Origin of the sequence: Pseudomonas sp. PDM26, assembly GCF_019219185.1 — a bacterium.
Taxonomy (GTDB): domain Bacteria; phylum Pseudomonadota; class Gammaproteobacteria; order Pseudomonadales; family Pseudomonadaceae; genus Aquipseudomonas.
Map to the genome: position 1 here is coordinate 1 of NZ_JAHUWC010000008.1, position 57,671 is coordinate 57,671.

33 protein-coding genes, 4 tRNA genes and 1 pseudogene (1 of these 38 running past the window's edge) are annotated in these 57,671 nt (G+C 59.9%); 26 read left to right on the forward strand and 12 right to left on the reverse strand.

The annotated features are described in order from the left end of the window. From KW849_RS16440 to KW849_RS16455, 4 genes and pseudogenes are all read left to right on the forward strand, one after another. Nucleotides 1-257 (forward strand): annotated as a pseudogene (locus tag KW849_RS16440) (dolichol-phosphate mannosyltransferase); the annotation flags it as partial. Then, nucleotides 254-532 carry a lipid-A-disaccharide synthase N-terminal domain-containing protein gene (locus tag KW849_RS16445; protein WP_218430395.1) on the forward strand — a complete coding sequence of 93 codons (279 nt, stop codon included), beginning with the start codon at nt 254-256 and terminating at the stop codon, nt 530-532. The pseudogene KW849_RS16440 and the gene KW849_RS16445, both read left to right, overlap by 4 nt. A gap of 3 nt (nt 533-535) precedes the next feature. Continuing rightward, on the forward strand, nt 536-1,945 hold the full coding sequence (locus tag KW849_RS16450; protein WP_218430396.1) for a glycosyltransferase family 39 protein: 1,410 nt from the start codon (nt 536-538) through the stop codon (nt 1,943-1,945). Between the two features lie 317 nt (nt 1,946-2,262). After that, a complete protein-coding gene (locus KW849_RS16455) occupies nt 2,263-2,772 on the forward strand; it encodes a DUF1993 family protein (RefSeq protein WP_218430397.1) in 510 nt (169 codons plus the stop codon). Between the two features lie 191 nt (nt 2,773-2,963). Here the strand turns inward: KW849_RS16455 and sstT are convergent, their stop codons facing one another. Continuing rightward, nucleotides 2,964-4,196: a serine/threonine transporter SstT gene (sstT, locus tag KW849_RS16460; RefSeq protein ID WP_218430398.1), complete on the reverse strand. Its 1,233-nt coding sequence runs from the start codon at nt 4,194-4,196 to the stop codon at nt 2,964-2,966. A 347-nt stretch (nt 4,197-4,543) separates the two neighbouring features. Here sstT and KW849_RS16465 point away from each other — a divergent pair, with 347 nt between their 5' ends. Beyond that, entirely contained in the window at nt 4,544-5,704 is a 1,161-nt protein-coding gene (locus KW849_RS16465) for an MFS transporter (RefSeq protein WP_218430399.1), read from the forward strand. On the opposite strand, the gene nhaR is transcribed toward KW849_RS16465, so the two are convergent. Further along, a complete protein-coding gene (gene nhaR, locus KW849_RS16470) occupies nt 5,691-6,590 on the reverse strand; it encodes a transcriptional activator NhaR (RefSeq protein ID WP_218430400.1) in 900 nt (299 codons plus the stop codon). The two genes, KW849_RS16465 and nhaR, sit on opposite strands and share 14 nt — an antisense overlap. Nucleotides 6,591-6,742: 152 nt before the next feature. Here nhaR and KW849_RS16475 point away from each other — a divergent pair, with 152 nt between their 5' ends. Both KW849_RS16475 and KW849_RS16480 read left to right on the forward strand, forming a co-directional pair. Beyond that, complete coding sequence (locus tag KW849_RS16475; protein WP_218430401.1) at nt 6,743-6,985, forward strand: hypothetical protein; 243 nt, start codon at nt 6,743-6,745, stop codon at nt 6,983-6,985. A gap of 29 nt (nt 6,986-7,014) precedes the next feature. After that, a complete protein-coding gene (locus tag KW849_RS16480; protein WP_108219136.1) occupies nt 7,015-7,764 on the forward strand; it encodes a TerC family protein in 750 nt (249 codons plus the stop codon). An 80-nt stretch (nt 7,765-7,844) separates the two neighbouring features. Here the strand turns inward: KW849_RS16480 and KW849_RS16485 are convergent, their stop codons facing one another. Further along, the gene (locus KW849_RS16485) at nt 7,845-8,012 is read right to left on the reverse strand and encodes a hypothetical protein (protein WP_218430402.1); all 168 of its coding nucleotides are present in this window, start codon (nt 8,010-8,012) and stop codon (nt 7,845-7,847) included. Nucleotides 8,013-8,191: 179 nt separating this feature from the next. Between KW849_RS16485 and KW849_RS16490 the strand changes: the two genes are divergently transcribed. Both KW849_RS16490 and KW849_RS16495 read left to right on the forward strand, forming a co-directional pair. Beyond that, complete coding sequence (locus KW849_RS16490) at nt 8,192-8,926, forward strand: peptidase C39 family protein (RefSeq protein ID WP_218430403.1); 735 nt, start codon at nt 8,192-8,194, stop codon at nt 8,924-8,926. A gap of 95 nt (nt 8,927-9,021) precedes the next feature. Next, nucleotides 9,022-9,228, forward strand: a complete 207-nt coding sequence (locus KW849_RS16495) for a DUF6021 family protein (protein ID WP_218430404.1) — start codon at nt 9,022-9,024, stop codon at nt 9,226-9,228. A 65-nt stretch (nt 9,229-9,293) separates the two neighbouring features. On the opposite strand, the gene pbpG is transcribed toward KW849_RS16495, so the two are convergent. Continuing rightward, nucleotides 9,294-10,232 (reverse strand): D-alanyl-D-alanine endopeptidase, encoded by a 939-nt coding sequence (gene pbpG / locus KW849_RS16500; protein ID WP_218430405.1) that lies wholly within the window; start codon nt 10,230-10,232, stop codon nt 9,294-9,296. Nucleotides 10,233-10,468: 236 nt separating this feature from the next. Continuing rightward, entirely contained in the window at nt 10,469-11,323 is an 855-nt protein-coding gene (folD, locus tag KW849_RS16505; RefSeq protein ID WP_008001570.1) for a bifunctional methylenetetrahydrofolate dehydrogenase/methenyltetrahydrofolate cyclohydrolase FolD, read from the reverse strand. Nucleotides 11,324-11,597: 274 nt separating this feature from the next. On the opposite strand from folD, the gene KW849_RS16510 reads away from it, so the two are divergent. The 11 genes from KW849_RS16510 to KW849_RS16560 all read left to right on the forward strand — a co-directional run bounded on the left by KW849_RS16510 (nt 11,598) and on the right by KW849_RS16560 (nt 22,087). Next, nucleotides 11,598-11,674 (forward strand) — tRNA-Arg (locus tag KW849_RS16510). Between the two features lie 32 nt (nt 11,675-11,706). Continuing rightward, nucleotides 11,707-11,782, forward strand: a tRNA-His gene (locus KW849_RS16515). A 57-nt stretch (nt 11,783-11,839) separates the two neighbouring features. Then, nucleotides 11,840-11,924: transfer RNA gene (locus KW849_RS16520), tRNA-Leu, on the forward strand. Nucleotides 11,925-12,001: 77 nt separating this feature from the next. Next, nucleotides 12,002-12,077 (forward strand) — tRNA-His (locus tag KW849_RS16525). Nucleotides 12,078-12,463: 386 nt separating this feature from the next. Next, a complete protein-coding gene (gene tig / locus KW849_RS16530) occupies nt 12,464-13,774 on the forward strand; it encodes a trigger factor (protein WP_108219132.1) in 1,311 nt (436 codons plus the stop codon). 93 nt (nt 13,775-13,867) lie between these two features. Next, entirely contained in the window at nt 13,868-14,503 is a 636-nt protein-coding gene (gene clpP, locus KW849_RS16535) for an ATP-dependent Clp endopeptidase proteolytic subunit ClpP (RefSeq protein ID WP_108219131.1), read from the forward strand. Between the two features lie 112 nt (nt 14,504-14,615). Next, complete coding sequence (gene clpX, locus KW849_RS16540; RefSeq protein WP_007982210.1) at nt 14,616-15,899, forward strand: ATP-dependent Clp protease ATP-binding subunit ClpX; 1,284 nt, start codon at nt 14,616-14,618, stop codon at nt 15,897-15,899. 254 nt (nt 15,900-16,153) lie between these two features. After that, entirely contained in the window at nt 16,154-18,550 is a 2,397-nt protein-coding gene (lon, locus tag KW849_RS16545; protein WP_218430406.1) for an endopeptidase La, read from the forward strand. Between the two features lie 149 nt (nt 18,551-18,699). After that, nucleotides 18,700-18,972, forward strand: a complete 273-nt coding sequence (locus KW849_RS16550) for an HU family DNA-binding protein (RefSeq protein WP_002552737.1) — start codon at nt 18,700-18,702, stop codon at nt 18,970-18,972. A gap of 233 nt (nt 18,973-19,205) precedes the next feature. Next, the gene (locus KW849_RS16555) at nt 19,206-21,077 is read left to right on the forward strand and encodes a SurA N-terminal domain-containing protein (protein WP_218430407.1); all 1,872 of its coding nucleotides are present in this window, start codon (nt 19,206-19,208) and stop codon (nt 21,075-21,077) included. Between the two features lie 206 nt (nt 21,078-21,283). After that, on the forward strand, nt 21,284-22,087 hold the full coding sequence (locus KW849_RS16560; protein WP_218430408.1) for a DUF2242 domain-containing protein: 804 nt from the start codon (nt 21,284-21,286) through the stop codon (nt 22,085-22,087). A gap of 344 nt (nt 22,088-22,431) precedes the next feature. On the opposite strand, the gene KW849_RS16565 is transcribed toward KW849_RS16560, so the two are convergent. The 5 genes from KW849_RS16565 to KW849_RS16585 all read right to left on the reverse strand — a co-directional run bounded on the left by KW849_RS16565 (nt 22,432) and on the right by KW849_RS16585 (nt 29,251). Next, entirely contained in the window at nt 22,432-23,472 is a 1,041-nt protein-coding gene (locus KW849_RS16565; RefSeq protein ID WP_218430409.1) for an AraC family transcriptional regulator, read from the reverse strand. A gap of 3 nt (nt 23,473-23,475) precedes the next feature. Further along, nucleotides 23,476-24,606 (reverse strand): carbon-nitrogen hydrolase family protein, encoded by a 1,131-nt coding sequence (locus KW849_RS16570; RefSeq protein ID WP_218430410.1) that lies wholly within the window; start codon nt 24,604-24,606, stop codon nt 23,476-23,478. Nucleotides 24,607-24,837: 231 nt separating this feature from the next. Beyond that, entirely contained in the window at nt 24,838-26,166 is a 1,329-nt protein-coding gene (locus KW849_RS16575) for a TolC family outer membrane protein (RefSeq protein WP_218430411.1), read from the reverse strand. Nucleotide 26,167: 1 nt separating this feature from the next. Then, nucleotides 26,168-27,508 (reverse strand): HlyD family type I secretion periplasmic adaptor subunit, encoded by a 1,341-nt coding sequence (locus KW849_RS16580; RefSeq protein WP_218430412.1) that lies wholly within the window; start codon nt 27,506-27,508, stop codon nt 26,168-26,170. A 6-nt stretch (nt 27,509-27,514) separates the two neighbouring features. Next, the gene (locus tag KW849_RS16585) at nt 27,515-29,251 is read right to left on the reverse strand and encodes a type I secretion system permease/ATPase (RefSeq protein WP_218430413.1); all 1,737 of its coding nucleotides are present in this window, start codon (nt 29,249-29,251) and stop codon (nt 27,515-27,517) included. A 669-nt stretch (nt 29,252-29,920) separates the two neighbouring features. Between KW849_RS16585 and KW849_RS16590 the strand changes: the two genes are divergently transcribed. Beyond that, nucleotides 29,921-40,513, forward strand: coding sequence for a peroxidase family protein (locus KW849_RS16590; protein WP_218430414.1), 10,593 nt, complete (start codon nt 29,921-29,923; stop codon nt 40,511-40,513). A gap of 193 nt (nt 40,514-40,706) precedes the next feature. On the opposite strand, the gene KW849_RS16595 is transcribed toward KW849_RS16590, so the two are convergent. Continuing rightward, nucleotides 40,707-41,093 carry a hypothetical protein gene (locus KW849_RS16595; RefSeq protein WP_218430415.1) on the reverse strand — a complete coding sequence of 129 codons (387 nt, stop codon included), beginning with the start codon at nt 41,091-41,093 and terminating at the stop codon, nt 40,707-40,709. 516 nt (nt 41,094-41,609) lie between these two features. Here KW849_RS16595 and KW849_RS16600 point away from each other — a divergent pair. The 5 genes from KW849_RS16600 (at nt 41,610) to KW849_RS16620 (ending at nt 57,333) form a co-directional block, all read left to right on the forward strand. Further along, on the forward strand, nt 41,610-52,025 hold the full coding sequence (locus KW849_RS16600) for a peroxidase family protein (RefSeq protein ID WP_218430416.1): 10,416 nt from the start codon (nt 41,610-41,612) through the stop codon (nt 52,023-52,025). A 54-nt stretch (nt 52,026-52,079) separates the two neighbouring features. Then, the gene (locus KW849_RS16605) at nt 52,080-52,787 is read left to right on the forward strand and encodes a hypothetical protein (RefSeq protein WP_371319147.1); all 708 of its coding nucleotides are present in this window, start codon (nt 52,080-52,082) and stop codon (nt 52,785-52,787) included. 608 nt (nt 52,788-53,395) lie between these two features. Next, entirely contained in the window at nt 53,396-54,043 is a 648-nt protein-coding gene (locus KW849_RS16610) for a hypothetical protein (RefSeq protein WP_115948198.1), read from the forward strand. Nucleotides 54,044-54,311: 268 nt separating this feature from the next. After that, nucleotides 54,312-56,351 carry an FAD-dependent oxidoreductase gene (locus tag KW849_RS16615; RefSeq protein ID WP_218430417.1) on the forward strand — a complete coding sequence of 680 codons (2,040 nt, stop codon included), beginning with the start codon at nt 54,312-54,314 and terminating at the stop codon, nt 56,349-56,351. Between the two features lie 55 nt (nt 56,352-56,406). Then, nucleotides 56,407-57,333, forward strand: coding sequence for a 1-aminocyclopropane-1-carboxylate deaminase/D-cysteine desulfhydrase (locus KW849_RS16620; RefSeq protein WP_218430418.1), 927 nt, complete (start codon nt 56,407-56,409; stop codon nt 57,331-57,333). 123 nt (nt 57,334-57,456) lie between these two features. On the opposite strand, the gene KW849_RS16625 is transcribed toward KW849_RS16620, so the two are convergent. Further along, nucleotides 57,457-57,671: the 3' portion of a cytochrome b gene (locus KW849_RS16625; RefSeq protein ID WP_218430419.1), read on the reverse strand. The gene runs 346 nt beyond the window's last position; the window shows 215 of its 561 coding nt (coding positions 347-561); its start codon lies beyond the right edge, outside the window — the gene reads right to left on this strand; it ends in the stop codon at nt 57,457-57,459.

Here is a 57,671-nt window from a genome sequence, read left to right on the forward strand (position 1 = left end):
GCCTGAAGCTGATCGAGCGCGCGGCGTTCTTGCGCCTGCCGTACTTCGACCACATGCATCGCTACATTCCGGCGCTGATCCAGCGGCATAACGGGCGCATGATCGTGCACCCGGTCAACCACCGGCCACGCACGGCCGGGGTGTCGAAATACGGCAACCTCGACCGTGCGCTGGTGGGTATTCTCGATTTGTTCGGTGTCTGGTGGCTGATCAAGCGCACGCGGCTGAACACCATTGCCCAGGAGATTGAAGGATGAATCTCTCCCGCGAAGCCTTGTGGCTGATCGTCGGTTTTGCCGGCCAGATCGCCTTTACCGGGCGGTTTGTCCTGCAGTGGCTGTACAGCGAGTACAAGAAACGCAGCGTAATCCCGGTGAGCTTCTGGTACCTGAGCATCGTCGGCAGCACCTTGCTGCTTGCCTACGCCATTTACCGTGAAGACCCGGTGTTCATCGCCGGGCAGGCGTTTGGCTCCCTGGTCTATTTTCGCAACTTGCAGTTGATCGCCAAAAGCAAAAGCCTGAAGGAGTAGGTCATGCGCGGATCGTTATCGACCCGAAATATTACGTTGCTCGTTGCCATTGCGCTTGCGTTACTGTTTTTCTGGGGGCTGGGCAGCGTGCCGTTCCTCAGTGTCAACGAGGCCCGCCGCGCCGTTACCGTGCGCGAAATGCGCGAGGCAGGCAGCTGGCTGCTGCCTTACATGAACGGCGACTTGTACTTGTCCAAGCCGCCGTTTTTCTATTGGGCCGGCCTGGTTTCAACGGCAGTGCTGGGCAGCTTGTCCGAGTGGAGCGTGCGCCTGCCTTCGGCACTGGCCGCCGCCTTGTGCTGTGTGGGCACCTATCTGTACGGCGTTCGGCAGGCGGGGCGGCAGGTCGGTCTGTTCGCCGTGGTGTTCCTGGCCGCGAACGGTGCCTTCAGCCTGTTCGCACGGCGCTCGGAAATCGAGATGCTATTGACCCTGCTGTGCTTCGGTGCGCTGCTGGCGGCCTGGCAGTTCATCTTCCTGCAAGGCCGGGTCTTGTGGAGTCGGCTCAGCTACGTACTGCTGGGTTGCGCGCTGCTGACCAAAGGCCCCGTCTGCCTGTTGTGGGTGACGGCCCCGATCCTGGCTTACGCCTTGATCTACCGCGATGCCCGGGCCAAGGCTTATCTGTGCGACGGTTGGAGCTGGCTGATTGCCGTGGTACTGGGCAGTTCCTGGTACGTGGCGGTGTCGGTGAGTCAGGGCTGGGGCATCTGGGCCTCGATCATCAGCGAAGACATCGTGAAGAAGATCGATGGGCAGGGCGCCGAGGCCTGGTACGCGTACCTGTTGTACCTGGCTGGTGATTTCTTCCCGTTCTGGCTGATCCTGTTTGTACAGCCACGCAAGTCCTGGGCAATGATCCGCTCGCGCCGCGAGGCGGGCATGTTGCTGATTTGCAGTCTGCTGCCGTTGCTGGTTTTTTCCTTGTTTACTGAAAAACACGGCAAATACCTGTTGCCGGTTTATCCGTCGATGGCATTGCTGCTGGCGATGCACTGGTCGGCGCTGCTCGAGGACCTGAAGGGGCGCTGGCGCACGGCCCTGGCCGTTGTGCCCTACGTGATGCTGGCCGGGTTCGTGGTGTTCTACATGTTCGTCGAAGCGCGGGTGTTGTCGCACCGGTTCGGTGGTCTTGAGCAGGTTGCCACGTTGGCCAATGGGCAGCCGGGACAGAAGGCTTATACCCTGGGTGAACCGGATATTCGCCTGGTCTATTACATGGGTCGGCCGGTCGCGCCGCTGACGGTGGCGCAGTTGCAGTCCGAGTCGCGTCCAGTGGGGCTGCTGTTTGTGCAAGAACCCCTTGCACCGGAACTGCAGAACCTGGCGTCGTGCCAGGTCGGTGAAGTCAACCCGTACCTCAAGCCGCACCGTTCAGCGTTGCTGGTGCGCATAAGTGGAGACTGCCGCTGATCGGCTTCCCGGCTGAGCAGTCAGCGCTGTGCTGGGCGGTCGGTGAGATGGGCGATGCCGTCGCTCAACTGATGACGCAAGCGGTTCCGGCGGCCAAAGTGTACGGCAGCTGAAAAAGAACGGTCTCGGGAGGGGCGTGCATGGCTATAATCGGCCCACGTTCCAAAGCCGATCACCTGTAGGAGCGAGCTTGCTCGCGAAGAACTCAAGCGTAGCGCGTTCATCCAGACAGGACGCGTTATCGTTAACGTCCATCGCGAGCAAGCTCGCTCCTACAGGTGGCCTGCGTTTCCCTCTGTCACCACACGAGACCTGCCATGACCATTTCCCTGTACGACGCTTCCATCCCTGTTCTCCAGCAAATGCTCAACGCCCTCAGCGGTGTGCTGAAAAAGGCCGAAGCCCACGCCACCGAGAAAAACATCGACCCGAACGCGTTCCTGCAAGCGCGCCTGTTCCCGGACATGTTCCCGCTGGTGCGTCAGGTGCAGATCGCCGTTGATTTCGCCAAAGGCATTTCTTCGCGTCTGGCCGAAGTCGAACTGCCGAAGTACGACGACACTGAAACCACCTTCGCTGAGCTGCAAGCACTGATCGCCAAGGTTCTGGCCTACATCGGCGAGTTCACGCCAGAGCAGATCAACGGCAAGGAAGGCATCGAGATCGTGACCCGTCCGGGCACGCCTAAAGAGAAGCGCTTCACCGGCCAGGCTTACCTGCTGACCTACGGCCTGCCGCAGTTCTTCTTCCACGTCACCACCACTTACGCACTGCTGCGCCACAACGGCGTGGAAGTGGGCAAGCGCGACTACATGGGCGCGTTCTAAACCGTCCAGGTACAAAAAAGCCCCCGCAACCTCAGGCTGCGGGGGGCTTTTTCATGTGTACACATTTTTCATTTACACCGCAGACCCCTGTGGGAGCGAGCTTGCTCGCGATGAGGGCGTGTCAGTCGACATCAAAGTTGAATGACCCACCGTAATCGCGAGCAAGCTCGCTCCCACATGGGGCGGCGGGGTCAGGCCAATCGCTGTACTTTTTCTTCTTCACCCAGGCAAGCAGCCGCAGTGAACAGCACATCGGTGGACGAGTTCAGCGCAGTCTCAGCCGAGTCCTGCAATACGCCGATGATGAAACCGACCGCCACGACCTGCATGGCAATTTCGCTCGGGATGCCGAACAGGCTGCATGCCAGCGGAATCAGCAACAGCGAACCACCGGCCACACCCGAAGCACCGCAGGCGCAGATCGCTGCGACAACACTCAGCAGAATCGCAGTCGGAATGTCTACCGTGATGCCGAGTGTGTGCACGGCCGCCAGGGTCAGCACGGTGATGGTGATCGCCGCGCCGGCCATGTTGATGGTCGCACCCAGCGGAATCGATACCGAGTAGGTGTCTTCGTGCAGGCCCAGACGCTTGCTCAACTCCAGGTTGACCGGAATGTTCGCCGCCGAGCTACGGGTGAAAAACGCCGTGATGCCGCTCTCACGCAGGCAGGTCAAGACCAGCGGGTACGGGTTGCGACGCAGTTTCCAGAAAACGATCAGCGGGTTCATCACCAGTGCCACGAACAGCATGCAGCCCAGCAGCACGGCCAGCAGGTGGGCGTAGCCGATCAAGGCGCCGAAACCGGAGGTGGCCAGGGTCGAGGCCACCAGGCCGAAGATGCCCAGCGGGGCAAAACTGATCACCAGACGCACGATCACCGTCACGCCGTTGGACAGGTCGCCCAGCACTTCACGGGTGGTGTCGCCCGCGTGGCGGATGGCGATGCCCATGCCGATGGCCCAGGCCAGAATGCCGATGAAATTGGCGTTCATCAGGGCGCTAACCGGATTATCGACCACGCTCAGCAACAGGCTTTGCAACACCTCGCCAATCCCGCCTGGCGCTGTGACCGCGACGTCCTGGGTCGACAGCACCAGGCTCGACGGGAACGTCATGCTGGCAACCACCGCGACCACGGCCGCGGCGAAAGTGCCCAGCAGATACAGGAACAGAATCGGCCGGATATGGGTTTCCTGACCGTGCTTGTGGTTGGCAATCGACGCCATGACCAGCACGAACACCAGAATCGGCGCGACGGCTTTCAGCGCCGAGACAAACACTTTGCCGATGAACGCCGTGGACTTCGCGATGTCGGGGGCAAACAGCGCCAGGGCAATACCGGCGATCAGGCCGATCACGATCTGCGTGACCAGGCTCAAGCGTTTCAGGCGTTGCAAGAGAGAAGGGGATGAAGCAGTCATAAAACGGCATCTCTGATTTTTTATAAGTGCATGGTTTCGCCGCAGTTGCAGCAACAAGCAGGGCAGGCCGCAGACGGGAAACCGAGAGGGGAACACAGGGCTAATGCCAGCGCTGATTCCTGTGGCGAGGGAGCAAGCTCCCTCGCCACAAGGGGCGCGGACTTTATCACAGCGCAGGCACGATCTTTCAGACCTGTAACGAACTGCCACCCTGGCATTCAACGAGATAGGCAGGTTCGTGCAACCGCGTTCGGAAACGCTCTGTTAAGATTCGCCATCCTCATTTTCATGTCTGCCAGTGGGCCTTCGGGCTATCGCTGGTGTCGTCGTTTTTTCTGGAGTTCCGCATGCTGTTGCCCATTCTTCTGTTGTCTGCCGCCGGTTTTACGGTGCTGACCACGGAATTCATCATCGTCGGCTTGTTGCCAGCGATTGCCCGTGATCTGGAAGTCAGCATTGCGCAAGCGGGTTTGCTGGTGACTCTGTTCGCCTTCACCGTGGCCGCGTTCGGGCCGTTCCTCACGGCGTACTTCGCCCGCTTCGAACGGCGCAAGCTGTTTATCTCGGTGTTGATCATGTTCGGTCTGGCCAACACGCTCGCGGCGCTGGCGCCGAACATCTGGGTGATGGCGTTTGCCCGCTTGATCCCGGCGCTGGGGCTGCCGGTGTTCTGGGCCTTGGCCAGCGAAACGGCGGTGGACATCGTCGGGCCGGATTACGCCGGTCGTGCCATTGCCAAGATCGGTTTTGGCATTGTCTGCGCCACGGTGTTCGGCATTCCCGTGGGCACGCTGATTTCCGATGCGTTCGGTTGGCGCAGTGCCTTCGCGATTCTGGCGGTCATCGCCTTTGCCAAGGCGTTGCTGCTGTTTATCTACTTGCCGAAAACCAACTTGCATCAGCATCAGGTGAGCTTCCTGTCGCAGTTCAAGATCCTGTGCAGCCCGCTGATGCTCGGTCACGTGCTGCTGTCGGTGGTGGTGTTCAGCGGAATGTTCACGGCTTACACCTACCTGGCTGACATCCTCGAACGTCTGGCCGGTTTCAACGGAACGGTGGTCGGCTGGTGCCTGATGGGCTTCGGCGCGGTCGGGCTGATCGGCAACTCCCTGGGCGGCCGGGCGGTGGATCGTCATCCGCTGATGGCGTCGATGATGTTCTGCGCGTTCATGATTGCTGGCCTGGTGGCACTGGTGCCGAACATTCATTCGCCGCTCGGTTTGGCGGCGGCGATGGGCATCTGGGGCGTGACCCAGGCGGCGTTGTTCCTGGTCAGCCATGTACGCCTGATGAAAGCTGCGCCCGAAGCGCCGGCCTTCGCCGCTTCGCTGAACATCGCCGGGGCCAACCTCGGTATCGGCCTGGGCGCGATGATCGGTGGTCGGGTGATCGACAGCGTTGGCCTGCAAGGCCTTGGCTTCGTCGCGGCGGCTTTTATCCTCGCCTCGATCCTGCTGGCGATAGCGCTGATGACCTTTAAGCCGCGCGAAGTGGTTACAGCGCTGTAAACAGCTCGCGTCGGGCACCTTCGGTAATGGCGACAATGCCGGGGTGCCTGACCTTGCGCTCCACTGAGATGGCGTAGAACGACTCGCTCACCGCGTCGGTCTGGCCGATCACTTCCACGCCATATTGGCGTTGCACTTCATCGGCAATCACGCTCGGGCCGATGAAGATCCCGCTGCCCGATTGGCCAAAGGCCTGCATCAGGGCGCTGTCGTCGAACTCGCCGACAATTTGCGGCTGGACCTTTTGCTCGGCGAACCAGCGCTGCAAACGGCTGCGCACCACGGTTTCCGGGCCGGGAATCAGCAGCGGCGCACCGTGCAGATTGCGCGGGAAGTCCTGACCGTAACGTGCCGCCAGCTCAGGGGTGGCGAAGAAGCTGATCCCGCACTCACCGAGTTTCTGGCTGTAGCCCTTGATGTCCAGGTGCGACGGCATCGGGCTGTCGGAAATCACCAGGTCCAGACGCTGGATCGCAAGGTCGGCCAACAAACGTTCAAGCTTGTCTTCACGGCACGTGATGCGCAGCGGTTCGCTCAATTCCATGGTCGGTGCGATCAGGCGGTAGACGATGGATTTGGGCACCACGTCGGCCACACCGACGCGAAACAGGATCTGCTGTTCATTGGGTTGTGCCCGCAGCATCAGTTCCAGTTCGCCGCCCAGCTGAAACATTTGCTCAGCGTAGGGCAGGGCCTGGCGTCCGGCCTCGGTCAGTTCGAGTTGCCGCCCAACGCGTCGAAACAATTCGATGCCAAAGGTCTGTTCCAGCAATGAAATCTGCCCGCTGATGGTTTGTGGCGTGAGATTCAGTTGCTCGCAGGCGCGCACGATGCTGCCGGTCTTGGCCACCACCCAGAAGTAATGCAATTGCCGATAGTTCAACACATGTATGGCCCTCTGTAGGAGCTCCTACATTCGTAAAAACCGAAGTATACATGGCAAAAATACGAATTTTCCTGAAGTGTTCGCTTCCCTAGAATGCGTCGCTATCAGCGGGCCATCGTTCAGGTCCCGTTCGTTCTATCGAGGAAAGCATCATGAAGCTCAAATCCACGGCACTGCTGATCACGTCTTTACTGGTACTGGCCGGTTGCGACCAGGCCGAGAAAAGCGCGCAACAATTGATGGGCAAGGCTGCCGAAAGCGCCAAACAGGCGATTGACGATACCCACAAGGCCGCCGAGCAGGCACTCAGTGACGCCACCAGCGGGTTGATCAGCAAAAAAGAATCATCGGAAAAAGAATCGGAAAAAACCGAATCTTCCTCCCAGGAAATCTAAACCGAATGACAACGAGTCAGGACTGACCCATGGACTACCTTTTACAACTTGCCGCCAGCCCCACCGCCTGGGTCGCCCTTGCCACCCTGATCGTGATGGAAATCGTGCTCGGCATCGATAACCTGATCTTCATCTCGATCCTGACCAACAAGCTGCCCTTGCACAATCGACAGCGGGCTCGGCGCATTGGTATCGGCATGGCGTTGATCCTGCGCCTGGGTTTGCTGAGCACCATTGCGTTCATCGTCCAGTTGACCAATCCGGTGATCGAGATTCTCGGCCACGCGTTTTCCTGGAAAGACATGATCCTGATTGCCGGTGGCCTGTTCCTGTTGTGGAAGGCGACTACCGAGATCCATCACAGCATGGACCCGGCGCCGGAAGATCCGAAGTCGGCGACCTCGACTGTGACCCTGGGCTTCGCTGCCGCGATCGGTCAGATCCTGATGCTGGACATGGTGTTCTCCATCGACAGCATCATTACCGCTGTCGGCATGACCGAGCATTTGCCGATCATGGTCATCGCGGTGGTGGTGTCGGTCCTGGTGATGTTGCTGGCGGCTGATCCGCTGGCCAAGTTCATCAACGACAACCCGACGGTGGTGATGTTGGCCCTGGGCTTCCTGATCATGATTGGCATGACACTGATCGCCGAAGGCTTCGGCGCCCATGTACCGAAAGGCTACGTCTATGCGGCCATGGCATTCTCGGCTTCGATCGAGGTGTTGAACATGATGTCCCGCCGGTCCAGGCAGAAACGGGTAGCCACTGAGGCTTGACCCACGCTAAAAGAAACGGCCGCCTGAACTCCGAGGAGTGCAGGCGGCCGTTTTTGTTGATATCGGGTAAAAAGTGTTTGTCAGTGAGCGTTGGCGTGCTGGCTCGGCGTCTCGTCCGCTTCTGGCGCGGGGGCTGGCTGGACAGGGTGATGGTGGCGGCGGGTAATGCGCAGCACGCCCCACAGCATGGCAGCGGCTACCGCCAGCCAACCGCAAATCAACATCACAATGATCATGGTCAGGCTCATCTGTGCCTCCTCCTTGCCCTGCTGTGGGCACACGCGCTTGGCTGTCGTCCCTTCAGGGAACAGTCTAGCCGTTGCTGTATTTCAGGCTATTGACCGAAAGTCGGCAGTCACCAACCAGTTCGCTCTATCGAATGCACGCGACTACCGTTTAGAGCTATACCGTAGCGGCGCGGCGACCTATGATCGACGACCAAGCCGGGAATGGGATTGCCTGGCGTCTGAACCTGAACAAGAGAGAGATGATGGTGCGGGTATTTTCTCGAATTTTGTCGGCCGTGCTCATAGCCGGTTGCGTGGCAAGCCTGGCGGGCTGTGCCGGGAGCGTTGCGCCCGAGATCAAGCGTTTGCCGGAGCGTGTCGAACTCAGCGGCCGATTCTACCGGGGCGATGCGTATCAAAGCGGGCCACAGGTGCTGGCCAGCATGCTGTCTCAACAGGGCATCGTGATTACCCCGGGGTTACTCGACAAACCCTTGCATTTGCCGGGGGGCGAAGCCCAGTTGCAACAGAACATGCAGAACCTGGCCCGCGAGTACGGGATGGTGGTTTATCCCCTCGACAGCAACCTGCCGGCCTTGTTGACGCAAGTCGCCGCCGGTTATCCGGTGATGGTGCGCTTTACCGAAGGCTCGGCCCTGTGGGCTGAACCGCGTTACGCCATTCTGGCCGGTTACAACCGCCAGAAGCAGACGGTCCTGCTGCGTGCCGGGATGAATCGCCGCGAGCTGATGAGCTTCGGCTCCTTCGAGTCGGCGTTCAAGGACGCCGGTGGTTGGGCCGTGCTGATCCAGAACCCGACGCAAATCCCGGCCCAGGTCGATCAACAGCGCTGGCTCAAGGCCGCCAACGATCTGGCTCAGACCGGTCAGGAGCAGGCGGCTGCGAAGGCTAAAAAAGCCTTGGCCGCGCAGTAAATCCGTTTGTCATCCGCCGGGCACCTTTGCCCGTCATCAGCCTCTGATTCTTAAGGGCCCGGAGCATTATTTCGGGCCGAGATCAGGAGGTGCCCATGGTTCAATCCACAACGCCCGTCGGTCCGCACTCGTCTGAGCATTCATCTGGTAATGAGCTGGGTTTCGATCCCGACTCCCCGGACCTTGCCGATCCACAGGTAGACCCGATCGGGCCTGCCAAGGCACCGAGGGACGTGAAACCGGGCGACAACCCCAAGGCTCCGGCCAAACCCTATGATCCGCTGGGTAATCTCAAACCCTAGGCGTAACGACAGGCTGGCGAAAAAAAGCCCCGATCGATCGGGGCTTTTTGTGCGTTGCCATTACGTTACTTCGACGCTTCAACCACGCCGCTCTGCCGCTGCTTGAGGTTCTTGTCTGCCTTGTACTGCAAGGCTACGGAAGGCACGTCCGCGCTCCTTCCGCTCTCTACCCAATTACGCATGCGCGTGGCATCGGCAAAATGGGTGTACTTGCCATAGGCGTCAAGGATCACCAAGGCCACCGGGCGGTTACTCATTCGGGTCACCAGCACCAGGCAGTGACCTGCTTCGTTGGTGAAACCGGTTTTTGTCAGCTGGATGTCCCAGTCCGGCTTGCGGACCAAATGATCGGTGTTGCGGAAACCCAGGCTGTAGTTGGGTTTACGGAACGAGACGGTTTTTTCCTTGGTCGTGCTCAGCTCGGTCAGAAGCGGGTACTTGTGCGCGGCGATCAACAGCTTGCTCAGGTCGCGAGCGGTCGACACGTTGCGCGGGGAGAGACCGGTCGGTTCGACGAAATGCGTGTTGGTCATGCCCAGTGCCCGGGCCTTTGCGTTCATTGCAGCAATGAACGCGGCATAGCCGCCCGGATAGTGGTGCGCCAGAGTCGCGGCGGCGCGGTTTTCCGAGGACATCAGGGCAATCAGCAGCATTTCCCGGCGCGGCAGTTCGCTCCGGAGCTTGACCCGGGAGAACACGCCTTTCATTTCCGGTGTGTCGCTGATGTTGACGTCGATGTATTCGTCCATGTTCTGCCGAGATTCAACCACGACCAGGCCAGTCATCAACTTGCTGACGGAAGCGATCGGCACCACCACGTCAGGATTGCTGGCATAGATGACTTTGTTGGTCTGCATGTCCAGCAGCAAGGAGCTGCCGGAAGCGAGCTTGAGTGTCTTCGTCTCTCGCGGCGCCGCGGTGGTCTCGTCAGCGCTGGCGATTGGCGTGAGGAAAGTCCCTGTAACTGCAAAAAATAGGCTCAGGATGGAAAGACGGATTTTCACGCTGGCAGACTCATAAAGGATGTTGATAAGCCGTTTTGTAACGGGCTGTTTCCTGAAAAGCGCGACATTCTGGAGTATGGCTGAATAACTGTCGATGGTTGTTCAAGTAACAGGTGAAAGTCCTGAGAACATGAAAAAAAAGTCATTTTCCGGCGGATGGTCGGTGTATTTCGCGGGCGAAAAAAACCCCGCCAGGGCGGGGTTCCTTGTCACGCTGTCAGCGTCCGCGTTGAAACTTAGCTGTGCAGGGTTTCAGCAGCGTACAGGGTGTTTTCCAGCAGGCAGGCACGAGTCATCGGGCCTACGCCGCCCGGTACCGGAGTAATCCAGCCGGCGCGGGGCAGGGCGGTTTCGTAGATCACGTCACCGACCAGCTTGCCGTCGTCCTGACGGTTGATGCCGACATCGATCACGATCGCGCCTTCCTTGATCCATTCACCCTTGACCAGGCCCGGCTTGCCGGCGGCCACGACGACCAGGTCCGCACGGCCGACATGGCCGGCCAGGTCCTTGGTAAAGCGGTGGGTGACCGTCACGGTGCAACCGGCCAGCAGCAGTTCCATGGCCATCGGGCGACCAACGATATTGGACGCGCCGACAACCACGGCATTCATCCCGTAAAGGTCGACCCCGGTGCTTTCCAGCAGGGTCATGATGCCTTTGGGGGTGCATGGGCGCAGCAGCGGGATGCGCTGGGCCAGGCGACCGACGTTATAAGGATGGAACCCGTCGACGTCTTTATCCGGACGAATGCGCTCCAGCAATCTGGAGGCGTCCAGGTGTTCGGGAAGCGGAAGCTGGAGCAGAACGCCGTCGATTGCAGGATCGTCGTTCAGGCGATCGATCAGTTCGGTCAGCGCTTCTTGAGTGGTTTCGGAAGGCAGGTCATAAGCTTGGGATAGAAAGCCGACCTCTTCACAGTCTTTACGCTTGTGCGAGACATAAACCTGAGAGGCAGGATCGCTGCCGACCAGGATCACCGCAAGCCCGGGCGTGCGCAGGCCTTGCTGGCGACGCTCGGTGACACGTTGGGCGATCTGCTGGCGCAGGCTGGCGGCGATCGATTTGCCGTCGATTAGTTGTGCAGTCATTGCGCGTGATTAACCATCGAGAGGGGAAAAAAAGAGAACGCATTCTCGCATGTCATGCGGTGAGGGCAAAGGCGCTTGGTCTGCAAATTCCCCTAACTCCTTTAATTAAATGAATTTTTTTTAAAAAGGATTTGACGACCTTCGGGGGGCTCTATACTATTCGTCGCACTTGTCGGGCACAGCCTAGCACTGGTTAAGAAGGTTAAGCGGGATTTTGGTTCTGCGAGACTGGAAAGCACTTAGTTTGTAGTCCTCCAAGGGTACAGCTAACAGGGCGCCCGTAGCTCAGCTGGATAGAGCATCCGCCTTCTAAGCGGATGGTCGCAGGTTCGAGTCCTGCCGGGTGCGCCATTAGGCAGCTTTGGCACAAGTAACGCGATATGGTGGGCGTAGCTCAGTTGGTAGAGCACGGGATTGTGACTCCCGTTGTCGTGGGTTCGATCCCCATCGTCCACCCCATATTTCGAAAAGGCGCCAGATTAACAGTCTGGCGCCTTTGCTTTAAAGGCTTCATCCGCGGATGTGGTGGAATTGGTAGACACACTGGATTTAGGTTCCAGCGCCGCGAGGCGTAAGAGTTCGAGTCTCTTCATCCGCACCAATTAAAGCTTCACTCAGGCTGCTGGCCTGGCTGGAGCTTGATAAAGAAGTTGTTTGGCTTCTTTAACAGGCAATATGGTGGGCGTAGCTCAGTTGGTAGAGCACGGGATTGTGACTCCCGTTGTCGTGGGTTCGATCCCCATCGTCCACCCCATATTTCGAAAGGCGCCAGATTGAAAAGTCTGGCGCCTTTTTTGTTTCAGTGGCCGCAGGTTCCGGGCTGCAGGGGCAGGGCGTTTCGTCGTATTTATGTTTCTCGATGATGCTGTCCTGTCCGCCGGCCTTGCTTGCGAGATCGGCTGTCAGGGAGGTGATTGGCGACCTCTTCTATATATAGGAGGGTCGGCGCAGAGCCCTGGCGTGATTGGTTGTATTTGCCATCGGGGCGAGGTGCATTCGTGCATTCGCACCTATAAATTGCCTGCTGCGTTTTTACCCGTTTTCAGTAGGGTGACTTCTTGAGTTTGACCCACTAGAATGCATGCCCTTGATTCTGGGGTCGGAAACGGCCGGCTAACGTCTGTGCAACGAGGAATATCCATGCAAGTTTCTGTTGAAAATACTACTGCTCTTGAGCGCCGCATGAGCGTCACCGTGCCGGCTGAGCGCATCGAGAGCCAGGTCAACAAGCGTCTGCAGCAGACCGCACAAAAGGCCAAGATTGCTGGCTTCCGTCCAGGCAAAGTGCCAATGAGCGAAATCAAGCGCCGTTTCGGTGCCGACGCTCGCCAGGAAGCTGTAGGCGACGTGATCCAGTCTTCTTTCTACGAAGCTGTGGTTGAGCAGAAGCTGAACCCGGCTGGCCAGCCTTCGATCGAGCCTAAGTCCCTGGAAGCGGGCAAGGACCTGGAGTACGTTGCCGTATTCGAAGTGTTCCCTGAGTTCACCGTTGCCGGTTTCGAAGGTATCACCGTCGAGCGCCTGAGCGCTGACGTGGCTGATGCCGATCTGGACAAAATGCTGGAAATCCTGCGCAAGCAGAACACCCGTTTCGAAGTGGCCGATCGCGCTGCCCAGAACGAAGATCAGTTGAACATCGATTTCGTCGGCAAAGTCGACGGTGAAGTGTTCGCTGGCGGTTCCGCCAAGGGTACTCAGCTGGTTCTGGGTTCCGGCCGCATGATCCCTGGTTTCGAAGATGGCCTGGTTGGCGCTAAAGCCGGTGAAGAACGCGTTCTGAACCTGACTTTCCCAGAGGACTATCAGAACCTGGACCTGGCTGGCAAAACCGCCGAGTTCACCGTGACCGTCAACACCATTTCCGAGCCAAAGCTGCCAGAGCTGACCGAAGAATTCTTCGCTCAATTCGGCATCAAGGAAACCGGTCTGGATGGCTTCCGTGCCGAAGTTCGCAAGAACATGGAGCGCGAGCTGCGTCAGGCGATCAAATCCAAGGTCAAGAATCAGGTAATGGACGGTCTGCTGGCCACCAACCCGATCGAAGTGCCAAAGGCTCTGCTGTCCAACGAAGTTGACCGTCTGCGCGTGCAGGCTGTCCAGCAGTTCGGCGGCAACATCAAGCCTGACCAACTGCCGGCCGAGCTGTTCGAAGAGCAAGCCAAACGCCGCGTAGTGCTGGGCCTGATCGTGGCTGAAGTGGTCAAGCAATTCGACCTCAAGCCTGACGAAACCCGCGTTCGCGAGATGATCCAGGAAATGGCTTCGGCTTATCAAGAGCCTGAGCAAGTTGTGTCCTGGTACTACAAGAACGACCAGCAACTGAACGAAGTTCGTTCGGTTGTGCTGGAAGAGCAAGTTGTGGATACTGTTCTGCAGAAAGCTAGCGTGACCGACAAATCGGTCTCTTACGAAGAAGCGGTCAAGCCGGTAGAAGCTCCACAAGCCGACTGATTGTTTTTGCGGTAAGAAGCAAACACCATAAGCCAGCCTTCGAGCTGGCTTATGCGTATTCAAGACATAACTATTTGGGAGTGACTGCAGAGCATGTTCCGTAATTCGTATATTCAGCAGAACTCTGATATCCAGGCCGCAGGCGGCCTGGTCCCGATGGTTGTCGAGCAGTCCGCTCGTGGCGAGCGCGCCTACGACATCTACTCGCGTCTCCTCAAGGAGCGAGTGATCTTTCTGGTTGGTCCGGTAGAGGACTACATGGCCAACCTGATCTGTGCGCAATTGCTGTTCCTTGAAGCGGAGAACCCGGACAAGGACATCCATCTCTACATCAACTCCCCGGGCGGTTCGGTGACGGCAGGCATGTCGATCTACGACACCATGCAGTTCATCAAACCCAACGTGGCGACCACCTGTATCGGTCAGGCGTGCAGCATGGGCGCGTTTCTGCTGACGGCCGGTGCCGCTGGCAAGCGTTACTGCCTGCCGAACTCGCGAGTGATGATTCACCAGCCACTGGGCGGTTTCCAGGGGCAGGCGTCGGATATCGAAATCCATGCCAAGGAAATCCTCTTTATTCGTGAGCGTCTCAACACGCTGATGGCCCTGCATAGCGGGCGCACTCTTGAAGAAATCGAGCGCGATACCAACCGCGACAATTTCATGAGTGCAGAAGCCGCGCGTGAGTACGGGTTGATTGATGAAGTGATCACCCAGCGCCCTGCCTGAAATAAGCAGCTCAAAATAGGGTTGGTCGGCGGGTCCGATCACCAGCGGGCTTGAAAAAGCCCGCAATAGCCTTCATCTTGTGTTGCAAGCCTATCGGATTTGGATCGAACGAATGACTGACACCCGCAACGGCGAGGACAACGGCAAGCTGCTCTATTGCTCCTTCTGTGGCAAAAGCCAGCATGAAGTACGCAAATTGATTGCCGGCCCCTCGGTCTTTATCTGCGACGAGTGCGTCGACCTGTGCAATGACATCATCCGCGAGGAGGTGCAGGAGGCACAGGCCGAAAGCAGCGCGCATAAATTGCCTTCGCCTAAAGAAATCAGCGGCATCCTTGATCAGTATGTGATTGGTCAGGAACGTGCGAAAAAGGTTCTGGCCGTAGCGGTGTACAACCACTACAAGCGCCTGAATCAGCGTGACAAAAAGAATGACGACGTCGAACTCGGCAAGAGCAACATCCTGCTGATCGGCCCGACAGGCTCGGGTAAAACCCTGCTTGCCGAAACACTGGCCCGCTTGCTGAACGTTCCGTTCACCATCGCTGATGCAACCACCCTCACCGAGGCGGGTTACGTGGGTGAAGATGTCGAGAACATCATTCAGAAGCTGCTGCAGAAATGCGATTACGACGTGGAAAAGGCCCAGATGGGTATTGTCTACATCGATGAAATCGACAAGATTTCGCGCAAGTCTGACAACCCGTCGATCACCCGGGACGTTTCCGGTGAAGGCGTGCAGCAGGCCCTGCTCAAGTTGATCGAAGGCACGGTCGCTTCCGTTCCGCCTCAAGGTGGTCGCAAGCATCCGCAGCAGGAATTCCTTCAGGTCGACACCCGTAACATTCTGTTCATCTGCGGTGGTGCGTTCTCTGGTCTGGAAAAGGTTATTCAAAACCGTTCCACCAAGGGCGGCATCGGCTTCAATGCAGAAGTGCGCAGCAAGGAAGAAGGCAAGAAAGTCGGTGAGTCCCTGCGTGAAGTCGAGCCTGACGATCTGGTCAAGTTCGGTCTGATCCCGGAATTCGTCGGTCGTCTGCCGGTACTTGCCACGCTGGACGAGCTTGACGAGGCTGCATTGATGCAGATTCTCACCGAGCCGAAAAATGCTCTGACCAAGCAGTATGCCAAGTTGTTCGAGATGGAAGGCGTTGATCTGGAATTCCGTTCCGACGCACTGAAATCGGTCGCCAAGCGTGCCCTGGAGCGTAAAACCGGTGCCCGTGGCCTGCGTTCGATTCTCGAAGGTGTATTGCTCGACACTATGTATGAAATCCCCTCGCAATCGGAGGTGAGTAAAGTAGTGATCGATGAAAGCGTGATAGAAGGCAAGTCCAAGCCACTGTATATCTACGAAAACAGTGAGCCGACCGCCAAGGCCGCGCCGGACGCTTAAGCGTCACGCAGCTTGAATAAAGAAGGGGCCTTCGGGCCCCTTTGCTATTCCTGCAGGAGCTGGCTTGTCGGATCGCCGCACCGCAGCGAAGGCGGTCTTTGAAGGCGTATCCGGCCCATCGCAGCAGCTTTCGTAAGCTGCAATCGTTCAAGTGGTTCTTTTATCCGCTTGTTTTTTTCCAAGGCAGCCCCCATCTTGGTTTCAAGTTTACTTCCATCTGTTTACGGCCTTACGGCCGCCGTAGAGGCGAAATCATGAAGACGACCATCGAATTGCCTCTCCTGCCATTGCGTGATGTCGTGGTTTATCCGCACATGGTTATCCCGCTGTTCGTGGGGCGCGAGAAATCCATCGAAGCCCTCGAGGCTGCGATGACGGGTGACAAGCAGATTCTTCTGCTGGCCCAGAGAAACCCGGCTGACGACGATCCCGGTGAAGATGCCCTGTATCGCGTAGGTACAATTGCCACCGTTCTGCAGCTGCTGAAGCTGCCTGATGGTACGGTCAAGGTTCTGGTCGAGGGTGAGCAGCGGGGCGCCATTGAGCGCTTCAGCGAAGTGGACGGCCACTGCCGTGCCGAAGTCTCCCTGATCGACGAAGTCGACGCGCCAGAGCGCGAGTCGGAAGTATTCGTACGCAGTCTGCTATCCCAGTTCGAGCAATATGTGCAGTTGGGCAAGAAAGTCCCGGCCGAAGTCCTTTCATCGCTCAACAGCATCGATGAGCCAGGCCGCCTGGTGGATACCATGGCCGCGCACATGGCCTTGAAGATCGAACAGAAGCAGGAAATCCTCGAAATCATCGATTTGTCGGCCCGGGTCGAGCATGTTCTGGCGTTGCTGGATGCCGAGATCGATCTGCTGCAAGTCGAAAAGCGCATTCGTGGTCGCGTCAAAAAGCAAATGGAGCGCAGTCAGCGCGAGTACTACCTGAATGAGCAGATGAAGGCCATTCAGAAAGAGCTCGGCGACAGCGATGAAGGTCACAACGAAGTCGAAGAGCTGAAAAAGCGTATCGATGCCGCCGGCCTGCCAAAAGACGCGCTGGCCAAGGCCACGGCCGAACTGAACAAGCTCAAGCAAATGTCGCCAATGTCCGCGGAAGCGACCGTAGTGCGTTCGTACATCGACTGGCTGGTTCAGGTGCCGTGGAAGGCCCAGAGCAAAGTGCGCCTGGATCTGGCGCGTGCAGAAGACATTCTGGATGCCGACCACTATGGCCTGGAAGAAGTCAAAGAGCGCATCCTCGAATACCTCGCCGTGCAAAAACGCGTGAAGAAAATTCGTGGTCCGGTGTTGTGCCTGGTCGGTCCTCCCGGGGTGGGTAAAACGTCCTTGGCGGAGTCGATTGCTCACGCCACCAACCGCAAATTCGTGCGCATGGCCCTCGGTGGCGTGCGTGATGAGGCGGAAATTCGTGGTCATCGCCGTACTTACATCGGTTCGATGCCAGGAAGATTGATTCAAAAGATGACAAAAGTGGGTGTCCGCAACCCGCTGTTCCTGCTCGATGAAATCGACAAAATGGGCAGCGATATGCGTGGCGATCCGGCATCAGCGTTGCTGGAAGTGCTCGATCCCGAGCAGAACCACAACTTCAATGATCACTATCTGGAAGTCGATTACGACCTTTCCGATGTGATGTTCCTGTGCACCTCGAACTCGATGAATATCCCGCCAGCGCTGCTGGACCGGATGGAAGTGATCCGTCTGCCGGGCTACACCGAAGACGAGAAGATCAACATCGCCGTCAAATATCTTTCGCCAAAGCAGATCACGGCCAACGGCTTGAAGAAAGGCGAGCTGGAGTTTGACGCAGAAGCGATCCGCGACATCATCCGCTACTACACCCGTGAAGCCGGTGTGCGTGGGCTTGAGCGCCAGATTGCCAAGGTTTGCCGCAAGGCCGTCAAGGAGCATGCGCTGGAAAAACGCTTCTCGGTGAAGGTCACTGCGGATGATCTGGAGCACTTCCTGGGCGTGCGCAAATTCCGCTACGGCCTGGCCGAGCAGCAGGATCAGATCGGTCAGGTGACCGGGCTGGCGTGGACTCAGGTGGGCGGCGAACTGCTGACCATCGAGGCCGCTGTCGTGCCGGGCAAAGGCCAGTTGATCAAGACCGGTTCCCTGGGTGACGTGATGGTCGAGTCGATCACCGCCGCGTTGACCGTTGTTCGCAGCCGGGCGAAGAGCCTGGGCATTCCCCTGGACTTCCATGAGAAGCGCGACACGCACATCCACATGCCGGAAGGGGCGACCCCGAAAGACGGTCCTAGCGCCGGTGTGGGCATGTGCACGGCCCTTGTTTCGGCCTTGACCGGCATTCCGGTTCGCGCGGATGTCGCCATGACCGGCGAAATCACTTTGCGTGGTCAGGTACTGGCCATTGGCGGCTTGAAAGAAAAACTGCTGGCTGCCCATCGTGGCGGAATCAAGACCGTGATCATTCCTGAAGAAAATGTGCGCGATCTCAAAGAGATTCCGGACAATATCAAGCAGGATCTACAGATTAAACCGGTTAAATGGATTGACGAGGTCCTGCAAATTGCGTTGCAATACGCGCCGGAGCCCTTGCCGGACGTGGCTCCGGAGATAGTCGCGAAGGATGAGAAACGCGACGCAGATTCTAAGGAAAGAATTAGCACGCATTAGTACGTATTTGCCTGGGGGGCTTTCTTGACAGCTTTTTAGAGCCCTTGTTATAAAGCGGCTCTTAAGTGTCTGTAGGCCATTCAGCACTCGTTTTTGCTTTCACCAAAAAAACTTAGAATCATACTCAAATAGATATAAGGGGACTTAGAGTGAACAAGTCGGAACTGATTGATGCTATCGCTGCATCCGCTGATATCCCGAAAGCTGCTGCTGGCCGTGCGCTGGACGCTGTAATCGAATCCGTCACTGGCGCTCTCAAGGCTGGCGACTCTGTTGTTCTGGTTGGTTTCGGCACTTTCTCCGTAACTGATCGTCCAGCTCGCATTGGTCGTAACCCACAGACCGGTAAGACGCTGGAAATCGCGGCAGCCAAAAAACCAGGTTTCAAAGCCGGTAAAGCACTGAAAGAAGCTGTCAACTAAGTTCGATTCAGGTTTTTACCCATCCGGGTCGGGGTCATGCCTGACTTGGCAGCGGAGCGGCAGTCCTGACTGCAGGTCGCCGGTTCAAGACACCGAGGGTCGCCAGTTCGAGCCCTCGATCCGCTCCGCCAGTTACGAGAAGGCGCATCCTCGGATGCGCCTTTCTTCTATCCGGACTCTACCCACGCTCCACGGTTGCCTAATTTTGAAGTTCAACCGTTTCTGGGGGACGCATGCTGCAGAATATCAGGGACAATTCACAAGGCTGGATTGCCAAGACTATTATCGGGGTCATCGTTGTTCTGATGGCCTTGACCGGTTTCGACGCCATTTTCAAGGCCACGTCGCACAGTAATGATGCGGCCAAGGTCAATGGCGATGAAATCAGCCAGAACGAGCTGAGCCAGGCGGTCGATATGCAACGCCGCCAGCTCATGCAACAGCTGGGCAAGGATTTCGATGCATCCTTGCTGGATGAAAAAATGTTGCGCGAATCAGCGCTCAAGGGCCTGATCGATCGCAAACTGCTGCTGCAAGGCGCAGAAAACTCGAAATTCGCTTTCTCCGAAGCGGCGCTTGATCAGGTCATCCTGCAAACACCAGAGTTTCAGGTTGATGGCAAGTTCAGCTCCGAGCGTTTCGATCAGGTGATTCGCCAGCTCGGCTATAGCCGCATGCAATTCCGCCAGATGCTGGCTCAGGAAATGCTGATCGGTCAGCTGCGTGCTGGCCTGGCCGGTAGCGGTTTCGTGACCGATGCACAGGTACTGGCATTTGCCCGTCTGGAAAAACAGACCCGCGATTTCGCTTCCCTGAACATCAAGGCCGACCCGGCGGCTGTGAAGCTGACCGACGATGAGGTCAAGGCTTATTACGACGAACACGCCAAGGAATTCATGACGCCGGATCAGGTGGTCATCGATTACCTCGAGCTGAAGAAAGCTTCCTTCTTCGACCAGGTCAGCGTCAACGACCAAGACCTGCAAGCGGCCTATCAGAAAGAAATCGCGAACCTGTCCGAGCAACGTCGGGCTGCGCACATTCTGATTGAAGTGAACGACAAGACCACCGAGGCGCAAGCCAAGGCGAAGATCGAAGAGATCCAGGCCCGTCTGGCCAAGGGTGAGAAGTTCGAGGCGCTGGCCAAGGAGTTCTCCCAGGATCCGGGGTCGGCGAACAACGGCGGTGACCTGGGTTATGCCGGTCCTGGCGTCTACGACCCGGCGTTCGAAAAAGCCCTGTATTCGTTGACTCAGGACCAGGTCTCTGGTCCGGTTCGCACCGACTTCGGTTTCCACCTGATCAAGCTGTTGGGCGTGGAAGCTCCAGAAGTGCCAACGTTCGCCAGCCTGAAAGACAAGCTGACCCATGCTCTGAAAACCCAGCAGGTCGAGCAGCGTTTCGTCGAGGCGAGCAAGCAACTGGAGGACGCCTCGTTCGAAGCGTCCGATCTGGCTCAGCCAGCGCAGGACCTGAAACTGACCGTGCAGACGTCCAAGCCATTCGGTCGTGAAGGCGGTGAGGGTATTGCGGCCAACCGTGCCGTGATCACTGCTGCGTTCAGCCCGGAAGTCCTGGATGAGGGGGCGAACAGCGCCGCCATCGAGCTCGATCCGGAAACCGTGGTCGTGTTGCGTGCCAAGGAGCACCTGAAACCTTCGCAATTGCCACTGGAAAGCGTTTCTGCCGCGATCCGTGTGCAATTGGCCAAAGAGCACGCCAGCGCCGATGCCAAGACCAAGGCTGAGGCCCTGATTGCCAGCCTGCGCGATGGCAAGACTCCGCTGGATCAGGCGATCGATGGCCAGGCCTGGAAAGTCACCAAAGCGGCGACCCGCGCTCAGGAAGGGGTTGATCCTGCGGTGCTGCAAGCGCTGTTCCGCATGGCCAAGCCTGCGGCCAAGGACAAACCGACCTTCACCAGCGTGACGCTGGCGGATGGCAGCCTGATGATCCTGCGCCTCAATGGCGTGAACGAAGCAGCGGCGCCGACCGAAGAAGAGAAAGCACAGTATCGTCGCTATCTCGCTTCACGCATCGGCCAGCAAGACTTTGCGGCTTATCGCAAGCAGCTGGAAAGCCAGGCGGACATCAAGCGTTACTGATACCTGACCAGGTTTAGTGCTGTACAGGAGACCCCGGCCGAAAGGCCGGGGTCTTTTTGTTGGTGCGCCGTACGTCATTTGCTGCGGTGACATTTGCGTAAAATCGCGGTCAATCAGCCTGTAACCGTTTTAAGACACGATCGATGCTCCGCTAAGCATCGATCTGTTGCACAATATGCCCCGAACCGTTTTCCTCAGGATGTTCAATGTTTAAATCACTTCCCATGCGGGTTGTCGGGCTGGCAGCCATGCTTGCCGCTGCGGCCGGTTGTTCATCGAACAAGGCTGCCATCTACGAGCATGAGAACTTCGACGACTCCGGAACCTTTTCCCGCAATTATCCGGTCACCGATACCCAGAGCTGTGAAGCCGCCCGTCGTGCCTTGCTCAGCCAGGGTTACATCATCACCAGCAACGATTCGAAGCTGGTCAGCGGTCACAAGAGCTTCCAGCAGACCGGCGAGAACCACATGGAGATCAGCTTCAGTGTGGTCTGTACCGATGACGGCAGCGAAGGGCACCACGCGACCGTATTCGCCAACGCCCTGCAGGATCGTTATGCGCTGAAGAAGACCAACAACTCCGCCAGTCTCGGTGTAGGTGTGCTGGGCTCGGTATCGATGCCGATCGGCTCCTCCGATGACTCGATGGTCAAGGTCGCCAGCGAAACCGTATCGTCTGCCAAGTTCTACGAGCGTTTTTTCGCACTGGTCGAGCTGTTCCTGCCGCCCGAAGCGAAAAAGGCTGCGCACATCACCGAAAAGCCGAAAACCGATCTGGGTATGCCTGAAGCCAAGGCAGCGCCGGCACCGCTGGCACCTGTCCCGGCACCTGCTGCAGAGCCTGCGGCCTCCGAGCCGGTTACCCCGCCTCCTGAGGCGCCGCCGATCACGCCGACCGAGAGTGTAGCGCCGGCACCGTCCCCGGAAATCGTCACGCCACCGTCGAACCCGAGTGACTTGCCGCCGCCGAGCGAACCCATTCCGGCGATGCCTGTCTCCGGCCAGTGAGGGTGATACCACAGGGTCGGATCAAATGACCCGATCCTGTGACCAGCCAAAAGATTGACCCGCATCAAGCAAGACCGCTGTTCTGCGGTCTCCCGCGAAAAAAACCAATGATAAATTCCTGACCAGCTGCTACGTTTTATTCAGTAGCGACAGAGTGTCGTGTCCGCGTCATTTTTCTTTCACGCGGGCACTTTATGCTCAAGGAATGGGTCATTTATTCAGACGTTTTTCACTACGGGTTGGGGGATTCAAAAATGGACGATTATCAAGAAGAACTGCTCGAGTACCAGGCTTTCGAACTGGACCCACTGGAGCCGGCAGAAGACGCTACCGAGTTGTAGGTATCAGGTGGATTGGCGATGGCTGCGGCGAAATTCGCCGGGTGTCTGCCCGTTCCAGCGTTTGAAAGCGCGTTGAAACGCTTCGGCTGAGGCAAATCCCAGAAGGTAGGCGATCTCTCCGAACGCCAGTTCGGTGTCGCGTATGTAAGTCATGGCCAGGTCGCGGCGGGTGTCGTTGAGAATCGCACGAAATTGTGTGCCTTCATCGGCGAGCTTGCGGCGCAAGGTCCAGGTGGGCAGTTTCAGACGTGTCGCCACCTCTAGCAGGTCGGGCTCCCGGCCACCATTGAGCAAGGGTCCCAGCAGCGCGATGATGCGTTCACGCAGGCTGCGGGTGCGTGTCAGTTGTTCCAGTTCCCGCTCACACAGTTGCAGCAAATGCCGCCAGGTGCTCGGGCAATGCTCGGGGTTGCGCTGGGCGAGACTGGAAAGGCTCAAGCGCAGTTGATTGTGCTCGCCGCCAAACACAATCGGACAGTCACCCAAAACGTCATAGGCCGCGCGGTAACCGGGCTCCTCGAATTCGATCTCGATACGTTCGGCGCGCAGTGGGGCAGGGCTGACACTGGATAATTGATGCAACCAGCCAGCGATGATCGAATCCACCACGAAGCGGTTGTAAGCGTTGTAGGGGCTGATCGAATAGAAGCGCAGCCAGGCGCCCTGGGCGTCTTCGTGAAAGCTTGATTGGCCCCGATAATTCGAACCATACAAGGCTTCGAATCGAATCAGGCAGCGCGCGGCCTCACGTACGGTCGGCGCTTGCGCCGCAGTGACGCCAGCGAGGCCGGCCTGGCTCAGGCGACTGAGCTGGCCCATGCGCAAGCCAAGGGCCGGGTCGTCGGTCAGTTGAGTGGCACCGTGGCCCAGGCGCATGTAGCGCGGAATCGACAGCCGTGCACCGGCTTCGCTCAGGCGCGCGGCATCGAGGCCGTATTGATCGAGCAGTGGCTGCGGATCGATACCATGACTGCGCACGGCATCGGCCAGGCTATGAACAAAGCCCACCGACAGATCGCCGAGGCGCATTGGCTGCGGTTTCATGGCTTACAACCAGAGGTTCAGCAAACGCGCACCCTGGGCGTTGCCGTCGGCAAAGTGCTGGCCGTTGCTGCTGAGGAAGCTATGCCCGGCGCTGCCCTGATCCCAGAACTGACCTCGCAGGAACACACTTATGCCAGCGACAGCCTGACTGGCCGGTATCCGGGTCGTGAGGGTCAGGCGCTGCCAGGCCTGGCCTTCACTGACTTCTCCAGGCTTCAAGTTGACCGACGCCGGTTCCGGCGATCCCCTGTAGCCGTGCCACGGTTGTTCCCAGGTGCCACGGCCGGCGACAAAGGCCGGTACTGCAACCAGCTGTGCGCTTTGGTCGTTGAGCTTGAGGTAGTTTTCCGGGTACCAGCTGTCGTGGCCGATCAATACGCCCAGCCTTCCTGCGGGGGTATCAACGACGTTGAGCGAGTGGTCGCCGTTCGCCCTGATTCCGTTCTGTACTGCGAAGAGCGGGTGCATCTGGCGCTGGGGTTGGCCGATCGGCACGCCTTCGCTGTTGAACACCACACTGCTGTTGTACAGCGCACCGCGGCCGATTTTCAGGGTGCCGTCGATGATGCTCGGTTCGGGCAGCACGATGGAGCCCGCCACCAGCGTCACGTGGAATTCCCTGGCCAGTCCTCCGAACAATGTCTGGTAGTCCCTGGCCATCGCCTTGGCTTTCATGCGCAGGTGGGCATCGTCCAGGCGGTTGCCGCCCTCGGCGCTGATCAACGCCTTGGCGAACTTCAGGGGATTGCTCACCGCCAGCCAGTTCATGGCCTCCTTGAGAGTGCTGGCCTGATACAACTCATCCTTCTCGCCGCTGACCATCAGCCAGGTACCGATGTGTTCCGGCAACACGACGACGGTCTTGCCGTTCAACAAGCCCTGGTCCCGGGCTGCCTGCAGATAGGCCGCGAGCTTGCGGTGCAGACGCTCGGGACTTTGATAATCGGTAGGAAACAGTTCGGGCTGGATGCCCAGCAGATTGCCACGGTCCGCAGGCGTACCCTGGTCGACAGCCAGATTGATCCGCAGGTCCGAAAGGTAATGACCCACCGGCCGGTCCGCGGCCCACATCGCATAGGTCGTGAGGGCGGCGAGCAACGCCATGGAGAATGTCAGGTACAAGAGTTTGCGCATGGGGACACAGTTTACAGTCTGGAGCCGGGCGTGGCTTTTGATTTGGAACTGGATCGAGCATAAAGGGAATCAAGGGCTTAGTGGACGCGTTTCAACGTTGACTGTTTTTTCGCTGGCGGCTGCCTGTCTGCGCCGAGATGGAGCGATGAAGGGCCGGGTTAAAGGTAGGTGAGTTGACGGAGGGGAACGCCGGTCGGCCATCATTTGGCTCGACCGGCCGACAGGTGAGCGTTATTTGGTGACCAGCAGTTCCGGGCCGAGGTAGTCGTTGATCTGGTTGATATCGTCGTCGCCCAGGCTGCCCACCGATGAGGCCAGGCGCAGGCGCGACATCAAATAGCGCAACTTGGCGTCGAACAGATCGTGGCGCGCAACGAAGAGCAGCTCTTCGGCATTGAGGACGTCCGAGTTGGTGCTGGTGCCACCCTCTTTGAAGCCCTTGCGTGACGATGCCAGTGAGCGTTCGTTGGATTCCACTGCCTTCTCCAGCGCGCGAATGCGTTTGGCGCCGCTCAGGATGCCTTGATACTCACGGGTGGTTTCGGTGATGACTTCCTGTCGCGCGGCGTCGAGTTCATCCATGGCCTTATCGCTATTGGCACTGGCCTGGCGTGTCAGCGCGCTGACGCCGCCACCGCTGTACAGCGGGATATTGACTTCCAGCCCGATCGAGCCGTAGTGGTTGCGTTGATTCAACTCGGAGAGTGATTGGCTCTCACCCGCGGTGTAGCCGGCAATGAAGTCCAGTGTTGGCCAGTGGCCAGCGCTGGCGCGCTTCACTTCTTCTGCTGCGAGGTCGCTGCTATAACGGCGCGCATGGATCAGCGGGCTATCGACCTGGGCTTTGACCAACCAGTCCTGCAGGTTGCTCGGTAGCAGCGGTGGTGTATCGAAGCTCGGGCGCAAGGTGGTCAGCGACTCGGGGGTTTCACCGATATATTCCTCGAGCTTGGTGCGCGCGTTGATCAGGTTGTCTTGCGCTTCGATCAGTTCGGCGTCGGCGAGGTCGCGGCGAGCGGTCGACTCGTCGATGTCGGTGACGGTGCCGGCCCCCAGCTCCATGCGCCGTTTCGCCGAGGCGAGTTGTTCTTCGAAGGCGTTCAGCTTGGACTTGGCCAGGACGATGGTTTCGCTGGCCAGGAGCACATCGAAATAGCTTTCGGCCAGGCGCACCGCGGCGTCCTGGGTTTTGGCATCGAACACCGCGACGCTGTAGTCGGCACGCTGCTGACCCTGGCGGTACTCGGCCATCTTCTGTTTGTTGAACAGCGGCTGGCGCAGGCGCACGTTGGCGCCCTTGGAGTCGTAGTGCAGATCTCTGTCGACGTTGTTCTGGCTTTGGGAGCCATTGACCTTGTTGTGGTAGCCCGAGGCATTGATCTGCGGTAGCAGGCCGGCCTTGCCAATGGCGCGGTTTTCCTCGCCAGCCTCTTTTTCATGCACGGAGGCCTGGTAGATCGGGCCCTGGAACTGCAACAGATCCCAGGCTTGCTTGAGGTCCATGGCACTGGCCGGCAGGGCCAGTCCCAGCAGGCAGAAGAGCAGGCAATGACGTTCCATCTCATTGTTCCTTGAATGAGCTGTCCACACGATCGAGCATTGGTTTAAGAAGATAGCTGATCATGTTGCGTTCGCCTGTCTTGATGGTGACGCTGGCGGGCATGCCGGGGCGAATGTGATTGCTGCCGAGCAGGCCCATGCCATCGGGCGTGACTTCCACCTGGGCCAGATAGAACGGTTGCTTGCTTTCCTCGTCCATCAGGCGGTCGGCAGAGATGGTCTTCACGCGGCCGGGGATGTTGGGCGTCTTGGCATGGTTGAAGGCCGGGAAGGAAATGTCCACGGGCAGGCCGGGGACCATCTTGTCGATGGCCTGCACGGGAATCATCGCGTCGACCTGCAGCGGTTCGTTGACCGGGACGATTTCCATGATCTTGAAGCCGGGCTGAATGACCCCGCCAACGGTGGCAATGCTCAGGCCCTGGACCATGCCATCGATCGGCGACCGAATCACCGTGTGGGTCACTTCATAGTCCAGCGAGCGCAAGCGGTCGGCCAGGGTGGTGTTTTCCTTGGCGGTGTCGGTCAATTGCGATTCGACTTCCTTCAGGTAGTCGTGCTGGCGCTGCAGGATGCGCAGCTTGATTTCGGTGGTCTGGCTACGCACGCGGGCGATGTTGTTGAGGTTCTCGGCCTGACCGGCGGAGAGGTCGGCATTGCTGCGTTCCAGCTCCAGCAGGTGGTTGCGCGGCACATAGCCTTCGGCCGTCAGCACGCGGGTGCCTTGCAGTTCCTGGTTGAGGAAGCTGATCTGCGAGGCGCGGGCGCTATAAACCTGCTGCAGGCCCTTGAGCTGCACCGCCGACGCTGCCAGGTTTTCCTGCAGGATGCTGATTTCGCCAGCGAGTCCGGCGCGCCGGGTGTCCAGCAGGCGCTGTTGCAGGTCCATGGCGGCCTCCAGGCGGTGATCACCCTTGAAGCGCGCGAGCAACTCGGGATCGAAGTTCACCACATCGCGGCCGTCACGTTCCGCTTCCAGGCGGTTTTCCACGGTCTTGCTGACGATGTACTGGGCGCTGACCGCACCCTCTTCGGCAGCGGCACGCAACGAGTCGAGGCGGACCACCTCCTGACCTTTTGTCACTAGATCGCCTTCGCGAACGAGAATGGCTTCCACGGTACCGCCGCTCAGATGCTGCACGGCTTTGCGATTGTTGGTGACCTTGACCGTGCCTGTCGCGACCACGCCGGCATCCAGCGGCGCCAGCCAGGACCACAGGAGGAAGCCGCCGAAGCCGGCGAGCACCAGCCACACGCCCCATCGCGCGGGCCTGCCGACGTCCAGATCTACCATGCTCCTGGTATCGGCTTTGATTATCTCGGTGTGTTGGCTCATTTGCATGATCGGTCACTCCCGCGCTTTGACGGAGGCCAGAGGGGTCGACGCGCCTGCAGGCATTACAGCGGCCTTGCGCAGCGCTGCGAATACTTCATCGCGCGTGCCGAGCATCTGCACGCCGCCGTCACGCAGCATCAGCACCTTGTCGACGGCGCAGAGTACGTTGGGACGGTGGGAAATCAGGATGACGGTGGCGCCACGGCCCTTGAGTTCGGCCAGGGCATCGACCAAGGCCTTTTCGCCAACGTCGTCGAGGTTGGCGTTCGGTTCATCCAGCACGATCAGATTAGGTTCGCCATACAACGCGCGGGCCAAGGCGATGCGTTGCTTCTGGCCACCGGAAAGCGGGCTGCCATCGGTGCCCAGACGGGTGTCATAACCCTGCGGAAAACGCAGGATCATCTCGTGCACGCCAGTGATCTTGGCGGCGCGGATGACCGCTTCGCTGTCCACTTCGCCAAAGCGCGCAATATTGTCGGCGATGTTGCCCTCGAACAGCTCTACGTCCTGTGGCAGGTAGCCGAGCCAGGGGCCAAGTTCACCCTTGTTCCAGGTGAATATGTCCGCGCCGTCCAGGCGTACCTTGCCCGCCTGCGCCGGCCAGACGCCAACCAGCAGGCGGGCGAGAGTGGATTTGCCCGAGGCGGATGGACCGATAATGCCAAGGCTTTCGCCGGGGACAAGACTGAAGCCCACCCCGCGCAGAATCGTGTTGTTGGTACCGGGGGCGCCGGCATACACATTCTCCACCGCCAGCATGCCCTGCGGCCGCTGCAGCGACATGCTCGGTGGCCGGCGCGGATAGTCGTGCAGCATCTCGTTGAGCCGGCCCCAGGCCGAACGGCAGCCGAGCAGTTGCTTCCACGACGCGATGACCTGTTCCACCGGGCCCAGTGCGCGGCCGGTGAGGATCGAGCAGGCAATCATCATCCCCGGGGTGATTTTGCCGTCGATCGCCAGCAGCGCACCGGCGCCGAGGATCAACGACTGCAAGGTGATACGCACGAAGCGCCCGGTGCTGCTGATCAAGGCGGCGCGGTCGGAGGCCAGGGTCTGCATTTCCAGGATGCGCAAATGGCTTTGGTACCAGCGCTTGCTGATCGACGGCAGCATGCCCATGGCCTCGATGACCTCGGCATTGCGCAGGTTGTTGTTGGCGTACAGGGCGGAGGAGAGTGCTGCCTGATTGGCTTCGGCCAGCGGCTTCTGCGTTGCCTTCTCGGTGAGATAAGCCAGCCCCATCAGAATCAGCGAGCCGATCAGTGTGAGCAGTCCGAGCAGCGGGTGGATCAGGTAGGCGACCAGCAGATAGATCGGTGTCCACGGTGCATCGAAGAAAGCGAACAGGGAGTTGCCGGTGACGAACTGACGAACCTGCGCGAGATCTTGCAGCGCCTGGGCCGGATTACCTCCGGCGCGGCTCAGGTTGCGCTCGAATGCAGCGGTGAAAATGCGCTGGTTGAGCTCCATGTCGAGGCAGTTGCCGACCCGGATCAGCACGCGGGTGCGGATCATTTCCAGCGTAGACATCAGCAAGAACAGACCTACCACCAGCACAGTCAACATCGCCAGCGTCGTGACGTTGCGACTGACCAGGGCTCGATCATAGACCTGCAACATATAAACGGCTGGCGTCAACATCATGACGTTTATGACACCGCTGAACGCTGCCAGCGAGTAAAAACTGCGGCGCAGGCGAAAGAGCGCGTCGGCCAGTTCGGAACGGATGCTCGACTGCTTGGGCATGTTGGTCCTCCCACTTCGAAAAGCCGGTTGCCTTTGTGGCGCAACAGCTAACGGTAAATGTAGTTCCGTAAACAGCTTATGGACACGCAGGCCGGTCGCTCTATGGATGGCGAGTCTTGCGAAATCGCTGCGTTGTTCCCTTATGCAGCAGCGTAGGTGGCGGCGAAACAGTTCGAAATAACATTTTGCTCTATACCTGCGCTCAACTTCCTATATGTCTTTTAAAAACAGCTAGTTGAGAGGCTTGACACCAGTCGTCTGTTTTAACGACGTAATATTGACAAAGATTTGCTATGGAACTTTAGTCTTAGTTATCGGGGGGTCCGCCCGCTGAAGCTTGCCATCGTTTTGGCAATGCAAAGCACGGTGATTCTCCCGAGAGGAGCCGAATCATGTCGTTCATTTCGTTCTTTTGCAGAGGAAAGGGACTGTCCAGGACGTTCGCCTTCACTTCCAGATTCCATGGTCCGCCCAGGGCTCGGATTCGCTCTGCCTGATCACCCGGCGAGCAACTCATTTCGCGAATTCCAGACGTGTATCCCGGGTCCCGGGTAACGCCAGCTCTCGCTAAAAAACATAACCAACAAACTGCGCAAGCCAGCACTTGACTTGGCGCGGCGGGACTTTCTCGTCCCGCGCCTTTACCCAGACATATCGAGGGCAATCCAAATGGCCAATTTTAATCAATCCGATCTTGAGTTCATTCTCCAGCAGATTTTCATCTCGGAGGCAAACTCGGCTGGTCAGTTGCTTGTCGACCTGATACCGAGCCCGGAATTTGCTTTCGGTCTGCGTACGGTCGACGGGACGTTTAACAACCTGGGTCTGCATCAGAGCGAGTTCGGCGCAGCCGACAATTTTTTTCCGCGCTTGACCACTCCAGTCTTCAGCCCGGCTGAGGCGGGCACCTCTTACACCCAGACCAGCGGTCTGGTGATCGACTCCCAGCCGCGCACCATCAGCAACCTGATCGTCAACGATACCGCCACCAACCCGGCGGCGGTCGCGGCCACGTTCGATCCCGGCCTGGATGGCATCCTCGGCACGGTTGACGATGTCTTGAAGGCCGGTGCGCAGGTGGTTACCGGAACCCGTACCGACGGCACGACGTTCCAGACCTTTTTCATTCCTAACGTAGCGCAGGACGCGGGCCTGTCCGCGCCGTTCAACTCGTGGATGACTTTCTTCGGTCAGTTCTTCGACCACGGCCTCGACCTGGTGACCAAGGGCGGCAGCGGCACGGTGTTCATCCCGCTGCAGCCGGACGATCCGTTGTTTGTTCCGGGTAGCCCGACCAACTTCATGGTGTTGACGCGGGCCACCAACCTGCCCGGGCCCGATGGCATCCTGGGCACCGCCGATGACATCCACGAGGCTTCAAACACCACCACGCCGTTCGTCGACCAGAACCAGACCTATAGCTCGCACCCTTCGCACCAGGTGTTCCTGCGTGCCTATGAGCTCAACGCCGCTGGCGATCCGGTGGCCACCGGCAAGCTGATCACCAATCGTGACCTGGGCGCCGATGGCGTGTTCGGCACGGCCGACGACGTCGAAATCGGCGGGATGGCCACCTGGAAAGTGGTCAAGGCGCAGGCGCGCGACTTGCTTGGCATTAATCTTACCGATGCCGACTTCGACAACGTGCCGCTGCTCGCCACCGATGCCTACGGCAATTTCATCAAGGGCCCGAACGGCTTCCCGATGGTCATGATGAGGGGCGCGGATGGTATTGCCGATACCGCCGATGATGTGCTCGTCGAGGGTAATCGGGCTGCGCCGATCAGCCTGGTCAATGCCGTGCGCACCGGCCACCAGTTCCTCATCGATATCGCCCACACCGCCGTTCCGGTGGACAGCCAGACCGGTGCGCCACTGACGGCCGATGCCGACCTCGTTGCCGGCGGCCCGGTGGCCGCTGGCTTCTACGACAACGAGCTGCTCGACGCGCACTACATCGCCGGCGATGGCCGGGTCAACGAGAACATCGGCCTGACCACCGTCCACTCCATCTTCCACTCGGAGCACAACCGGCTGGTCCAGCAGACCAAGGACACGGTCCTCGCCTCAACGGTCGCCGGCGACCTGACGTTCCTGAACCAGTGGCTGCTGACGCCCGTCACGGCTGTTCCTGCTGATCTGACGACCTTGAACTGGAACGGTGAGCGCCTGTTCCAGGCGGCGAAATTCGGCACCGAGATGCAGTATCAGCATCTGGTGTTCGAAGAGTTCGCGCGTACCGTTCAACCGCAAGTCGACGCCTTCCTGGACTTCGATGACACGATCAATCCGTCGATCGTCGCCGAGTTCGCGCACACGGTCTTTCGCCTCGGCCACTCGATGCTGACCGAGACCATCGACCGGCTGGACCCCAACTTCGTCTCGAGCGATATCGGCCTGATTCAGGCCTTCCTCAACCCGCTGGCGTTTGCGACCAGCGGCCTGACCCCGCAGCAGGCGGCCGGCGCCATCGTCCGCGGCTTGACGCGCCAGGTCGGCAACGAGATCGATGAGTTCGTCACCGAAGCGGTGCGCAACAACTTGCTGGGCCTGCCGCTCGACCTGCCCGCCCTCAACATCGCGCGCGGCCGCGATACCGGCATCCCGTCCTTGAACGAGGCGCGCCGTGAGTTCTACGCCGGCACCGGCGACAACCAGCTGAAGCCCTACACCAGCTGGGTCGATTTGGTGCAACACCTGAAGCACCCGGAATCGCTGATCAACTTCATCGCCGCCTACGGCACGCACGCCTCCATTACCAGCGCCACCACGCTCGACGCGAAACGCGCGGCGGCCACGCTCCTGGTGTTGGGTGGTATCGGTGAGCCGGCGGATCGCCTGGACTTCCTCAACAGCACCGGCGTCTATGCCAACCTGGCAAATGGGGCAACCATTACCGGCGTTGATGACATCGACTTTTGGATCGGCGGTTTGGCTGAGGAAAAAATGCCGTTCGGCGGCATGCTCGGCTCGTCCTTCAACTTCGTCTTCGAGGAGCAGCTTGAGAATCTGCAGAACGGCGACCGGCTCTACTACCTGCACCGCACCCAGGGACTCAACTTCCTGAGCGAGCTCGAGAACAACTCGTTCGCCAAGATGATAATGCTCAACACCGACGCGACCCATCTCCCGGCGCTCGCCTTCTCGACCCCGACCTTTACCCTTGAGGTCGACCCGACCAGGCAGTTCAACGAGAGCGTGATTGCCGGGCCGGATGGCATACTGGTCGACAATCCATTGACGCTAATCAATGAGGCCGCCGACAACCTGCCCGGCAATGCCGATCCCACTGGCGGCATTATCATCAACGGCGTCGTGATCACGCCGCTGGTCATCCGCGACAACCCCAACACGGTCGGTCCCGATATCAACTACCTGCAGTACACCGGCGAAGACCATGTGGTGCTCGGTGGCACGGCCGGCAATGACATTCTCGTCTCTGGCGACGGCGACGACACGCTCTGGGGCGACGCCGGCAATGATCGCCTCGAAGGCGGCTACGGCAATGACGAGATCGAGGGTGGCGATGGCGACGACATCATCACCGACGCGGGCGGCGACGACGTCATCCACGGAGGGGCCGGCAACGACGTCATTCACGGTGGTATGGGCGTAAACCTGATCCTCGCCGGTGACGGCAACGACTTCGTCGTCACCGGCGAGGACTTTTCGGAGGTCTTCGCTGGCGCCGGCAATGACTTCATGCTCGGCAGCCGGGTGAACTTGCCAATGACGGGCGGCGATGGCGACGACTGGATCGAGGTCGGGAACCAGGACGGCTCCCCCGGCGACAATTTCGCCGGTAACCTGCCACTGGCCTTGCTGGCAGAGGTGGTCGGCGGCAACGACGTCTTCAGCGGTGACGGCGGCTTCGATGAAATGATCGGTGAAGGCGGCGATGACATCTTCATCGGCAGTGAGGGCCCGGACAAGATGTTGGGCATGTCCGGTTTCGACTGGGCCACCTACAAGGATGATCGTTTCGGCGTGACTGTGGACATGAACCGCATCGTCTTCGAACAATCGGCCCTGTCGCCTTCTGTTGCAGGCGTGCATACCAATTTCGCCCAGGTGGAAGGTCTGTCGGGGTCGGTGTTCAGCGACATGCTGACCGGCGATGATGCCGACGCGCTCACGATCGCCGCTGCCGGTGTCCAAGGCAGCGTGCTCACCAATATTGACCTCGTCGCCGGTCTGCGGGCGTTTCTTGGCGCGGCTGCAGCCGGCCCGGACGGTATCGTGGGCACGGTAGACGATCAGTTCGGCGCGGGCAACATCCTCCTCGGCGGTGGTGGCAGCGACATCATCGAAGGCCGCGGCGGTGACGACCTGGTCGACGGCGACATGTGGCTGAATGTGCGCATCAGCGTGCGCCAGAACCTTGACGGAACCGGGCCGGAGATCGCCACCTTCGACAGCATGAAGCCCATGATCCCGTTCATGCTCGATGGTACCTTCAACCCCGGTCAGCTCGTGATCGTCCGCGAGGTCCTGACGGCTGCCCCCGCCTTTGACACGGCCTTGTTCACGGGCAACCGGCTCGACTATACCGTCACCACTGTGGGCGGTGTGACCACCGTGGCCGACAGCGTCGTCGGTCGCGACGGCACTGACCGCCTCACCAATGTCGAGCGGCTGCAGTTCAACGATGAGTCGCTCACCCTGCCAGACGGGGTCGGGCTCAACAACGACCCGCTGGGCTTGCTGACCATACTCGATGCTGCCAGCAACACCCCGGACGCTACGCCGACCACGGGTCAACTGCTGAGGGTATCGGCTGCCGACGTGACTGATGCGGACAACGTCGCTACCGGCGGTGCGATCGCCGGACCGATCGCCTTCTTCTGGCAGTTCGAAGCGATTCCGGGCTCGGGCGTCTTTCAAGACATTATCCGTCTTGTCGACGGCGGAGCAGCCTCGCAGCGTATGTCCGGGCCGACCTTCACGGTGACCCCGGATCTCGCCGGGCTGGAATTGCGCGTCAGGGCCGTCTATAAGGATGAAAATGGCGTGCTCGAGACGGCGTTCTCTGCTCCAACCGCAGCGGTCGTAGCCGGCGTTGCTCCGCCACCGGCAGCCCCGCTGCCGGTCGAGACTCCGGTCGCCAGCACCGGTGTGCACTATATCCGGGCCGATCTGCAGTTCATTCTCGATCAGATTCAGATCGCGGAAAGGAATGCGGCCGGTGAGGATCTCCTCAGCATGCTGCCAAATGCACGGGTGGGTATGGGCCTGCGCACGGTCGACGGGTCGTTCAACAACCTGGTGACGGCTCAGAACGAGTTCGGTGCAGCCGACACGATCTTCCCGCGACTGGTTCCGGCGCAGTTCGATACGGCGGAGGCGGGCACCACTTACGCCCAGACCAGCGGCCTGGTGAACGACTCGCAGCCGCGCACCATCAGCAATTTGGTCGCCGACAACACCGCCACTAACCCGGCGGCGGTCGCGGCCACGTTCGATCCCGGTCTGGATGGCATCCTCGGCACGGTTGACGATGTCTTGAAGGACGGTGCGCAGGTGATTACCGGAACCCGTACCGACGGCACGACGTTCCAGACCTTTTTCATGCCTAACGTGGCGCCGGACGCAGGTCTGTCCGCACCGTTCAATACCTGGATGACCTTCTTCGGTCAGTTCTTCGACCACGGCCTCGACCTGGTGACCAAGGGCGGCAGCGGCACGGTGTTCATTCCGCTGCAGCCGGACGATCCGCTGTTCGTTCCGGGCAGTCCGACCAACTTCATGGTGTTGACGCGGGCCACCAACCAGCCCGGGCCCGATGGCATCCTCGGCACCGCCGACGACATCCACGAGGCTTCAAACACCACCACGCCGTTCGTCGACCAGAACCAGACCTATACCTCGCATCCCTCGCACCAGGTGTTCCTGCGCGCCTACGAGTTCAATGCCGCCGGCGCGCCGGTGGCGACCGGCAACCTGATCACCAATCGTGACCTGGGCGCCGATGGTGTGTTCGGCACGGCCGACGACGTCGAAATCGGCGGGATGGCCACCTGGAAAGTGGTCAAGGCGCAAGCTCATGACCTGCTCGGGATCGACCTCACCGATGCCGACTTCGACAACGTGCCGCTGCTCGCCACCGATGCCTACGGCAATTTCATCAAGGGCCCGAACGGCTTCCCGATGGTCATGATGACGGGCCCGGATGGTATTCCCGATACCGCCGATGATGTGCTCGTCGAGGGAGATCCTGCTGCGCCGATCAGCCTGGTCGATGCCGTGCGCACCGGCCACCAGTTCCTCATCGATATCGCCCACACCGCCGTTCCGGTGGACAGCCAGACCGGCGCGCCACTGACGGCCGATGCCGACCTCGTTGCCGGCGGCCCAGTGGCCGCAGGCTTCTACGACAACGAACTGCTCGACGCGCACTACATCGCCGGCGATGGCCGGGTCAACGAGAACATCGGCCTGACCACCGTCCACTCCATCTTCCACCATGAGCACAACCGTCTGGTCCAGCACACCAAGGATGTGGCCATCGCCTCCAACGATGTCAACTTCCTGAACCAGTGGCTGATGCCCGATGCCCAATTGTTGGTGTTGCCAACAACCGCGGCTGAGATCGCTGCCCTGCACTGGAACGGAGAGCGCCTGTTCCAGGCGGCGAAATTCGGTACCGAGATGCAGTACCAGCACCTGGTGTTCGAAGAGTTCGCGCGTACCATTCAGCCGAACATCGATCCCTTCATTCCTGAACACCAGAACTATCAAACCGAGATCGACCCGGCGATCGTCGCCGAGTTCGCGCACGCGGTCTACCGCCTCGGCCACTCGATGCTGACCGAGACCATCGACCGGCTGGACCCCAACTTCGTCTCGAGCGATGTCGGCCTGATTCAGGCCTTCCTCAATCCGCTGGCGTTTGCTGCCAGCGGCCCGACTCCGGAGCAGGCGGCCGGTGCCATTGTCCGCGGCGTGACGCGTCAGGTCGGCAACGAGATCGACGAGTTCGTCACCGAAGCGGTGCGCAACAACTTACTGGGCCTGCCGCTCGACCTGCCCGCCCTCAACATCGCGCGCGGCCGTGATACCGGGCTTCCGACCCTGAACGAGGCGCGTCGTGAGTTCTTCGCCGGCACCGGCGACAGCAACCTGAAGCCCTACATCAGCTGGTCCGATTTGGTGCAACACTTGAAGCACCCGGAATCGCTGATCAACTTCATCGCCGCCTATGGCACGCACGCCTCCATTACCAGCGCCACCACGCTCGACGGGAAGCGCGCCGCAGCCTCGCTCCTGGTGTTGGGTGGCGCCGGCGAGCCAGCGGACCGGCTGGACTTCCTCAATAGCACCGGCGCCTGGGCGAGTGGCCCGACCGGCGTCACCATCACCGGTCTGGACAACATCGACCTCTGGATCGGCGGCCTCGCCGAGGAAAAAGTGCCGTTTGGCGGCATGCTCGGCTCGACCTTCAACTTCGTGTTCGAGAACCAGATGGAGAAGCTGCAGAACGCCGACCGCTTCTACTACCTGGATCGCAACGCGGGGCAAAACTTCGTCACCGAGTTGGAGAACAACTCGTTCGCGAGGCTGGTGATGGCCAACACCGATGCGACCCACCTCCCGGCCGTCATGTTCTTGACTCCGGCCTTTACCCTCGAGGTCGACCCGACCAAGCAGTTCAACGAGAGCGTGATTGCCGGGCCGGACGGCATACTGGTCGACAATCCATTGACGCTAGTCAATGAGGCCGCCGACAACCTGCCCGGTAATACCGATCCTGTCGGCGGCAGCGCCCTGGTGCCGCTGGTGATTCGGGACAACCCCAACACGGTCGGTCCCGATACCAACTACCTGCAGTACACCGGCGAAGACCATGTGGTGCTCGGTGGCGCGGCCGGCAATGAAACTCTCATCTCTAGCGACGGCGACGACACGCTCTATGGCGACGGCGGCAATGATCGCCTCGAGGGTGGCAACGGCAACGACTTCATCATCGGGGGCGATGGTGACGACATCATCAGCGACATAGGCGGCGACGACACCATCCACGGTGGCGACGGCAACGACGTCATCCACGCCGGCAACGGCCTCAATCTGAGCCTCGGCGGCTTCGGCAAGGACTTCATCGTCAGCGGCACGGACTCCTCGGAGGTCTTCGGCGGCGCGGGTGACGACTTCATCCAGGGCAGTGTCGCCGACGAACAACTGATGGGCAACGAAGGCGACGACTGGATCGAGAGAGGAACCGCCGATGGCGCTCCCGGCGACAATTTCGACCCGAACGGGCTCGACCCGATACGCGGCAACGACATTTTCATCGGCACCGGCTCGCCCGACAGATTCATGGCCGAAGGCGGCGACGACATCATGTTCGGCAACGGCGGCGCGGGCGACCGCTACCTGGGTGGTTCAGGTTATGACTGGGCCGGTTTCAAGGACGACTCGTTCGGCGTGAGCGTCGACCTGGGCCTCGCCGACATCGTTCTCGGGGCGCCACTGCCGGAGTTGGCCGCAACCGTGGCTCGGTTCCGCCAGGTGGAAGGTCTGTCAGGATCGCACTTCAGCGACATCCTGCGCGGCAATGATGCCGATGCGGCCGTGATCGCGGCCTCTGGAGCCTTGGGCAGCGTGCTTACCAACTTCGACCTGGTCAGCGGCCTGCGCTCGTTCGTCGGCACCGCTGCAGCCGGCGTGGATGGCATTCTGGGTACGGCCGACGATCAGTTCAGCGCCGGCAACATCGTCCTCGGCGGCGGCGGCAGCGACATCATCGAAGGCAATGGTGGCGATGACCTCATCGACGGCGACAAGTGGCTCAACGTGCGCATCAGTGTGCGGCAGAACATCGATGGCACAGGTCCGGAGATCGCAACGTTCGACAGCATGGTCCCGTTGGCGCCGCTCATGCTCAACGGTACCTTCAACCCCGGCCAACTCGTCGCCGTCCGTGAGATCCTGACGGATGCGCCTGACCCCCTTAACCCTGGCCATTCCTTCGACACGGCCCTGTACACCGGCCTTCTGGCCGACTACACCGTCATCGAGAACGTCGACGGCACCGTGACGGTCACCGACAGTGTCGTTGGCAGGGACGGGATCGACACCCTCAGCAATATCGAGCGGCTGCAGTTCGCCGATCAGTCGCAGGTTCTCGTCGCTGGCTTGAACGCCGAGCCGGTGGGCTTGCTGAGGGTCAGCGATGGCACACCGGCCGTTGGCCAAGTGTTGACGGTGTTGGCCGACGCCGTCAGCGATGCGGACAATGTCACTACGGGCGGTGCGGTCACCGGTCCCATCGCCTTCGTATGGCAGGTCGAAGCGAACCCAGGCAGCGGTATCTTCGACGACATCGGTATTGTGCTCGGAGGCGGACTAGGAACCGCGACCGGCTCGACCTTCACGGTGACCGCGGCTGAGCTGGGACTGGCGCTACGCGTCAGGGCCACCTATCAGGACGGCCACGGCGTGCTGGAAAGCGTGTTCTCGGCGCCGACCGCGCCAACTGCGGCGCTCGGCGGCAGCCCCGTCAACGCCCTACCGGTCGGCACTGTGCTGATCAGCGATACGACCCCCACGTTAGGCTCGACCTTGACCGCCACGGATGCGTTCACCGACGCCGACGGGATCACGACCTCGGTGATTACCCGTCAGTGGCAGGTGGGCAGTGGTGCGATCTTTGCCGACATCGCCGGTGCGACGGGCACGACCTTCACGCTCAGCCCGGCGCAGGTCGGTCAGCAACTGCGTGTCGTCGCGAGTTACACCGATGACCTCGGCACACTTGAGCGAGTCACCTCTGCCGCAACGACAGTGGTCGGTAATCTGTTTGTCGGTACCGCCGGTGCCGACATATTCACCGGCACGGCAGGCGACGACGTGGCCAGCGGAGGTGCTGGCGACGACATCCTGAACGGCTTGGGCGGCAACGACATCCTCAACGGTGACGCGGGCAATGACATTCTCATCGGCGGTGCGGGTGTCGACACCATGGCTGGAGGTCTCGGTGACGATATCTATGAAGTCACCGACCTCGGGGACGTGGTGACCGAGCTTGGCGGTGAGGGTACTGACACGGTCTGGACCTCGCTCGCGAGCTACACCCTGAGTGCCAACGTCGAGAACCTTTCGTTCGGCGGCAGCGGCAACTTCGCGGGCACCGGCAACGCGCTCGACAACACGCTCACGGGCGGTGCGGGTATTGATGTCCTCATCGGTGGCGCAGGTGCCGACGCGATGGCCGGCGGTGGCGGCAACGATGTCTACGAAGTCACCGACCTTGGGGACGTGGTGAACGAGCTCGCCGGTGGTGGCATCGACACGCTCTGGACCTCGCTTGCGAGCTACACGCTGGGTGCCAACGTCGAGAACCTGTTTTTCGGCGGCAGCGGCAACTTTGCGGGCACCGGCAACGCGCTCGACAACATCATCGTGGGAGGGGCGGGTAACGACGTCCTCATCGGTGGCGCAGGTAACGACACCATCATCGGTCGCGCAGGTGCCGATACGATGGTCGGTGGCGTCGACAACGATACCTATGAAGTCGACGACCTTGGGGACGTGGTGACCGAGCTCGCCGGTGGTGGCAGCGACACGGTCTGGACCTCGCTTGCGAGCTACACCCTGGGTGCCGACGTCGAAAATCTGTTTTTCGGCGGCAGCGGTAACTTTGCGGGCGGCGGTAACGGGCTGGCCAACACGATCGTGAGCGGTGCGGGTAACGACGTCCTCAACGGCGGCGCAGGTAACGACACCATCATCGGTCGTGCAGGTGCCGACACGATGGTCGGTGGCGTCGGCAACGATACCTACGAAGTCACCGACCTTGGGGACGTGGTGACCGAGCTTGGCGGTGAGGGTATTGACTCGGTCTGGAGCTCGCTCGCGAGCTCCACCCTGGATGCCAACGTCGAGAATCTGTTTTTCGGCGGCAGCGGCAACTTCGCGGGCACTGGCAACGCGCTCGGCAATACGCTCGTGAGTGGTGCAGGTAACGACGTGCTCACCGGCGGTGGCGGTAACGACGCGCTGGTCGGCGGCGGCGGCAACGATATCTTCGCGTTTGGCCCGAGCTTCGGCAACGACGCGATCCTGGACTTCGGAGCCAATCCGGCTGCAGGGCAGGACTTGCTCGATGTCACGGCGCTGGCGATCACCAGCGCGACGTTCGCTGCCGACGTGAGCATAACGGCTGACGGGGCGGACACGGTGGTTGGGATCGGAGTGGACTCCATCCGCCTAGTGGGTGTCAGCAGTGCGACCGTTGATCAGACGGACTTCATTCTGGTCGTCTGAGGTCCTGGTCAGTACCGTCGCAGGAGGGCGGAACAGTAGAGGGGAGGGCAATGGATGCCCTCCCTTTCACTCAATTGCCTCATGAAATGCATTCGGTGTGGGAATTCAGGGAGGGCTGAATCGACCAGGGTTTTGCAGCGATGGCGATGATCATGGCGTTGCTAGCTGCTCTCGCATAATCGGAGACGTTTTTCTATTTTTCCGGCGTGAAGTAGCTCTTTTCAATAGCTTTGCGGGTCGAGACAAAGATTTCCTTGTGAGTTCGTTCTTTCCCGACTGCTCGGGACAGGACTGGCGCTCCCACACATTGAGCGATGACGGCCCACGCCGCATCAGGGCTACGGAGACGATCGGCCCAGGCTTTGTGTATTTGCTTCAGGCCTTTTTCGACGGCCAGCCGTACCTCCGGTTCGGCGCGCGCAATCTCTTCACCCAAGGCCGGAAGGACACAGCCTTCTTCTGGATGAAGGACATGAAAGGTACTCAGGTAGTTGCATAAACATTGCTCCAGCTGTTCGCCTGATGCGTTTTGTCCACCAGCCAGCATTTCGCTGCTGTTTCTAATCTCATCCTCAATCACTGCCTGAAGCAGCGGCTAGAAATAACATTTCGCTCTATACCTGCACTCAATTTCCTATATATCTTTTAAAAACAACCAGTTATGAAGTCTAAAACCAGTCATCAGTTTTAACGACATAATATTGACAAAGGCTTGCTATGGAACTTTAGTCTTAGTTATCGGGGTGCCCGCCCGCCTGAAGCTTGCCATCGCTTTGGCAATGCAAGGCGCGGTGACTTTCCCGGGAGGAGCCGAATCATGTCGATCATTTCGTGCTTTTGCAGAGGGAAGGGGCTGTCCAGGACGTTCGCCTTCACTTCCAGATTCCGTGGCCCGCCCAGGGCTCGAATCCGCTCTGCCTGATCGCCCGGCGAGCAATTCATTTCGCGAATTCCAGGCGCGTATCCCGGGTCCCGGGTAACGCCAGAGCTCTCGCAAAAAACATAACCAACAAACTGCGCAAGCCAGCACTTGACTTGGCGCGGGAGGGTTTTCTCGTCCCGTGCCTTTACCCAGACAGATTGAGGGCAATCCAAAATGGCCAATTTCAGCAAGTCGGACCTGGAGTTCATCCTTAAGCAAATCTTTATCGCAGAAGCGAATGCCGACGGCACCAGCCTCATTGATTTGCTTCCCAACACTCAGGTGCCATTCGGCCTGCGTACCGTCGATGGCAGCTTCAACAACCTGGTCACCGGCCAGAGCGAGTTTGGCGCCGCGGACGATCCCTTCCCGCGCTTGCTCGATCCCTCGTTTCTGGATGCATACGCCGGGACAGGGTCGGTGACCGATCCGCAACCACGGATCATCAGTAACCTGATCGTCGACCAGACCGCCAATAACCCGGCGGCCTATGCCGCAGCGTTCGACCCGGGCCTGGACGGTGTGCTCAACTTCGGCGTGGTGGGTGCGGGTAATGACGACGTGCTCAAGGACGGCGTACAGATAGTCACCAGCCCCGGGCTGGATGGCGTGTTCGGCACGGCCGATGACAAGGACGTGTTCTTCATGCCCAACGTGTCGCCGGACGTCGGCCTGACCGCCAGCTTCAACTCGTGGATGACCTTCTTCGGCCAGTTCTTCGACCACGGTCTCGACCTGGTCACCAAGAGCGCTACCGACTTCGTGTTTATTCCGCTGCAACCGGACGATCCGTTGTTCGTAGCAGGCAGCCCGACCAACTTCATGGTGCTGCCACGTGCAGTGCGTACCGCCGGCGCAGACGGAGTACTTGGCACCACCGATGATGGCCAGCCCAACACCACCTCGCCGTTCGTCGACCAGAGCCAGACCTACAGCTCGCACCCTTCGCATCAGGTGTTCCTGCGCGAGTACGTGCTCAATGCTGCCGGCGATCCTGTTGCAACGGGACGCTTGATTACCAACCGCGATCTCGGCGCCGATGGCCTGTTCGGCACTGCCGACGATGGCAGCGGCGAAGGTGGCGGCATGGCGACCTGGAAGGTGGTCAAGGCCCAGGCCCGTGACATTCTGGGCATCAACCTGACTGACGCCGATGTACACAACGTGCCATTGCTGGCAACCGATGCGTACGGCAACTTCATTCGCGGGCCGAACGGCATGCCGCAGGTGGTGATTCGCATCAGCAACGGTGCTGACGGCATCGCCGGGACAGTTGACGACGTCACTCAACTGGTCGAAGGCAACCGGGCAGCTCCGATCAGTCTGGCCAACGCCGTGAGTGCCGGGCATGGCTTCCTCGACGACATCGCCCACAATGCCGCGCCGGTCGTCGTTGGCGGGGTTCTGCAGGCGGATGCCGACATCGCTGTCGGCAATGCGCAGCCCGTTGACGCGGGCGGCAACAACCTGACCTATGACAACGAATTGCTCGACGCCCACTACATTGCCGGCGACGGTCGGGTCAACGAGAACATCGGCCTGACCACCGTGCACCATGTGTTCCACTCCGAGCACAACCGCCTGGTCCAGCAAACCAAGGACACCCTCATAGCCGCCGGCGATCTGGCCTTCCTCAATGAGTGGCTGGCGGTCGACGTGGCCGCGATTCCGACTACACCCGCCGAGATCGCAGCGTTGGTGTGGGACGGCGAACGCCTGTTCCAGGCCGCCAAGTTCGGCACCGAGATGCAGTACCAACACCTGGTGTTCGAGGAGTTCGCGCGGACCATTCAGCCGCAGGTCGACGGATTCCTTGCGCCCAGTGGCTATGACACTTCTATCAACCCGGCAATCTTCGCCGAGTTCGCCCACGTGGTGTACCGCTTCGGTCACTCGATGTTGACCGAGACCGTCGATCGCTTCGACCCTGCGTTCAATCCGCTCCTCACTGACCCGGCCAACCCGGACTCGCAAATGGGTCTGATCGCAGCCTTCCTCAACCCGCTGGCATTCGCCGGTAGCGGGGTGACTGCAGACCAGGCGGCAGGGGCGATCGTTCGTGGTTTGACCCGTCAGGTCGGCAACGAGATCGATGAGTTCGTCACCGAGGCGTTGCGCAACAACCTGCTCGGTCTGCCGCTCGATTTGCCGAGCCTGAACCTGGCACGTGGTCGCGATACCGGCATCCCCACCTTGAACGAGGCGCGCCGTGAGTTCTACGCATCAACCGGCGACAGCCAACTCAAACCATACATCAGTTGGGCTGACCTGGCGGACAGCCTCAAGCACCCCGAGTCGCTGGTCAACTTCATTGCGGCCTTTGGTACGCATTCCTCGATCACGGCGGCGCTCACGCTGGCAGACAAACGCGCTGCAGCCTTTGCACTGGTATTCAATGTTGCGGGTTCGCCGGCTGACCGCCTGGACTTCCTCAACAGCACCGGAGCCTATGCCAACGTAACGACGGCCGGCAGGGATGGGGTACTGGGTACTGCAGATGACCTGACAGGTGTGACGGTCACGGGCGTCGACGACATTGACTTCTGGGTCGGCGGCCTCGCCGAACAGAAGATGCCGTTCGGCGGCATGCTCGGCTCGACGTTCAACTTCGTGTTCGAAACCCAGATGGAGGCGTTGCAGAACGGCGACCGCTTCTACTACCTGTCGCGTACCGCGGGCCTGAACTTCGGCACTGAACTTGAGAACAACTCCTTTGCCAAGCTGATCATGCTCAACACCGATGTCACACACCTGGCGAACACCGTGTTCCTGACGCCGACGTTCACCCTCGAAGTGAATCAGGCCGCCCAGTTCACCGGCCTGGGTGTGGACAGCCGTGCCGATCCGACGGGCGGCATCATGATCAACGGCGTGGAAGTCGTGCCGCTGGTGATTCGCGACAACCCCGACACCGTGGGGCCGGACACCAATTATCTGCATTACACCGGTGAAGACCATATCGTCATGGGCGGCACCGCCGGCAATGACATCATCATTTCCGGTGACGGCGATGACACCGTTTACGGCGACGCCGGCAACGACCGCCTCGAAGGCGGTGCCGGGAACGATGCGGTACTGGGCGGCGCGGGCGATGACATCATCTCCGACTCGTTCGGCGACAACCGTCTGGAAGGCAATGCCGGTAACGATGTGATCGTGGTCGGTAGCATGCTTGCTGTAACCAACCTGATCCTGGGTGGCGATGGCCAGGACTTCATCATCACCACCGAAGACATCAGCACCACCTTCGGCGGCCAGGGTGACGACTTCATCCTCGGTGCCAAGACCAACCTGCCACCGACCGGCAACGAAGGTGATGACTGGATCGAGAAGGGTACCCAGGACGGTGCGCCTGGCGATAACTTCTCGCCGTTGCTCAATGACGATGTGATCGGCAACGACATCTTCGTCGGTGGTGGCGGCTTTGACGAAATGATCGGCGAGGGTGGCGATGACATCTTTATCGGTAGCGATGCTCAGGACAAGATGGACGGCATGTCCGGTTTCGACTGGGTCTCCTACAAGAATGACAGGGTCGGCGTGACCGTTGACCTGAGCCTGGCCGCGTTGGCGCAGCCACACGGCAATGCACCAAACCAGAATGCCGGCATATTCAATCCGGTCGGCGCCTCGCCAGCATCGATTCTTGACCGCTTTGCCGAGGTCGAAGGCTTGTCCGGTTCGGCTTTCGGCGATGTGCTCAAAGGCGATGATGTCGATGCAGTCACTATCGTCAACCACGGTGGTGCCACGGGCAGTGCGCTGACCAATGTGGCGTTGATCCGCGGACTGGATCAGTTCCTGGCCGATGCCGGTTTGCCGGTCACTGGCTTTGCCACTGGCAACATCATCCTCGGCGGCAATGGCAGCGACCTGATCGAGGGCCGCGGTGGCGATGACCTGATCGACGGCGACAAATGGATCAATGTCAGGATTGCCGTTTATGCCGCCGGCGACGTCACCCATACCGGCCCCGAGATCGCCACCTTCGACAGCATGGTCGATATGATCCCGTTCATGCTGGACGGCACCTTTAACCCTGGGCAGCTCAAGGCCGTGCGGGAAATCATGCCCGGCACCTCGACGGGCGGAGCGGCCTTCGACACCGCCATCTACTCCGGGCTTCAGGCCGAGTATACGGTTACCGTTGACGACCGCGGCACGGACGATTTAGCGGACGATGTCTATACAGTGATCGATAGCGTCGCGGGTCGCGACGGCACCGATACCCTGCTGCATATCGAACGCCTGCAATTCGCCGATGACCAGCTAGTGCTGGTGGATGGGCTCAATGCCCAACCGGTTGGCAGTCCGACTGTCACGGATGGCAACGGCGGAGCGATAACGGTGGGCGACACGCTGACGGTCAGCGTGGCCGGGGTGCGCGATGCCGACAACGTCGCGGCGGGTAATCCGCAGGGGTTGATCACCAACTCCTCGGTGTCCTACGTCTGGCAGTTCGAGGCAACCCCAGGCAGTGGCGTATTCGAGGACATCATCCTGTTGCCGGCTGGCGACCTGGCGTTCCAAAGCGCCGACGGTACCGCGTTCAAGGTCTCTCCTGACCTCGCCGGGTTGTCGTTGCGAGTCAAAGCGATCTATCAGGACGGTCATGGCACCACGGAGATCCTGTTCTCCACGCCAACGACTGCCATCGCTGCCGGTGCACCGGTCACGCCAACGGCGCTGGTACCTGTCGTCGATGCCACCGCGGGTGGCGCGGGCCTGCACATGGTCCGCTCCGACCTCAACTTCATCCTCGACCAGATCAAGATTGCCGAGGCTGATGCGGCCGGTCAGGACATCCTCTCGCTGATCCCGAACATCCGCGCGCCGTTGGGCCTGCGTGCGGTCGACGGGTCGAACAACAACCTGATGAACCTCAACGGCATTAACAACACCGAGTTTGGTGCCGCCGATAACGTCTTTCCGCGCTTGACCGATCCGGTCTTCAATCCGGCGGAAGGGGGAACGTCGTATGCGCAGAACAGCGGCCTTGTGATTGACTCGCAGCCACGCACCATCAGTAACCTGATCGTCGATCAGACGGCGAACAACCCGGCGGCCTATGCCACGGCTTTCAACCCGGGCCTGGACGGCGTGCTGAACTTCGGCGCGGTGGGTAACGACGACGTGCTCAAGGAAGGCGTACAGATTGTCGCCAGCCCCGGCCTGGATGGTCAGTTCGGTACTGCCGATGATCACGACGTGTACTTTTTCGAGAACGTCGCGGCGGACGCGGGGTTGTCCGCGCCGTTCAACGCCTGGATGACCTTCTTCGGGCAGTTCTTCGATCATGGTCTGGACCTGGTCACCAAAGGTGGTTCGGGCACCGTCTTCATCCCGTTGCAACCGGATGATCCACTGTTTGTCCCGGGTAGCCCGACTAACTTCATGGTCCTGACCCGCGCGACCAACCTGCCGGGGCCGGATGGCGTTCTCGGTACGGCCGACGACATCCATGAGCAAACCAACACCACCTCGCCGTTCGTGGACCAGAACCAGACCTATAGCTCGCACCCGTCGCACCAGGTGTTCCTGCGCGGGTATCAGCTTACTGATAACGGCCCCATAGCGACCGGCAGGCTGATCACGAACCGTGATCTGGGCGCGGATGGCCAGTTTGGGACCGCGGACGACGTCGAAATCGGTGGCATGGCGACCTGGAAGGTGGTCAAGGCGCAAGCCCGTGACGTTCTCGGTATCAACCTGACCGACGCCGACGTCGATAATGCCCCGCTGTTGGCGACTGACGCCTATGGCAATTTCATCAAGGGGCCGAACGGCTTCCCGATGGTGGTGATGAAGGGCGTTGACGGTCTTGGCGGCACGCCGGATGACGTCCTTGTCGAAGGCGATCCGCTTGCTCCCCTTGACCTGACCAATGCTGTGCGCACCGGTCACCAGTTCCTCGTCGACATTAACCACAATGCAACGCCGGTAATCGTCGGTGGGGTTCTGCTGGCGGATGCCGACACCGCTGTCGGTAATGCGCAGCCCGTTGACGCGGCCGGCAACAACCTGACCTATGACAACGAACTGCTCGACGCTCACTACATCGCCGGCGACGGCCGGGTCAACGAGAACATCGGCCTGACCGCGGTGCATGCGATCTTCCACTCCGAGCACAACCGGCTGGTTGCGCAGACCAAGGATACCGTGCTCGATTCGGGTGACGTGGCCTTCCTCAACGAGTGGCTGCTCAATCCGGTGGCCGCATTGCCAACCACCCAGGCCGAGTTCGATGCGCTGCAGTGGAATGGCGAGCGCTTGTTCCAGGCGGCCAAGTTCGGCACCGAAATGCAGTATCAGCACCTGGTGTTCGAGGAGTTTGCGCGGACCATCCAGCCCAGAGTCGACCTGTTCTTCGCACCGACCCAGGTCTATGACGTCGACCTCGATGCCTCGATCGTCGCCGAGTTCGCCCACACCGTGTATCGGTTTGGCCACTCGATGCTGACCGAGACCGTCGATCGCTTCGATATCAATTTCAACGCGGTGGGCGATCCGGCCAGCGCTGATCCCAATCAGCAACTGGGCTTGATCGCAGCGTTCCTCAACCCGTTGGCGTACGCCGCCAGTGGCGTGTCGCCAGAGGATGCGACCAGTGCGATCATACGTGGGGTGACTCGGCAAGCCGGTAACGAAATCGACGAGTTCGTCACCGATGCGCTGCGCAGTAACCTGCTCGGCCTGCCGCTCGACCTGCCGGCGCTCAACATCGCCCGTGGCCGTGATGTGGGGATACCCTCACTCAATGCGATCCGCCGCGACATCTACAGCCAAACCGGTGATACCCAACTCAAGCCGTACACCAGCTGGGTCGATCTGGTGCAGTACCTCAAACATCCGGAGTCGTTGATCAACTTCATCGCGGCCTATGGCACGCATGACACGATCACGGGGGCGACCACGATGGAAGGCAAGCGCGCGGCAGCTCTGGCGCTGGTCTTCGGTGGTGCGGGTGCGCCGGCTGACCGCCTGGACTTCCTCAACGGCACCGGTGCCTTTGCCAACGTAACGCTGGCCGGCAAGGATGGCGTGCTGGGCACTCCTGACGACCTGAAGGGTGTGACGGTCACGGGCGTCGATGCCATCGACCTCTGGATCGGCGGCCTGGCCGAACAGAAAACCCCGTTCGGCGGCATGCTCGGCTCGACCTTCAACTTCGTGTTCGAGAACCAGTTGGAAAAACTGCAGGACGGCGACCGCTTCTACTACCTGGAGCGTACCTCTGGCCTGTCGATGAATGCCGAACTTGAAAGCAACTCGTTCGCCAAGCTGATCATGGCCAACACCTCGGCCACGCACTTGCCTGGCCTGGTGTTCTCGGACCCAGGGCTCTACCTGGAAGTGGACCTGAGCAAGCAATACAACGATGGCCTGCTCGCCGCCGATCCGCTCGGCCCGAATGGCGAGCAGGTGGTGTTCCGCGACAACCCGCTGACCGTGGGGCCGGACACCAACTACATCCGGTACGGTGGTGAAGAGCACATCGTGCTGGGTGGCACCGACAACGCAGACATCCTCATCTCCAGTGATGGCGATGACACGGTCTGGGGTGATGGCGGCAACGATCGCATCGATGGCGGTAACGGCAACGACCAACTGCGCGGTGGCGTCGGCGACGACATCATCACCGACATCGGCGGCGACGATAACATCCAGGGTGGCGACGGCAACGACGTGCTGCACGGAGGCAACGGCATCAACCTGATCATTGGCGGGTTCGGCAGCGACTTCATCGTGACCGGTGAGGATGCCTCCGAGGCCATTGGTGGCCAGGGCAATGACTTCATCCTGGGCAGCAAAGCCAACGAACAGGACATGGGTAACGAAGGCGACGACTGGATCGAGAAGGGCACTTCGGACGGTGCACCTGGCGACAACTTCGACCCGCTCGGCAACGACCCGGTGATCGGCCACGATGTATTCATCGGCGGTAACGAGAACGATAAGTTCAACGGTGAAGGCGGCGACGACATCATGGTCGGCAGTCTCGGCTTCGGTGACCGCTATATCGGCGGCTCCGGCTATGACTGGGCGACCTTCAAGGATCTCGCCCAGGGCGTGACCATCGATTACAGCGACCGCTTCTTCGATGTGCCACCGATGCCAGGTTCGGGCGCTTCGGCGCTGGTGCGTTTCGACATCATGGAAGGGCTGTCGGGTTCGTCCCACGGTGACTTCCTGCGCGGTGATAGCGAAACTGCCGCAACGCTACCCGTCGCGGGTGCAACCGGCAGTGTGCTGACCAACATCAGCCTGATCAACGGTCTGGCGGGCCTGCTGCCAGTCGGAGCGACGTTCTTCGACGGCGGCAACATCATCCTCGGTGGCAGCGGCAGCGACCTTATCGAAGGTCGCGGTGGTGACGACATCATCGACGGTGACAAGTGGCTGAACGTACGCATCAGCGTACGGGCGAACGCTGATGGCACTGGCGCGGAAATCGCCACGTTCGACAGCATGGCGCCGATGGTTCAGGCGATGCTCAACGGTACTTACAACCCGGGCCAGCTGGTCATCGTGCGGGAGATTCTGACCGGCACTGACAGCTTCGACACCGCGGTGTTCTCCGGTAATGCGTCGGAGTACACGGTCGCTGTCGATGGCAACGCCGTCGTCGTGACCGACCTGGTGGCCGGGCGTGATGGCGTCGATCGCCTGACGGGCATCGAGCGTCTGCAGTTCTCTGACCAGGCGCAGGCGTCCGGCGTTGGTACCGCCTTGAACAGTGGTCCTGTGGGGCGTCTGGCAATCCTCGATGCTGCCACCGGTGCGCGTACCGATACGTCCGTCGCCGGCCAACTGCTGCGCGTCAGTGATCAGGCGATCCGCGACGCCGACAGCGTCAGTGCGGCCAATCCGACCGGCGCGGTTACCGGTCCCGTGGCTTACTACTGGCAGGTCGAAAACATCCCTGGTTCGGGTGTCTTTGAAGACATCTCCTTTGTCGCCGCTGGCGAGGTATCGCGGGCGACCGGTGCCACCTATCTGGTAGCGGATGATGTCGCCGGTCTGAACATCCGCGTTCGGGCGGTGTATCAGGATGGCAATGGTACGCTGGAGATCGTCGATTCTGCGGGGAACAGCGTAGCGACCGCAGGGCCGACCATCCTCGGGCTTGCGTTTCTGAACCAGGTGTTGACCGCCGACCCGTCGACCATTGTCGACGTCGATGGCCTCAGCAATCCGCAGTTCACCTTCCAGTGGCAGGAGACCAACGGGGTCACCTTCGTCGACATCGCCGGAGCCACCGCCAGTACGTTCACGCTTGGCCAGGCTCAGGTCGGCGATCAGGTGCGCGTGGTGGTCAGTTACGTGGATGACTTAGGTACGGCCGAAAGCGTTGCGTCCGACGCCACGGCCCCGGTGGCCGGCGGTGATGTATTTGTCGGTACCGCCGGTGCCGACATCTGGACCGGCACGCCTGGCAACGACGTGGCCAGCGGAGGTGATGGCAACGACATCCTGAACGGCTTGGGCGGCATCGACATCCTCAATGGTGACGCGGGTAATGACATTCTCATCGGCGGTGCGGATGCCGACACGATGGCCGGCGGTGTTGGCGACGATATCTACGAAGTCACCGACCTTGGGGACGTGGTGACCGAGCTCGCCGGTGCCGGCAACGACACGGTCTGGACCTCGCTCGCGAGCTACACGCTGAGTGCCAACGTCGAGAATCTGTTTTTCGGCGGCAGCGGCAACTTCGCGGGCACCGGCAACGCGCTCGACAACACGCTCGTGGGCGGTGCGGGTATTGATGTCCTCATCGGTAGCGCAGGTGCCGACACGATGGCCGGCGGTGTCGGCAACGATGTCTACGAAGTCACCGACCTTGGGGACGTGGTGAACGAACTCGCCGGTGGCGGCATCGACACGCTCTGGACCTCGCTTGCGAGCTACACCCTGGGTGCCAACGTCGAGAACCTGTTTTTCGGCGGCAGCGGCAACTTTGCGGGCACCGGCAACGCGCTCGACAACATCATCGTGGGGGGGGCGGGTAACGACGTCCTCGTCGGTGGCGCAGGTCACGACACCATCATCGGTCGCGCAGGTGCCGACACAATGGTCGGTGGCGTCGGCAACGATGTCTACGAAGTCACCGAGCTTGGGGACGTGGTGACCGAGCTCGCCGGTGGTGGCAGCGACACGGTCTGGACCTCGCTCGCGAGCTACACCCTGGGTGCCAACGTCGAAAATCTGTTTTTCGGCGGCAGCGGCAACTTCGCGGGCACCGGTAACGGGCTGGCCAACACGCTCGTGGGTGGTGCAGGTAACGACGTTCTCACCGGCGGTGGCGGTAACGACGTGATGAGTGGCGGCGTCGCCGGCAACGATACGTTCGCGTTTGCTGCCGCGGGTTTCGGCAACGATACGATCCTGAACTTCGGAGCCAATCCGGCCGGGCAGGACTTGCTCAATATCACGGCGCTGGGGATCAACAGCGCGACGTTCGCTGCCAACGTGACCATAACGGCTAACGGGGCGGACACGGTGGTAGGGATCGGGGCGGATACCATTCACCTTGTCGGCGTCAACAGCGCGGCCGTTGATCAGACGGACTTCATTCTGGCCGTCTGAGGTCCTGGTCAGTACCGTCGCAGGAGGGCGGAACAGAAGAGGGGAGGGCAATGGATGCCCTCCCTTTCTCCTTCCATTCAATTGCCCATCAGCTATCGGGGGGACCAGCAGCGTACTGGAGCTCATCAAGGCAGGTTGGAACCGAACTGCGAAATCAAAGAAACAATGGAAAAAGGAAACCCGACCTTGAACATTTCAGCCATCTGCCTCTTGAGCAGCCTATTGGTTGCGGTCGCGGCTTCTGCTACCGGGATCACTTCGGTCTTCGATCTGGGTTTCACCAGGTCAGCCACAGAAACGCTGAAAAAACTGGACATCAACGACGCTTCTTTTATCGCCGTCTCAAGTCCTGCAGCGTTTACCTTCTGCCGCAATGGTTCGTCAACGCTCTGGAAGTATCAGGTGTTGGATCTGGAGCAACAGGCGGCGATCCAGAGTGGCCAAAAGCGGTCTTCGACGGACTATCAACTCATTACCGTTGCGCAAGTCGATAGCATGGCCTGCGAGCAGGATCACCTTGCACCATTGGTTAAACCGACTGTCAGGCGTGGACTTGTCCTCGGCCTGATCACCCTGTTTCTGTTAGTCGGCCTGCGATATACCTACCAGGCAATCATGGATTGCCGTTATGACCAAACCGGGTTTTCCAAGCCAGGCTTGCAGCGTTTGAGCGAATCCCGGTTACCGCACAATTCAACAGTCATGGCGTTGGCCGCATGGGGTATGGCGGCAGCTACGGCATTTGTTTACTTCGGGTTTTGAGCATAAGCGCAGAGACTTTGTTTACACCCTTAATGTTTAAGTTAATCCTGCGTTGCCGTCTACCTGAAAGGGTGGCCGAATCACTGTGGAATTCGCACTCGGAGTTTGCTCTGGATGAGAGTTGCTCGCTATTGCGCATGTCATGAGATGTATAACAACTGGTGGATCCAATAGACGGTTGTCGAAGTGTATTTAGCTAAGTAGACCAGTTGTGGTGGGGCATAGCGTGAAAGTTGACTTGTTACTATCGCTTCAGGCGCACTTGCGCTACGCACCGTTTGTCGGTGGTTTGCTCGAGAAATGAACATTGGAGCGTCTGTGCCCTCTGACTCCTAAGCACGTCAGTCATGACCTGGCCCTGCAATCGCAAAAAAGAAGTGGAAGTTGAATCTCAAAAGCAGTGAATGCTAATGGGGGGATTTTATCTGAAACTCAGGGAGGTAATAAACAAGCCGGTCATTGATTTGCCGAGCGAGTCAATGAGGTTAACAGTGCCGAGTCCGTGACTTGGCTTATCTTTTAGAAGTAAGGTCGCACAGGATATTTGAATAAGTAAAAATCCTGTCAAGTAGTCGATCTGTACTGTCGAATAAGGTGGGGGAAATACCGTGGCGATAAATACAATTATGAGCCTGCTGGAAAATAAAGAATTCCTGGAGTTTTTACGTCTGGGTGTTATTTACGTTCATTTAGTGGCGTGTTGTGTCGCCATTGGTTTGGTGTTGACCAGTGATGTCGCTATGGTTAAAGACCTTATAAGGCGCAACGTAGCCACTGAGCATGATAATGCTCACATGGAAAGTCTTCAAAAATCTGTCGTCGTTGCACTGATAGCGCTGTGGGTAACGGGAGTCGCTGTCGTCGGTATTGATTACCTGGACAAAGGTCTCGATTACTTCATGAATCCAAAGCTTCAAGCCAAAGTCATTATTGTGGCATTGCTGAGTTACAACGGTGTCTTGTTGCATCGCATGGTACTGCCGGCGCTGCAAAAGGCAGGCTCCTTGCTCAACCTCGGATTCAGTGCACGGATGCTGGCGTTGGCCTGCGGCTCGTTGTCGGCAGTGTCCTGGATGTATGCCGCCATGCTGGGTGTCGGACGCCCTTTGGCCTGGAAGTTTTCCCTTTCCGAACTGTTGATGGCTTATCCGGTATTGATTGTGCTCGGGTTCCTGACGATGCTGGCGCTGACTCAGCGCGCGAAAAAACAGGACGACTACGTTGCGCCTCGGCGGACAGTCGCAAGCGCATGCTAAACCGGTCATGCGCGTAAATCCTGCGGGCTTGTCCCGAGTCCGAAAGATGGCGATCTTCATGGTGCAGGTTTCAATCCGGACCTGCGCCATGAAGGTCGTTTTTGTTTTGAGTCATTCCCGGTTGCCCAGTACTCCTGCTCATTTCGATCAATAAGTTGTCAGTTACGGTCATTGAGCGCCAGCGGTGCGACTCTTAGTCTGTCGAACATGACTGATGGGGGCCATAGAGCTCCTGCACTTTCCGTGATCGCTCGATGTGGAGTTACCGATGACCGCCGCTCAATACCCGCACCTGTTGGCTCCGCTGGACCTGGGTTTCACCACGCTGCGCAATCGCACCCTGATGGGGTCGATGCACACTGGCCTTGAAGAGAAACCGGGTGGTTTCGAGCGCATGGCGGCTTACTTTGCCGAACGTGCCCGTGGCGGTGTCGGCCTGATGGTCACTGGCGGTATCGGCCCGAACGATGAAGGCGGCGTGTATTCCGGTGCAGCCAAGCTGACCACCGAAGAAGAAGCGCTGAAACACCGCATCGTTACCCGTGCCGTGCACGAGGCAGGCGGCAAGATCTGCATGCAGATCCTCCACGCGGGTCGTTATGCCTACAGCCCGAAACAGGTTGCGCCGAGCGCGATCCAGGCGCCGATCAACCCGTTCAAGCCCAGGGAGCTGGACGAGGAGGGCATCGAGAAGCAGATCAGCGATTTCGTCACCTGTTCGGTGCTGGCACAAACCGCCGAGTACGACGGCGTGGAAATCATGGGTTCGGAAGGCTACTTCATCAACCAGTTCCTCGCCGCTCACACCAACCACCGTACCGACCGCTGGGGCGGCAGCTATGAAAACCGCATGCGCCTGCCGGTGGAAATCGTCCGTCGCGTGCGTGAAGCGGTGGGCCCGAACTTCATCATCATTTTCCGTCTGTCGATGCTCGACCTGGTCGAAGGCGGCAGCACTTGGGACGAGATCGTTCAACTGGCCAAGGCCATCGAGCAGGCCGGTGCGACCATCATCAACACCGGTATTGGCTGGCATGAAGCACGGATTCCAACCATCGCCACCAAAGTGCCGCGCGCGGCCTTCAGCAAGGTCACGGCCAAGTTGCGGGGGTCGGTCAATATTCCGCTGATCACCACCAACCGCATCAACACGCCGCAAGTGGCCGAACAGATTCTGGCCGAAGGCGATGCCGACATGGTGTCCATGGCGCGACCATTCCTCGCCGACCCGGATTTCGTCAACAAGGCCGCTGCAGGTCGCGCCGATGAAATCAACACCTGCATCGGTTGCAACCAGGCCTGCCTCGATCACACCTTCGGCGGCAAGCTGACCAGTTGCCTGGTCAACCCGCGTGCCTGCCACGAAACCGAACTCAATTACCTGCCCGTGCAGCAACTGAAGAAAATCGCCGTGGTCGGTGCCGGCCCGGCCGGTTTGTCCGCCGCGACCGTGGCCGCCGAGCGTGGTCACCAGGTGACGCTGTTCGATTCGGCCAGCGAAATCGGCGGTCAGTTCAACATCGCCAAGCGCGTTCCGGGCAAGGAAGAGTTCTACGAAACCATCCGCTACTTCAACCGCAAACTGCAGACCACCAACGTCGAGGTGTGCCTGAACACCCGTGTCGATGTGGCCGGGCTGGTCGAAGGCGGCTACGACGAGATCATTCTGGCCACCGGCATTGCGCCGCGACTGCCGGCCATTGCGGGGGTGGAAAATGCCAAGGTGCTGAGCTACCTGGACGTGATCCTGGAGCGCAAGCCGGTCGGCAAGCGCGTCGCGGTGATTGGTGCCGGTGGTATCGGTTTCGACGTCTGCGAGTTCCTGGTGCATGAAGGCGTTGCAACCAGTCAGGATCGCGCCGCGTTCTGGAAGGAATGGGGCATCGATACGCACCTGGAGGCACGCGGTGGTGTTGCCGGTATCAAGGCAGCGCCCCATGCGCCGGCCCGCGAGGTGTTCCTGCTGCAACGCAAGAAATCCAAGGTTGGCGACGGCCTGGGCAAGACCACCGGCTGGATTCATCGCACGGGCCTTAAGAACAAGCAGGTACAGATGCTCAACAGCGTTGAATACTTGAAGATCGACGATGAAGGCCTGCACATCCGCATCGACGACACCGCAGAGCCGCAGGTGCTGCCAGTGGACAACATCGTGATTTGCGCCGGACAGGACCCGCTGCGCGAATTGCATGATGGTCTGGTGTCGGCGGGGCAGAGCGTGCACCTGATCGGCGGCGCGGATGTCGCGGCAGAGCTGGATGCCAAGCGGGCGATCAACCAGGGTTCGCGGTTGGCGGCGCAGTTGTAATCCAGGTAATCAGTCAGCTGTTAAGATGCTGGCTCTTCACCCAGAGCCGGCATCGATGCTTCTCCCTTCCGACACCTGGCTACCCCAAGCCCCCCTCGAACGCCTTGATCTAGACTGGCTCACTCACGCCGGCATCGAAGTGGCAATCCTGCGTCTGGACCAGATCGACCCGCTGATCAGCGGCAACAAATGGTTCAAGCTCATCGAACACCTGAAGACTGCAGACCGCGTTAGTGCCGAAGGCATCATCAGCCTGGGTGGAGCGCACTCCAATCACCTCCACGCGTTGGCGGCGGCGGGCAAGCGTTTCGGTTTTGCCACCGTTGGCCTGTTGCGCGGGCACCCTCAGGAAACCCCGACGGTCAAAGACTTGCAGGCGTTCGGCATGCAGTTGCACTGGCTGGGTTACGCAGGCTATCGAGCGAGGCATGAAGCGGGTTTCTGGCAACCATGGCACACCCGCTACCCGACGCTGCATCCGGTGCCTGAGGGGGGAGGCGGTTTGCCTGGCGCCCTGGGTTGCATGCAACTGCGGGCCAGCGTTTGCGCGCAACTGGAGGGATTGGGCTGGAGTGACTATGACGCCTGGTGGCTGGCCTGCGGAACCGGCACGACCCTGGCCGGCCTGGTGCTGGCCGAAGCGGGGGATCATCCGGTGTACGGTGCGCTGGCGGTGCCAGGTGATCATGGGGTGGCGCAGCAGGTCGAGCGGATCGTGCAGGAGGCGGGTCTGATCTATGCGGTGTATGAGCTGATCGATGCTAGCCGCGGCGGCTTTGCCAAGGTCGATCCGCTGCTGACCGAGTTCATCGAAAAGACCGAACAAGCCAGCGGCATTCCCCTTGAGCCGTTGTACACCGGTAAGGCATTGCTGGCGCTCAAGCAGCAAGTCGAGGCGGGCAAGTTCGCTCGAGGTACGCGGCTGATCTTCGTTCACACCGGCGGCTTGCAGGGGCGGCGGGGATTCAATCCACAAATCTAAAGCACACATGCAATCTCATGTGGGAGCGAGCCTGCTCGCGAAGGCGGTAATACATCCAGTATCGATGCGCCTGTCACACCGATTTCGCGAGCAGGCTCGCTCCCACAGGTTTTGCCAGTGGCCTCAGGTATCGCGGTTCACGCGCTTGGGCATCATCCGCAGCAAAGTGTTATCGCCCACCACATAGTGGTGATACAGCGCAGCCACGGCATGCAGGCCGATCAGCCAATAGCCGATCGTGCCGCCGAGTTCATGCCAGCCCTGGAGTTGTTTGGCCAGGTCCTTGTTTTCCGCTATCGGCATCGGCAGGTCGACACCGTAGAACATCACCTGATTGC

Bases quoted from the DNA above. Each gene is read 5' to 3' on its own strand.
- KW849_RS16445 (WP_218430395.1), top strand. From the start codon at position 254: ATGAATCTCTCCCGCGAAGCCTTGTGGCTGATCGTCGGTTTTGCCGGC.
- KW849_RS16450 (WP_218430396.1), top strand. From the start codon at position 536: ATGCGCGGATCGTTATCGACCCGAAATATTACGTTGCTCGTTGCCATT.
- KW849_RS16455 (WP_218430397.1), top strand. From the start codon at position 2,263: ATGACCATTTCCCTGTACGACGCTTCCATCCCTGTTCTCCAGCAAATG.
- sstT (WP_218430398.1), bottom strand. From the start codon at position 4,196: ATGACTGCTTCATCCCCTTCTCTCTTGCAACGCCTGAAACGCTTGAGC.
- KW849_RS16465 (WP_218430399.1), top strand. From the start codon at position 4,544: ATGCTGTTGCCCATTCTTCTGTTGTCTGCCGCCGGTTTTACGGTGCTG.
- KW849_RS16475 (WP_218430401.1), top strand. From the start codon at position 6,743: ATGAAGCTCAAATCCACGGCACTGCTGATCACGTCTTTACTGGTACTG.
- KW849_RS16480 (WP_108219136.1), top strand. From the start codon at position 7,015: ATGGACTACCTTTTACAACTTGCCGCCAGCCCCACCGCCTGGGTCGCC.
- KW849_RS16485 (WP_218430402.1), bottom strand. From the start codon at position 8,012: ATGAGCCTGACCATGATCATTGTGATGTTGATTTGCGGTTGGCTGGCG.
- KW849_RS16490 (WP_218430403.1), top strand. From the start codon at position 8,192: ATGATCGACGACCAAGCCGGGAATGGGATTGCCTGGCGTCTGAACCTG.
- KW849_RS16495 (WP_218430404.1), top strand. From the start codon at position 9,022: ATGGTTCAATCCACAACGCCCGTCGGTCCGCACTCGTCTGAGCATTCA.
- folD (WP_008001570.1), bottom strand. From the start codon at position 11,323: ATGACTGCACAACTAATCGACGGCAAATCGATCGCCGCCAGCCTGCGC.
- tig (WP_108219132.1), top strand. From the start codon at position 12,464: ATGCAAGTTTCTGTTGAAAATACTACTGCTCTTGAGCGCCGCATGAGC.
- clpP (WP_108219131.1), top strand. From the start codon at position 13,868: ATGTTCCGTAATTCGTATATTCAGCAGAACTCTGATATCCAGGCCGCA.
- clpX (WP_007982210.1), top strand. From the start codon at position 14,616: ATGACTGACACCCGCAACGGCGAGGACAACGGCAAGCTGCTCTATTGC.
- lon (WP_218430406.1), top strand. From the start codon at position 16,154: ATGAAGACGACCATCGAATTGCCTCTCCTGCCATTGCGTGATGTCGTG.
- KW849_RS16555 (WP_218430407.1), top strand. From the start codon at position 19,206: ATGCTGCAGAATATCAGGGACAATTCACAAGGCTGGATTGCCAAGACT.
- KW849_RS16560 (WP_218430408.1), top strand. From the start codon at position 21,284: ATGTTTAAATCACTTCCCATGCGGGTTGTCGGGCTGGCAGCCATGCTT.
- KW849_RS16565 (WP_218430409.1), bottom strand. From the start codon at position 23,472: ATGAAACCGCAGCCAATGCGCCTCGGCGATCTGTCGGTGGGCTTTGTT.
- KW849_RS16570 (WP_218430410.1), bottom strand. From the start codon at position 24,606: ATGCGCAAACTCTTGTACCTGACATTCTCCATGGCGTTGCTCGCCGCC.
- KW849_RS16575 (WP_218430411.1), bottom strand. From the start codon at position 26,166: ATGGAACGTCATTGCCTGCTCTTCTGCCTGCTGGGACTGGCCCTGCCG.
- KW849_RS16580 (WP_218430412.1), bottom strand. From the start codon at position 27,508: ATGCAAATGAGCCAACACACCGAGATAATCAAAGCCGATACCAGGAGC.
- KW849_RS16585 (WP_218430413.1), bottom strand. From the start codon at position 29,251: ATGCCCAAGCAGTCGAGCATCCGTTCCGAACTGGCCGACGCGCTCTTT.
- KW849_RS16590 (WP_218430414.1), top strand. From the start codon at position 29,921: ATGGCCAATTTTAATCAATCCGATCTTGAGTTCATTCTCCAGCAGATT.
- KW849_RS16600 (WP_218430416.1), top strand. From the start codon at position 41,610: ATGGCCAATTTCAGCAAGTCGGACCTGGAGTTCATCCTTAAGCAAATC.
- KW849_RS16605 (WP_371319147.1), top strand. From the start codon at position 52,080: ATGCCCTCCCTTTCTCCTTCCATTCAATTGCCCATCAGCTATCGGGGG.
- KW849_RS16615 (WP_218430417.1), top strand. From the start codon at position 54,312: ATGACCGCCGCTCAATACCCGCACCTGTTGGCTCCGCTGGACCTGGGT.
- KW849_RS16620 (WP_218430418.1), top strand. From the start codon at position 56,407: ATGCTTCTCCCTTCCGACACCTGGCTACCCCAAGCCCCCCTCGAACGC.